The organism is Pseudomonas sp. MONT-RG-20F-20-E-7-02 (genome assembly GCF_022662395.1).
In the GTDB taxonomy this organism is placed as follows: Bacteria; Pseudomonadota; Gammaproteobacteria; order Pseudomonadales; family Pseudomonadaceae; genus Aquipseudomonas.
In genome coordinates, this window is the sequence record NZ_JAKNQN010000001.1 from 114,186 (window position 1) to 171,098 (window position 56,913).

The following is a 56,913-nucleotide window of genomic DNA, read 5'->3' on the forward strand; positions in this document are numbered from 1 at the left end:
TACTGAAGGCCCAACTGCGCCGCCTGGAAACCATCGGCAAGCCGGTGGTGGCCGCCATCAATGGCGCGGCACTCGGCGGCGGCTGGGAGATTTGCCTGGCGTGCCATTACCGCGTCGCGCTGGACGACAAGGCGGTGCAACTCGGCTTGCCGGAAGTCACCTTGGGCTTGTTGCCGGGCGGCGGCGGGGTCGTGCGCATGGTGCGCATGCTGGGGCTGGAGAAGGCCTTGCCGTATTTGCTGGAGGGCAAAAAGGTGCGGCCGCAACAGGCGCTGCAAGCAGGGTTGATCAATGAGCTGGCGGCTAGCCGCGAGGAACTGCTGGCCAAATCCCGCGCCTGGATTCTTGCCAATCCTGAAGCCAGGCAGCCTTGGGACACCAAGGGTTATCAGATTCCTGGCGGCACGCCTTCCCACCCGAAAGTGGCGCAAATGCTGGCGATTGCGCCGTCGATGTTGCGCAGCAAAACCCAAGGCTGCTTCCCGGCCCCGGAGAAAATCCTCTGCGCCGCCGTGGAAGGCGCCCAGGTTGATTTCGACACTGCGCACCTGATCGAAACCCGTTACTTCACCGAGCTTGTCACCGGGCAAGTGGCGAAAAACATGATCGGCACCTTCTGGTTTCAGCTCAATGAGATCAACGCCGGCAGCTCGCGGCCACAAGGCTATGCGCCGTACGTCACGCGTAAGGTCGGCGTGCTCGGCGCGGGCATGATGGGCGCGGGTATTGCCTACGTCAGCGCGTGTGCGGGCATCGACGTGGTACTCAAAGACGTCAACTTGGCCGTTGCCGAAAAGGGCAAGACCCATTGCGCTGCGCTGCTGGACAAGAAGGTCAGCCGTGGGCAATTGACCGCCGAGCAGCGGGAAACCACCTTGGCGCGGATTCATCCTACGGCCGCTGATGCCGACCTGGCCGGCTGCGACCTGATCATCGAGGCAGTTTTTGAAGATCGTGACCTCAAGGCCAAAGTCTCGGCCGCTGCGCAAAATGTGGTCGGTGCAGACGCCGTCATTGCCTCCAACACCTCGACCTTGCCTATCAGTGGCCTGGCCAACGCCGTGCCCGATCAAGGCAAGTTCATCGGCCTGCATTTCTTCAGCCCGGTCGACAAGATGCCGCTGGTGGAAATCATCAAGGGCACTCACACCAGCGACGAAACCCTGGCCCGAGGTTTTGATTTCGTACTGCAAATCAAGAAAACCCCGATTGTGGTCAACGACAGTCGCGGCTTCTTTACCTCGCGGGTGTTCGGCACCTTTACCAACGAAGGCATTGCCATGCTCGGCGAAGGTGTGGCTGCGCCGATGATCGAAACCGAGGCACGCAAAGCCGGCATGCCGGTGGGGCCATTGGCGGTGTCGGATGAAGTGTCGCTCAGCTTGATGAGCCATATCCGACAGCAAACGGCGAAAGACCTGCAGGCGGAAGGCAAGGCGCTGCCGACGCATCCGGCGACGCAGGTGATCGACCTGTTGGTGAACGAGTACAAACGCACGGGCAAGGCGGCCGGCGGCGGTTTTTACGACTACCCGGCAGGTGGGCAGAAACACTTGTGGCCCGAGCTGAAAACGCGGTTTGAACAGCCCGATAAACAGATTGCGCCACAGGATGTGCGCGACCGTTTGCTGTTTATCCAGGCCATCGAAACCGTACGGTGTGTGGAGGAGGGCGTGTTGATGTCCACGGCTGACGCCAACGTCGGTTCGATCTTCGGTATCGGCTTTGCCGCCTGGAGTGGCGGCGCGCTGCAGTTTATCAACCAGTACGGCCTGAACGACTTCATCGCCCGGGCACGTTACCTGGCTGAGCAGTATGGGGAACGGTTCTCGCCGCCGGCGTTGTTGCTTGAGAAAGCGGCACGAGGAGAAATATTCGCCTGACCGAAACACCCTACACTGAATCACAGAAAACCAATGTGGGAGCGGGCTTGCCCGCGATAGCGGTGTCTCAGCCACGCATAGGTCGGCTGATATGACGCCATCGCAGGCAAGCCAGCTCCCACAGTGAGTCACCTGGCGGGACTTGCTTTGCAGGTACATTTCAAGGCAGGCTCTGGGGTGTGCATTATTCCCATCACCGTGTCAGGTATTTTTTATGTCGCTACGCGTCTGTATCCTGGAAACCGATATCCTGCGTCCAGGTTTGATCGATCAGTACCAAGGGTACGGGCAGATGTTCAAGCGCCTGTTCTCCAAGCAACCGATTGCCGCCGAATTCGTGGTCTACAACGTGGTGCAGGGCGAATACCCGTCGGATGATGAAGTGTTTGACGCCTACCTCGTCACCGGCAGCAAGGCCGATTCCTTTGGCACCGACCCGTGGATCCAGACCCTCAAAACCTACCTGCTCCAGCGCTATGAGCGCGGCGACAAGTTGCTCGGCATCTGCTTCGGCCACCAACTGTTGGCACTGCTGCTGGGCGGCAAGACCGAACGCGCCGGCCAGGGTTGGGGCATGGGCATTCACGACTATAAGCTCGACGCAAAAGCGCCGTGGATGAGCCCGGAAGTGGAAGAGTTGACGCTATTGATCAGCCACCAGGACCAAGTGACCAGCTTGCCGGAAAACGCCACCGTCATCGCCTCCAGCGCTTTTTGCCCGTTCGCCGCGTACCACATCGGCGACCAGGTGCTGTGTTTCCAGGGCCACCCGGAATTCATCCACGACTATTCCCGCGAGCTGCTGGAGATTCTTCAGACAACTCTGGGCGAAAAAGTCTACACCAACGGCGTCGCGAGCCTTGAGCGCGACCACCACGGCGTCACCGTGGCGGAATGGATGATGCGCTTTGTCGCACACAAGCCAGAGGCTGCGGCTTAAAGCCAACCCGAACGCTTGAAGCTGGCCCACAAACTGGTGCAGCCCACCGCAATAAACCCGAGCACCGCAAAATAGCCGTAATGCCATTGCAGCTCGGGCATGTTCTGGAAGTTCATCCCATAAATCCCCGCCACCGCCGTGGGGAACGCCAGGATCGCCGCCCACGCGGCGAACTTGCGCTGTACCACGCTCTGGCGCGAAGCCTCCAGCAGCACACCGATCTCGATGGTCTGGCTGGCAATATCACGCAAGGTGGTGAGGTCTTCCATCTGCCGCGTCACATGGATCTGCACATCACGGAAGTAGGGGCGCATGTTCTTGTCGATAAACGGGAAGCTCAGCTTCTGCAATTCCTGGCTGATCTCCACCATCGGCGCCACGTAGCGCTTGAGCCGCAGCACATCGCGACGCAGGCCGTGGAGGTTCTGGATATCGCGCTCGCTCAGTGAACTGCACAGCACGTTGCGCTCCAGCTCATCAATCTCGGCGTGGATCGCTTCGCTCACCGGCTGGTAGTTTTCGGTGACGAAATCCAGCAACGCATAGAGTACGAAATCTTCCCCATGCTCCAGCAATAACGGCCGCGCCTCACAGCGTTGGCGCACATAGCCGTAGGACGCCGAATGCCCGTTGCGTGCGGTGATGATGTAGCCGTTGCCGGCGAAAATATGGGTTTCGATAAACTCCAGCTTGCCGTTCTCGCGCACCGGTGAATAGGTGACGATAAACAGCGCATCGCCGAAGGTTTCCAGCTTCGGGCGGCTGTGCTTTTCCAGGGCGTCTTCGATGGCCAGTTCATGCAGGTTGAACTGGCGTTGCAGGTTGGCCAGCTCGTGGGCGTTGGGCTCTTCCAGGCCGATCCACACAAAGTGGTCGGGTTTGGCGGCCCATGCTGCGCCTTCGTCGAGGGTGATATCAGTGACTTTCTTACCGGCGCTGTAAACGGCCGCCGCAACAACTCTACCCATGGTGCTGATCGCTTCTTATTAGGAGGACAGGTGTTGGGCAGCTTAGCTGGAAGCGAGTTCGATTGTTACGGCGCTTTGCAGTTCGCGGTCCATCGCTGCAATGCATTCATCCATCTGTTTCTGGCACGCCTGCATTAACTGCGGGATGTCATCCGAAGTCAGCCCCTCAGTAGGAATCGGCGGCAGCGAACGTATGAGCACATCACCACTGTTCCAGCGATTAAGCTGCATGTGCGTGACGTAATTACTCACGCACACCTGCACGATCGGCACGCCGGCCGCAATTGCCATATGAAACGCGCCTTTCTTGAACGGCAACAACCCTTTGCCCAGGTTGCGCGTGCCCTCCGGAAACACCCAGATCGAGGTGTCTTCGTGTTGCAAGGTATGCGTGGTGGTGAGCATCGCGCGCCGCGCTTTGTGCGCGTTGCCACGGTCGATCAGCACATTGCCCGCCAGCCAGAACAACTGACCAAACAGCGGCACCCATTTCAGGCTTTTCTTGGCGATACACACCGTGCGATGCGGCACCACAGTGCCCAGCACAAACAGGTCGTAGTTGGACTGGTGGTTGGCGATGATCACGCACGTGCCGGGCTTGTTGCGCAGCGAGTCGACATCCGCCTTCACCTTCAGGCGCAACAGCCACATCGCAGGCACCCCATAGAGGCGAGCACACAGGCGGCTGTTGTCCGGGTTGAACGGCCGACAAATACCCAGCAGCACGCCCAGCACACCGGCGAGCATAAAGTGCAGGCCCATCAACAACATACGTAACAGAAAAAGCATCGACACGGCCCATCGGGACAAAAGGTGGCGCAGTGTACGGATGTGCACTGTATTCGGCAATTGCCCCTACAGACGTAGGAGATAGGCGATGTTTAAGCACATGTTTCAGCGTGTGCCGATATCGCCCGGCTAGAGCGGTTTAGGTTATTTCGGATTGGTTTGTAAGAAAAAGCCCGACTCAAGGTCGGGCTTCATAACAGCAGCTTGTAAGCATCATCCCAGGTTATGGCCCTGATCCTGAATGATTGCATCATCCAAGGCTTCCAGCAGTGCCTTACGCACCTTCAGCTTGGTGTGCTTGTGGGCGTTCATGTTGATCTTCTTCAACTGACGCGCCGCTTCCAGCGCCGCCGCGTGCAGCTCCTCCGGTGCTACCACCTTATCGAGGAAGCCAGCGCCCAAGGCGCCCTGCGGGTCAAACATCTCGGCATTGATCACTGAACGATGAAACGCCGACTTGCGCAGACGATCCCGCGCCAACTCGATACCGGCGTGGTGCATGGTCATACCGATTGCCACTTCATTCAGGCCAATGCTGAACGGGCCTTCCACGCCAATCCGATAATCCGCCGACAACAGCAGGAACGCGCCCTTGGCCACCGCATGCCCAGGGCACGCCACAATCACCGGGAAGGGGTGCGACAACAGGCGACGCGCCAACGTCGAGCCCGACGTTACCAGGCTGATCGCCTCTTTAGGCCCGGCCGTCATCACCTTCAGATCATAACCACCCGACAGAATCCCCGGCGTGCCGGTGATGATCACCACTGCCCGATCCTTCTCGGCCTGATCCAGTGCCGCATTAAACTCACTGACCACCGCCGGAGAAATGGCATTCACCTTGCCGTTGCTCAAGGTCAGGGTCGCGATACCGTCTTCGAGGTGGTAGGCAATCAACTCACTCATGACGCGGTTCCTTGTAGGATTTGTTATAGATAGGCTGTTTATAGAAGCGCATGCGCAGACGTTACCCACCACGCCCGCCCCGGTAAAGCGCCGTGACTGACTACCCAGTCAGACTTTTCCCGCATTCCCAAGGTTGGACGGCCCGAAGCAGGGCGCGGCGGCCATCCCAAACACACACCGCCGATGCCCGAGAATGGCACAATCACCGCCCCTTGCCGGGCGGGCTACGGCATAACCGTCTAACCGCATGAAAATTCTGAAAAAAACCTTTGCCATCAGAAAGGCTTTCGACTACATTAGCGCGCCTCGACAGACTGAACTGGTTTGACGAGATACGGTGAAGTGTCCGAGTGGCTTAAGGAGCACGCCTGGAAAGTGTGTATACAAGAAATTGTATCGAGAGTTCGAATCTCTCCTTCACCGCCACATTCTACAAACGCAAACCCCCGGTTTTCCTAGAGAAAGCCGGGGGTTTGTGGTTTTTGGCGTGTGGAAAAAGGGCGATATGGGAACATTCATGGGAACGCCACCGGCGATTCCGAATTGATGCGCCCGCCGGGGAAGCATCCAGAATCTTATTGCGTCTGGGATAACAGATGCCGTGCCGCTATTTAAGTTGCTCCGCAGCATCATCGACGGAGAGACCAAAGAAAACATGCTTGCGAATCCGCGATGAGCACTTCAGCAACTCTGCCAGCATTATTTGTTTTTTGAAATCACACCCACCATGTATTGATTTAAGTCGCGCAGATCATTAATCGTCCAAGCGTGCGGCGGTACTTTCACACCATTCTCTCGCAACGTTCTTGGAATCAAGTCTCCATTGGGGCGAAGTATGACCGACGATACGATAACGCCTGGATAATCATTGAGGCGCTTCTTGAAGGCAGGTGTTGTGAGATTAGGTGTCGGCGGGTTGCTCTTGTTCGCTAATGGTCCTGTTCCCTTGATATCAGCTCCGTGGCACATGACGCATCGCTGTAAGAACAGGTTTTTTCCATTGGTTTTTTCCGCGAAGGACAGGGGTGTTTGGATGAGCGTTAACATTCCCAGCGTTGCGATGAACACTATTTTCATTTTTATAGGGGCTTGTTGTTTGAGTCAGGGCTGAATCGAGGGGAATCCCGCAGGTTCCATTACACCTCAGTGTATAGGCGAGCCCTTGAATTCTAAAGCGAGGGACGTGGCGTCAAATACGAGACAAACAAAACCCCAGGTTTCGGCAGAGACCTGGGGGTTGTGGCGTTTGAAAACGGAGCGTTCTTAGATCATACGCGCGGCATGTCCATCCGCCGCGCTATGACATCCAGTAGGTCACAGCCGTCGCGCAACGGGATTGAGCAGAGCAGGGCAAAGTCGCTGAGTACAACTGCATCACTACTTATTTCACTACGTAGTGCAAGGTTCTCAAGAACTTGGGTGACAGCCCGAAGCCGACAACTTGCGGCGTCGAGGAGTATTTCCAGTGGCACGGTGGTATCGATAAAAAGGGCTGGGGTGGCGCTGTCGTTGCTGGTAAGTGCTATGTATTGGTTCATGTGTGGAACTCCGGTTGTCAGAGGATAGCAACCACACATTTGTCGCCAAACAAAAGGGTGGCAGCTGTACGCAGGTTGGCGAACCGGGACAATCGGAAAAACCGGCAGACCCGAAGGTCTCCCGCGCACAGCTACCGTTGAGCAGCTTATTGCGCGCAGAAGCATCCCGCAAATACGCGTGGACGTTTCTTTCGATTTATCGTCGAGTCGCCAAACCCGTTCGCCATATTGGCGACCGCGTGACTATAGGCTTGGCGATTTTGAAGCGGCAGGCCGAAGCTTCTGAATGAGATGTAGGACGTTGCTCAAACTGATTTGTCTAGCGCACGATCCCCCAGCCTCAATGCCGATGCCCATGTTCCGTTGCCTCATACAGATGCTCATGCGCATGCCGTCGGATTACGCCTGCACGTACACCCATGCAGTCAGGCCCGAAGCCAGCGCCACGGACACGCGTTTGTAGTCCGACACTTCATAGGCATCCGCCGCTGCCAGTTCCTGCTCGTTGATCTGAAAGACCATGCCTTCAACGCTGGCGGCCTTTTCCTCGGTCGGCGCAACGATCGGGTGGTGGGTCTTGCCGCTGGTGGCCAGTACTTCGGGGTCGGTGATTTCTACCCAGCCTTGCGAATAGCCGAGCATGGCGTCGTGCTGCCCGACTAACTCTCGGCCGAAGTTGGCCAGTTGCACGGCCTTGTCCTGCAAGGTGCCGTAGGAAAACAGCAGCACGGGAAATTGGGTGGAGGGTTGCATGGGTATTCCTTAAGCGAGTAAGTCTTCGTAAAAAGCGCCGTAGGGCTTGCTCGGGTGGGCAATCTGGATTTCCAGAGTCCACAGCCCGGCATTCGGGCAGTGCTTGAAATCGCCATGCGGTGGCCCTTGATGTCGAGGTTGAGTCGCCAGCCATGGCCTGTTTCTCGGCGTAGCGGTACAGCTCGGGCTTCTTTGGGTTATGCGGTTACCGGGATGTCCTCGGGTTGAACGGCGTTGTGCGTTTTACTATATAGCGAGGTGACGGAGAGCCCAATCCTGAAAACACTGGAGAATGAAGGTGGGAGCTGGCTTGCCTGCGATAGCGGTGGCACAGCAGACATTAATGCTGCTTGACCCGCCGCCATCGCAGGCAAGCCAGCTCCTACATTTTTAATCGTGTTCCGTTTGTTAGAGGTGTAGCCAGGCCAGGGTGCCCAGTACTACGGCTACGCCGCCGGCGGTGTAGGACATGCGTTTTAGCCATTCCTTGCGCGTGAGCAACGTAATCGCCGCTAACGAAATCGCGATCTGAATCGCGGTCATCGCCTGGGCCCAGCGGTGGTGCTGGTGCAGGGCTTCTTCGGATTTTTGATCCCATTCCTTGGAGGTGGCCTCAAGCTTTTCGGCCTGCTTGCGTACTTCTTCCTTCTGGCCTTTGTAGCGTTCGATCTCATCCTTGTAATGCGCGGCATCCACGCCGGGAATGTGCGTGGCCAGTTCCGCCAGGTTCTGGCGGCTGGATTTGGCCTGGTAGTAGTTCCACTGGTTGGCGGCTTCGGTCTTGATGATGGCGGCGTTGTTTTTGTCCATCGCCGCTTCGCTTTCGGTGGAACCGGCCTGGTAGCTGAGCATGGCGCCGAGGGTGGCCATCAGTGCGGTCATCACGGCGATGCGGCTGGCGAAATTGTCACCGCGGCCGTGGGCATGTTCGGTGGTGTGTTCGATGTGTTTTTCGTGGGGGCTGGGGACTTCGAAGGCTTCGGACATGGGGGCGTCTACGAACGGAATGAGGGAGACTGATTCTTTACCAGTGAAGCTGTCTCAAGCCTGTACGTAACGCTGCAAACCCACGACCAACGCATCAAAGGTCACCCGGCAGCGCGGGCTGTTGCGCAGGTCTTCGTGCATGGTCACCCAGGTGTCCATCTTGAACGCGAAACCTTCAGGCAGCACCCGCCGCAGGCGTGGGTCCTGCTTGGCCAGTTGCACCTGGCAGCCGCCGATACCGGCACCCGCGCGGATCAGCGCCAATTGCGCCAAGTCGCTGTCGCTGCTGATGGCAAAGGCGCTGCGTTCAAAGCCCTTGATGGCCAGGCTGCGGATAAACGCGTTTTCCTGGTCGAAGCCGATCACTGAGTGGCTGACCAAGTCCTGCATTTGAAGTGGGATGCCGTGTGCTTGCAGGTAGTCGTCATGGGCATGCAGGCCCACCTCAATCAAGCCGACGCGTCGCGCCAGCAGTTGTTCCTGGCTGGGGCGCACCATGCGCACGGCGATGTCGGCTTCCAGTTGCAGCAGGTCGCTCAGGCGGTTGGTCAGGATCAATTCAACGCGCAGGTGCGGGTGCTGGCGGCGCAGTTCGGTGATGATCGGCGGCAACACCTCCACGCCGACCACTTCACTGACGGAGACCCGCACCACGCCGCGCACTTCATCGCCCTGTGAGGACGCCGCGCGTTCGAGGGCGGCGGCGGTGCGTTCCATGGTTTCGGCGTGGGCGCGCAACGTATGAGCGACGGCAGTGGGCAACAGCCCGGTAGGTGAGCGGGTGAACAGCACCACGCCCAGCGCCGTTTCCAGCGCAGCAATGTGCCGGCCGACCGTGGGCTGTGTGATGCCGAGCTGCCGTGCGGCCCCCGACAACGAGCCTTCCTTCAGTACGCCGAGGAATGACCGGTAAAGCTCCCAACCAATATTCGCTGCCATGCATAAATGTATAGCGGCTGGATGCTCTTCGGCAATTTATCTATAGCGATGCCGCCCACAAAATGGCTTCACCAACACAGTAGGAGAAGGTCATGGGCAAGGTTCTGGTATTGGGTGCTACGGGCGGGATTGGTGGCGAAGTGGCGCGGCAGATGAGCGCGTCGGGCTGGGAGGTGTGTGCGTTGACCCGGGATGTGGACAAGGCCCGGCGTGAGAACTCGACCTTGTCCTGGCTTAAGGGCGACGCGCTCAATCGTCAAGATGTGCTCGCTGCTGCCCGTGGCTGCGCGGTGATCGTGCATGCGGTCAACCCGCCGGGTTATCGCAACTGGGCTGAGCTGGTATTGCCGATGATCGACAACAGCATTGCGGCGGCCATCGCCGAGGGCGCGACCATCGTGTTGCCCGGTACGGTCTACAACTTCGGGCCGGACGCCTTTCCTGTGCTGCACGAAGACTCGCCGCAGCACCCGCAAACGCGCAAAGGTGCGATCCGCGTGCAGCTGGAGCAGCGTTTGGAGCAGGCTTCCCGCCAGGGCGCGCGGGTGTTGATCGTGCGCGCCGGGGACTTTTTCGGTGCTCGGGTGGCTAACAACTGGTTTGCCCAAGGGCTGGTCAAGCCCGGCAAGCCGGTAAGCGCCGTGAGTTATCCGGGCGTTCCCGGTGTGGCACATCAATGGGCGTACCTGCCGGATGTGGCGCGCACTCTGCTTGAGTTGATTGAGCGGCGGGCAAACCTTGATGCGTTCGCGCGCTTTCATATGGCGGGGCACGTGGACACCGATGGCAGGCAGATGACCCAGGCGATCCAGCGTGTGGTAATGCGTAGGACGGGCCATCAACCCCGCGTAGGTCGCTTCCCGTGGTGGTTGATGAAATTGATGGCGCCCTTTGTCGTCACTATCCGCGAGATGCAGGAGATGCGTTACCTGTGGCAAACACCGCTGTTACTCGATAACAGGCGACTGGTTGCGACGTTGGGGCGGGAACCGCACACGCCGCTGGAACAAGCGGTGGAAGCCACATTGGCCGACCTGGGCTGCCTGCCTACGACCGCCTGATCAGGCGTACATACACCGCGAGATTGATCAGCAACACCAGCGCCCCGAGCACCAATTGAATGTTTGGGGTCAGCCCGGCCGGGTAGATCAGTGTGAGGATGTAGTGCTCGATAAACCCACCGCCATAACCGTCCTGCCCGGCGAGGTGGCGTAGCAGGTTTTCCCATTGGGTCAGCGGGCAGGGCAGGTGGAACACTTCCACGGCCACACCCCAGGCTGCAGCGGGCAGGTGCAGCCACATCACCGGCCGCCATTTGAGCGCCAGCAGCCCGCCGAACAGCACGAACAGGATGAAACACAGGTGAAACAGCACCAGGCTGTCGGCGGCGACGCGATAGAGCATGTGTGGGTTCGCTTTTAAGGTTGGCCGGCTTCAGGCGCCGTGGTTTTCCAGCTGATTTTAACGTGTGGCTGAGGTAAATGAGGGCGCGGATTTTCCTGAGTAACGCTATAGCTCCAGTTGAGTGGCCTTAATGCCAAACGCCTTGGCTATCTTTTCCCGCGTTGCCCGGCGAGGTTTGTTCACCGCTTCTTGTTGGGCGAAAGCGGATTGTGAAATTCCCAGGCGGTTGGCGACTTCTATCTGGGTCAAGTTCAGGTGCTCGCGCCAGGCGCGGATGGGGCTGACCCCATCGATAATCAGGCTTACGACTTGATACGGAATAAGGTGGTTTCTGCCTTGCTGTGCGAGGTATTGCCCATAAGGGATAACCACAAATGCAGGCTTGCCTTCCAGGTCATTGATGACTTGTATGTGGGGGGACGCACTGATCATGTTTTTCCTGCTTAAGCCTTATTTAAGGCTTATGTTTTGATAAGGCTTTAACAAGTTTTTACGGCCTTTTTTGCAAATACACTAAGCCGGGTGCCTTCCAACGTTAGCCTGTCTCCCGAGGCCAACTGATCGAAGCTGTTGCTGCATGTAAGCCTTACTTCGCAAACGTTACGACGCGCGCGTTTGCCCACCACTGACTTGGCGTAGTTGATCCGTGTGGTTATCAATACCGAGCCGCAAAGGTTGCTTGCAGGCAACCTGGGCCGCTATTGTGCTGAATCCTTTTAGTCCTTCTCCCAAGGTTCTGTTGTGATGAATGCACCGCGTACTGCAGTCGGTCCAATCAAGGCCGTGATTTTCGATATGGACGGCTTGTTGCTGGACACTGAAGGCATCTACACCGAAGTTACGCAGATCATCGCCGAACGTTACGGCCGCACTTATGACTGGGGCATCAAGCAACACATCATTGGCCGTGGCGCCCAGGACCTGGCCGACTACGTGGTCAAGGCACTGGACTTGCCGATTACACCGGCTGAATTTCTCGAAATTCGTGAACCGCTGATGAGCGAGCGGTTCCCCAAGGCCCTGGGCATGCCCGGCGCCGAAGCGCTGGTGCGGCACTTGAAGGCGCACAACATTCCAATCGCGGTGGGCACCAGTTCGTCGCGCAATTCGTTTGGCCACAAGACCACCTTGCACCGCGAATGGTTTAGCCTGTTCGGCACCATCGTGACGGCTGATGACCCGGAAGTCGGTGCCGCCAAGCCTGCGCCGGACATCTTCCTCACCGCCGCACGCCGCCTGGGCGTGGCGCCAGGAGACTGCCTGGTGTTCGAAGATTCGCCGTTCGGCGTAACCGCCGCGAAGGCCGCCCACATGACCGCCATCGCCGTGCCGGATGAAGCCATGGCCGACAGCAAGTACGCGCACGCCGACCAGATCATCCGCAAACTCGCAGACTTCGACCTGGCCGCCTACGGCCTACCCCCTTTTCCCTGAATAAACAGGGACAAAAAAGGTAGGAGCTGGCTTGCCTGCGATAGCGTCCTCAAGAGCGCCATCGCAGGCAAGCCAGCTCCCACAGTGAGTTTTGCTGTTCTCCAGAACCCTTAGGCGCTGAAAACACCATCAATGGTCAAGCTTGCACCAGTGATATACCCAGCCTCAGGCCCCGCCAGATACGCCACAAAACTCGCAATCTCCTCCACCTGCCCATAACGCCCCACCGCCATCAACCCAATCAACGTCTCGGCAAATTCACTGTTCGCCGGGTTCATATCCGTGTCCACCGGCCCAGGTTGCACGTTGTTTATCGTAATGCCCCGTGGCCCAAGGTCCCGCGCCAAACCCTTGGTCAACCCCACCAGTGCCGCCTTGCTCATCGCATACGGCCCACCACCGCCGAACGGCATGCGCTCGGCATTGGTGCTGCCGATGTTGATCACACGGCCGCCTTTACTCATATGTTTTGCCGCTTCCTGGCTGGCGATAAACACGCTGCGCACATTGATCGCCAAGGTCTGGTCAAAATCTTCCAGCTTGAAATCTTCCAGCGGCGCGATAGCCAATACACCGGCGTTGTTCACCAGGATATCCAGGCGCCCAAAGGCTTCGACGGTGGCGTTGACCGCATTGCGAATCGCCGTGGCATCCGCGCTGTCGGCTTGAATGGCCAAGGCTTTGCCGCCTGCGTCGATCACGCTGTTTTGCAATTCTTCGGCTTTTGCCGACGAGCTGACGTAGGTAAAGGCGACGGCTGCGCCTTCTGCGGCCAGGCGCTTGACGATGGCGGCGCCTATGCCGCGGGAACCGCCTTGAATCAAGGCAACTTTGCCAGTGAGGTTGTGTGTGGTCATGTCGATCTCCAGGTAGTTGATGAGTCGAGTATCGACCCCACCCCGCCAGCCCGGTAGACCGTGATTGCTATAGTCTGTGTAAACCAAAAGTTAAGAGTGGGGCGATATGGAAAGCTTTGGCAGTATCGAATGCTTTGTGCGCAGCGCCGAAGGCGGCAGCTTTGCCGAGGCAGCCCGGCACTTCAGCCTGACCCCGGCGGCGGTAGGTAAAAGCGTTGCCAAGCTGGAAGCGCGCCTGGGTGTGCGGCTGTTCCAGCGCAGCACGCGCCGGCTGACCCTGACCGAGGCCGGCAAGCTGTTCCTCGACGAAGTCAGCGGTAGCCTCACCACCATCCAGAACGCCGTGGCCAACCTTGCCAGCGCCGAAGGGCGGCCGGTTGGCACGCTCAAGGTCAGCATGGGCACGGTGTTCGGCAATCGTTATGTGGTGCCGCTGCTGGGGGAGTTTATGCGGCGCTTTCCGGATATCAGCCCGGACTGGCATTTCGATAACCGCCAGGTCGACTTGATTGGCCAGGGCTTCGATGCGGCTATCGGCGGTGGTTTTGAACTGCCGCCGGGGGTGGTAGCGCGCAAGCTGACGCCGGCGCACCGGGTGCTGGTGGCGTCCCCTGAATACCTGGCGCGACGCCTGCCGGTGCAGGCGCCCGAAGATTTATCGCGGTGTCTGGGCATCCTGATCCGCTCTCCGCAAACCGGCCGCGTGCGCTCTTGGCAGCTTACCGGCCCGGAGCGTGAGCAACGCCCGTTGGTGCTCAAGCCCGGCATGACCATGAGCGACTCCGAAGCCGCCTGTTGCGCCAGCGCCCAAGGCCTGGGTATTGCGCTGGTGAGCATGCCGATGGCGCTGCCGTTTCTCGACAGTGGCGCGGTAGTCAGGGTGTTGCCGGAGTGGTACGTCGACGATGGCAACATCTCTATCTACTACGCCGAACACAAACTACTGCCCGGCAAAACCCGGGCGTTTGTGGATTTCATCATCGAGCAGTTCGCCGAGCAGCGGTGGGGCCAGCGATTCAGCGCGGTTCAGGCACGGCTGTAGACCGCGGCCAGCCAATAACCTTCTTCGGCCGCGGCGTCGCATAAGTCCTGATCTTCGACGTCGACAACCCCAGCCGCACCAGCGACTCAGCAATTGTCACCGCCGCCGTCACCCCATCCACCACCGGGACACCCGTACGCTGGCGAATCTGCTCATCCAGCCCGGCCATGCCGCCGCAGCCGAGGCAGATCACCTCGGCCTTGTCCTCGCGGATGGCCAGTTCCGCCTGGCGCACGATCGCTTCCATGGCGGCCAGCGGATCCTCTTCCAGCTCCAGCACGGCCATGCCACTGGCGCGCACCGAGGCACAGCGCTGGTAGAGGCCAGCAAGTTTCAACCGGTCTTCGATCAGCGGCATGGTACGATCCAGCGTAGTCACCACCGAATAGGCATGCCCCAAAAACATCGCTGTGCTGGCTGCCGCTTCGGTGATGTCCACTACCGGCACGTTCAACAATTCCTGCAAGCCTTCACGGCCATGCTCGCCATAACCAGCCTGGATTACCGCATCAAACGGCTGGTCGTAAGCCATCACTCGGTCCATCACCGCAATGGCCGCCAGGTAGCTCTCAAAATTGCCCTCCACCGACTCGGCGCCAAAGTACGGGGTGAGCCCGACGATCTCGGTGCCGGGTGCGGCCACGGCCCGCGCTTGTTGGGCGATGGTTTCGGTGATGGATTCGGTAGTGTTGACGTTGACCACGAGGATGCGCATGGAATGTCCTTGGTTAGTGACTGACGTTATCGACTGCAATGCTTTCGCCGCTGATATCGGCGTAGAACGGCTGACGCTTGGCGATCAACAGGTACAGCAGCCCTGCAATACCGGCGCCAAACAGCCAGGAAAACGGTGCGACGCTGGCAAAGCCGGGCAGCAGCGCCAACAGAATCGCGATCACCGCCGCAGGAATGAACGCCGCGACCGCGCGTAAATTAACCCCACGGCTGTAGTAATAAACGCCATTGGGGTCTTCGCTATACAGCTGCAAGACATCCACCTGGCTTTTACGAATCAGCCAGTAATCGACCATGATTACCCCGTACAGCGGCCCCAGCAGTGCGCCCAGGCCGGAGAGGAAATACACAATCACCAGCGGGCTGTTGTAGAGGTTCCACGGCAGGATCAGCACCGCCAGGGTGGCGCTGATCAATCCGGCGCGGCGAAAATTCAGGTACTTGGGCGCCAGGTTACTCAGCACAAACGCGGGTGCGACGAAGTTGGCCATGATGTTCACCGCCACGGTGACGATCAGGAACGCCAGGCAGCCCAGCACGAGGAAGAAGGTATTGGGGATGGCCGCGATGATTTCGGTCGGGCTTTCGATCACCCGGCCATTGAGCTGGAACTGCCCGCCACAGAGCAGCACGGTGATGGCGGCAAACACCAGGATGTTCACCGGCAAGCCCCAGAAGTTGCCGACCAGGATGGTCTTGCGGCAGGGCGAGGAACGAGCAAAGTCGCAGAAATTGAGGATCAGCGTGCCGTAGATGGTCAGCCACAGCGCGCCACCGGCAAAGATATTGCGCCACATCTCACCGCCACTCAGCGGCTCGCGGATCGACCAGGCAATATTGCCGCCAACCTGGAAGTACATCCAGCCGGCCAGCGACGCCACCGTTACCAGGATCACCGGCCCGGCGAATGCTTCATAGCGGCGCACCATTTCCATGCCGTACGCTAGGATCACCAGTTGCACAAACCATATCGCCACAAAACACGCCCAGCCCAGGGTCGACAGGCCGAGGATTGAGTTGTGGTCATAGTCGCCAAAGCCCGGGTGAATCGCCGACAACAGCACGCAAAAAACCACCGAAGCCAAGTAGGTCTGGATCCCAAACCAGGCAATCGCAATCACCGCGCGAATCAACGCCGGAATCTGCGCACCGTGAATGCCGAAACTGATGCGGCTGATAACAGGGAACGGCACACCGGTCTTCTGGCCCATAAACCCCGACAAGTTCATGAAGAAGTACACCAGCGCCGCGCCGATGCCCAGCGACATCAAAATCTGCCAGCCGCCAAGTCCCAGCGCATACAAGCCGATGGCAAATGAATAGTTGGCGATGTTGTGCACGTCATTGGTCCACAGCGCAAAGATGCTGTAGCGGCCCCAACGTCGGCCTTCGACCTTGGTGGGCGCCAGGTCTCTGTTATGCAGGCGCGGGCTGAGTACCAGCGGGCCGGGGCCTGGCGCCTCGGGGTTCAGGGCGGAGGAGGGCAGATCCAGTGCGATGTTATTCGAGAGGCTTGTACGCATTCCGGCAGGCTCCGGCGCATCCGCAAGAGCGTTGCAGATGGCAAAGTGTATGTATGTTTTGTATTTATTGTATACAAAGCGTAATTCACCTTAAGCCACATGCGTGCCAGTTTTCGATCTATAAAAACTGTGGGTAATTTCGTTTTTTCTGATGAATAAAATAACTAGCTGAATTTAAAGCAATATAAATTGACCGTTTGAACAGGTATTTATTTTTGGACGGGGAGGCGCTCTATCGGAAAGGCAAACAGCACACGAGGATGGGTGTTACGTTTTGGTGCGTAAAAATATGAATTGCACACATAAATGGCACCGATAGTTACATAGGTGTGTACAAAATTTGTGCCCCCCCACAAATCAAAATGTGGGAGCGGGCTTGCTCGCGAATGCGGTCTATCAGCCAACCATTCATTGACTGACACACCCTCATCGCGGGCAAGCCCGCTCCCACATTTTTACTGCAACAGACCTCAGGCCTTGCTGATGATATTCCCAGCATGCAGCCCACATTCCTTCTGCGTGGCTTCCTCCCACCACCAGCGGCCTTCACGCTCATGCTGGTTCGGCAATACCGGGCGGGTGCACGGCTCGCAGCCGATGCTGATAAACCCGCGCTCATGCAGGCTGTTATACGGCAGCTCGAGCATGCGGATGTAACCCCAGACTTCCTCGCTGGTCATCTGCGCCAGCGGGTTGAATTTGTACAGGGTGCGTTCCGGCGTGGAGAACGCCGTATCGATTTCCAACGCCGCCACCTGGCTGCGGGTGCCGGGGCTCTGGTCACGGCGTTGGCCGGTAGCCCAGGCACTTACGCCGGACAGCTTGCGACGCAGCGGTTCGATCTTGCGCACGCCGCAGCATTCGCCATGGCCATCCTTGTAGAAACTGAACAGGCCCTTTTGCTTGACGAAGGGCTCCAGCTTGCTCTGGTCCGGCGAGATCAGTTCGATGTCGATCTTGTAGAACTCGCGCACCTGCTCGATAAACCGGTAGGTCTCCGGGTGCAGGCGGCCGGTGTCGAGGCTGAACACCTTGACGTTCTTGTTCAGCTTCCAGGCCATGTCGACCAGTACCACGTCCTCGGCACCGCTGAAGGAAATCCACAGATCATCACCGAACTGGCTGAACGCCAGCTTGAGAATGTCCTGGGCGGATTTGTTGGCATAAGTCGTGGCGAGTTCAACGACGTCGAAGGCTTGGTTCATCAGGACGGTTCCTACAGGTCAGTGGCGCTGAGCGCTCTATAGGGAAGCGATGGTATCAAATCCGCCCTGCGTTGCGGCGGCCAGCTTGAGTCGCTAGAGTTCGGCAGTCCTTTTGCTCGCTCAACTAACAACATCTAATGGGAGTGTCTTGTGGAAATTGCCTGTCTCGACCTGGAAGGGGTGCTGGTTCCGGAAATCTGGATCGCCTTCGCCGAAAAAACCGGTATTGAATCCCTGCGCGCCACCACCCGCGACATTCCCGACTACGACGTGCTGATGAAGCAGCGCCTGCGCATCCTCGATGAACACGGGCTCAAGCTTGCCGACATCCAGGAAGTGATCGCCACCCTCAAGCCACTGGTCGGCGCCGTCGAGTTCGTCAACTGGCTGCGCGAGCGTTTCCAGGTGGTGATCCTGTCAGACACCTTCTACGAGTTTTCCCAACCGCTGATGCGCCAGCTGGGCTTCCCGACCTTGCTCTGCCACCGCCTGATTACCGACGAAAATGACCGCGTGGTGAGCTATCAGCTGCGTCAGAAAGACCCCAAGCGCCAATCGGTGCTGGCGTTCAAAACCCTCTACTACCGCGTGATCGCCGCCGGCGATTCCTACAACGACACCACCATGCTCGGTGAAGCTGACCGTGGGATTCTGTTCCATGCGCCGGAGAATGTGATCCGTGAATTCCCGCAGTTCCCGGCGGTGCATACGTTTGAGGATTTGAAAAAAGAGTTCATCAAGGCGTCGAATCGGGCGTTGAGCCTGTAAGTTTCTCAGCGCTGTTGTTGGCCCCATCGCAGGCAAGCCAGCTCCCACATTCGATCGGGTTCACACCGTTCAACCTGTGGGAGCTGGCTTGCCTGCGATGGGGCCAGTACAGCCACTGCAATTTCCCGTCAGGCCCCAGCCAGCAACCGCTCATAAGGAATACTCAACCCTTCATGCAGACGCTTGATCATCGCCAGGCTCAGCTTGCGCTTGTGATTCAGCACTTCAGAAACCCGCCCGCTCGTGCCTATAAACGGCTCAAGGTCACGGGCGGTCATGCCTAACTGCTCCATGCGAAATTTAATCGCTTCCACCGGGTCCGAAGGCGGCATTGGATAATGTTCCGCCTCATACTTCTCAATAAGTACGGCGAGGATTTCCAGCTCGTCACCTTCTGGTGAGCCAATCTCCGCGCCCCATAGCTGCTCGACGCGTGCGAGCGCCGCAGTCAGGTCTTCCTGGGAATGAATAGGTCTTATGTTCATTACACGGTCTCCGCGTTGATCCGGTCGTAGTGCGCGTGGGTTCCCACGAAACGTATGAACCCCAGCTGTCGCTGATAATCGATCGCCATGATCACTCGATACTTGTTGCCGCCCACGTTGAATACAACCCTGCCGCCTTTGAGAATGCTCGCTGTTCTGAGCGCTGCCTTGAGTGCTTGTGGCGTTGAATACGTGGTCTTTTCCATATGCCGATACAGCTCGACCAGCGGCGTTTTTGCATCGCAATAAGCGGGATGGCTTTCCCAGAATATTCGGAAGGTGGAGAGCGCGATTATCCGCATTGCTGCCACCTCCCATTTCGGGAGATATTAGGTGCGGCTCGATGGATATGCAATCGCGGAAATAATTTCTGACGAGTTGGCAGTCGTTTCATGTGATCCTTCACAGTCGGCGGTGGACGGTCAGCCGGACGCTATCGCCCAGCCGGTAGTCCGTCCACGACCGTTCTGATTCAGGCTTTTTCTGACCGGGGCTTTAACGTCCGAAAGCCACGCAGCGCCAGGCGCTACAGGCTTTCCAGGGTTTGTAACAACACCCGCACTTTGGTCAGCGACTCCTGATACTCCGCCTCCCACTGCGAATCCGCCACGATCCCGCCGCCGCCCCAGCAGCACACCTGCCCGTCCTTCACCAACAAGCTGCGAATCGCGATGGAACTGTCCATCTCGCCGCGCACGTCCAGGTACATCAGCGAGCCGCAGTACAGCCCGCGACGGGTCGGCTCCAGCTCATCGATGATCTGCATCGCACGAATCTTCGGCGCGCCAGTAATGGAGCCGCCAGGGAAGCTGCCGGCGATCAGGTCGAGGGCGTCTTTGTCGTCGGCCAACTCACCGGTGACGCTGCTCACCAGATGGTGCACGTTGGGGTAGCTTTCGAGGCTGAACAACTCCGGCACTTTTACCGAACCGGTGCGGCAGGTGCGGCCAAGGTCGTTGCGCAACAGGTCGACGATCATCAGGTTTTCGGCGCGATCCTTGGCGCTGGCCAGCAGTTCGGCGGCGTTGGCTGCATCTTCTGCGGGCGTCAAACCCCGCGGGCGGGTGCCTTTGATGGGGCGGGTTTCGACGCGGCGCTGGCTGATGTGTACAAAGCGCTCCGGCGACAGGCTCAGCACCGCGCCTTCATTCGGCAGGCTCTGGAACCCGGAAAACGGCGTCGGGCAGGCCTCGCGCAGGGCGCAGTAGGCCACCCATGGATCACCGATGCACGGCGCGCGAAAGCGCTGGGCAAAGTTGACCTGGTAGCAGTCACCGGCCTGGATGTAGTCCTGGATGCGCAAGATGGCCTGGCGGTAAGCCTCGGCGCTGAGGTCCGGCGCCATTGGGCCGCGAAGCGCGAAGCTAGCCGATGCTTCAGAGGCAGGCAGGCTGAACAGGTCGATCAGGCGTTGCCGTTCGCTGGCGGCCAGCGCCGGATGAAAAACCAACTGACTGGTGCGCGCCTGATGATCGCTGATCAGCGCCCAGGCATACAGCCCGAAGCGTGCATCCGGCAGGTGCAGGTCATCCACCGCCAAATGCGGCATGCGTTCCAGATGCCGGCCGAAATCGTAGCTCAGGTAACCGATCAAGCCGCCGGCAAAGGGCAGTTCCAAACCGGCGGGTAATGCCGCCTCACCCAGCTGCGTCAGGTTTTCGCGCAAGCGCTGCAGGAAATCACCACCGCTTTCGTCAGGCCGTACCGTCAGCGTTTCCAGCGGCCAGGCACTGAGCAGGTCATAACGCCCACGCTCGGCAGCCGGGCGGCCGCTGTCGAGCAGCACCGCGCCGGGGGCATGGCGAATCGCTGCGAAATAGTCGGCGGGGTTGGCCCGGTAGGGCAGCGGGTGTACGGAACAGGTCGACATGCGGGGTGGATCAGCTAATGGCGCGGGGGAGGGGATTGTAGTCCCCTGTAGGATTTGCTCCTAGAGGGGATGTTCGGTGATTAGTCGCTACTGATCGTTCCCACGCTCCGCGTGGGAATGCATACCGTGACGCTCTGCGTCACAGGCGGACTGATATCAACCTTCCACCGCAGGAATATGCCCAAACATCTCCTGCACAAACTTCACCCGCTCTTCCGGCGTTTCCGTCACGCCCGCAGCCTTCAGCTCCTCCAACCGCGCTTCCACCGCATGGGTACGCAACGTCAGGCCGCAGTCGTTGGCAATCTGAATATTCAGCCCCGGCCGCGCGTTCAGCTCGAGGATCAACGGGCCTTTTTCCTGGTCCAGCACCATGTCCACGCCGATGTAACCCAGCCCGCACAGCTCATAACAGCTGGCGGCCAACGTCATGAAACCGTCCCAGTTGGGCAGTTGCACGCCGTCTACCGCGTTGGTGGTGTCGGGGTGTTTGGTGATGATGTTGTTCAGCCAAGTGCCGCGCAATGTCAGGCCGGTAGCCAGGTCGACACCCACGCCAATCGCGCCCTGGTGCAGGTTGGCCTTGCCGCCGGACTGGCGCGTCGGCAAGCGCAGCATGGCCATCACCGGGTAGCCCATCAGCACGATGATGCGAATATCCGGCACGCCTTCGTAACTGATGCTCTTGAAGATCTGGTCGGGCACCACGCGGTATTCGATCAGCGCGCGGTCGCGGTGGCCGCCCAGGGAATACAGGCCAGTGAGGATGCTGGAGATCTGGTGCTCGATTTCTTCATGGCTGATGATCTTGCCGGACACCGTGCGATAGCGCCCTTCAAACCGGTCGGCGACCACCAGGATGCCGTCGCCGCCGGCGCCCTGGGCCGGCTTGATCACGAAGTCGCTGCGCCCACCGATGATGTCGTCGAGCTTGTCGATTTCCTTCTCGGTGGAAATGATCCCGTACATTTCCGGCACGTGAATGCCGGCCGCCATCGCCCGCTCCTTGGTGATGATCTTGTCATCCACAATCGGGTACAGGCTGCGCTTGTTGTACTTGAGCACGTAGTCGGCGTTACGCCGGTTGATGCCCATGATCCCCCGCGCTTCGAGGGCCTTCCAGGTTTTCCAGAAGCCGAACATTACGAATCAGCCTTGAGGAAAGCCTTGAAACGCACCAGCTCGGTCAGGCGGTAGCCGCGATAACGCCCCATGGCCAGCATGAAGCCCACCAGGATCAGCAGGATCGCCGGGAAGGTGAACACAAAGTAGATCAGCTCCGGCACGCTCATGATGATGTGCGCCAGCGAAGCGGCGAACAGCGTACCAATCGCCACTTTCAGCGCGTGGTTGGCGCCGCGTTCTTCCCAGGTGATCGACAGGCGTTCGATGGTCATGGTCAGGATCACCATCGGGAACAGCGCCACCGACAGCCCGCGCTCCAGGCCCAGCTTGTGGCTGAACAGGCTGATGGCCGCAATCAGCACCACCACGAAGGTCAGCACCACCGAGAGCCTCGGTAGCATCTGCAGCTTCAAGTGTTCCAGGTAGGACCTGAGCGACAAGCCCAGCGCGGTAATAATGGTGAACAGCACAATCCCGAAGCCCAGCTGCGTCTCGCGGAAGGCCAGGGCGATCAGCACCGGGGTGAAGGTGCCCAAGGTTTGCAGGCCGATCAGGTTGCGCAGGATCAGGATCACCAGCACGCCAATCGGGATCATCACCATGATCATGAAGGTCTGCTGGGTTTGCAGTGGCAGGCCGTACAACGAATATTCGAGAAAGTTGGCGTCGGTGTTTTCGTCGGTCAGCTTGGCCAGGCGAATCGCGTTCATTTCGCTGTTGTTCAGGCTGAACGTCACCATGGCTTTTTTGCCGCCATCCACCGTGATCAGGTTTTCATCGCCGGTCCACCACAGCAGGCGGTCGGCCGGCAGGCCTTGCTCGCCGGTTTCCGGGTTGAAGTACAACCAGTCATTGCCATTGAAGCTGCGCAGCCACAGCTCCGGAGTTTGCGGCTGATCGGCCACCAGGCGGATGGTGTGGACTTTTTCCACCGGCACATGGGCGATGGACAGCAATAACTCAACGATTTTGGCCTTGTGCGGCGTCGACGGGTCGCCCGCCAGCAGCAGCTTCACATTGTCGTCGTTGAGGTTATTGGTGCGCTTGATCGCTTCGGTAATAAACGTCTCGACGTCCGCCGAGTGCTGGCGGATCGGCGCCAGCAAGGCTTCGGCGGCGATTTTTTCCGGGCCTTCCACGGCGATGCTGTCGCGGAAGGTCGGGCCTTTGACCTTGACCTTTTCGCCGCTGTAACGCTTGGTCAGCACCAGGCGGTAATACAGTGTCTGGTTACCCTTGGCGCGGCGGGCCGACCAGGTGACCTTGCGGTTGCCATCGGTGCGGTTGACGCTCACGCCGTAGTTATTGGAGATGAAACTTTCATTGAGGCTGACGAAGTCGCGGCTCAGGGGCGGCACGAACATCGAAATTTTCACCGGGTCCTTGGGGTTGGCGACGAACTCGACCTTGGCGTCGATGTTCCACAGGTCGTCGGTGGCGTCCTCGGTGACGGGAATCCCCAGCACGAAAATCTGGTAGGCGGTGACCGAAATACCCAACACCACCAGGATGGTGATCAGGATTTTCAGGTGCAGGGTCAAAGAGCGCATTCGGTTTACTCGGCGGTAGGAGCGTCAGCGGCGCAGGCAGGTTTGCCCGCTGCGTATTTAAGACTGGGGTCGACCAGCGCATCAAAGCGTTTCAGCGCTTCGGAGCCGATCAGCAGCGGGTATTGGAATGCGCTGCGGTCAGTCAAGTTCACTTCGATGCTGCGTAAAGCGGTGCCCATGCAGATGTCCAGTGCAATCACTGGGCGGGCGGTGTAGTTCTTGTCCTCATCGGGGTCGTAGTCACCGGCGCGGCGCTTGATCTTGCTGACGCGGGCCAGAGGGCGTTCGATGGGGTGGGAATGGGCGGTGTCGATGGCCAGGTAAAAGCGTACCCAGGATTCACCGTTGCGCTTGAAGCGCTTGATGTCGCGGGCGCTCAACGAGGCGGTCTTGGCGCCAGTGTCGAGTTTGGCTGCCACTTCCAGGTCAATGCCGGCAAGTTTTGCGTATTCATTCAGGCCATACACGGTCTTCTCGGCGGCAACGCCAAGGCCCGGTAAGCACATAAGGCAACACATTAAAAGGAAGGGCTTGAGTCTCATAGATCCTGAGGCGGTGCAGTGCGATGTTTAATTCAAGGCGACTGGCATTGCTGCGCAAGCTCCCTCGTGCGCCGTTTCATCAAATGATGTCAGGCAAATGCGGCGGGCATTCTAACATGATGCTTTTTTGGCGCCAGCGCTGGCAGGCGGCCATGCCCCGAGAACGTGCAGAAGGGGTTATTAGAAGATTGTCGACAATGTGGATTTATTCTTTGACTATTAAGGGCTGATTGGCTAGTTTTTGCGGCATTGCTTTTAAAGGTGTCGACAATATGCTCGATCAAGCGGAAGCCTCCCTGGCGCCGTCAGACGATTCCCAGACAATGTCGGAGAACGTCTTCCGGCGTATCCAGGCCGCCATCGTCAAGGGCGAGATCGCCCCCGGCAGCAAGATTTCCGAGCCGGAACTGGCGCGCACCTATGGCATCAGCCGTGGCCCGCTGCGCGAAGCGATCCACCGCCTCGAAGGCCAGCGCCTGCTGGTGCGCGTGCCCCACGTTGGCGCTCGGGTCGTGTCCTTGAGCCATGCCGAGCTGATTGAACTCTATGAAATCCGCGAGTCTCTTGAAGGCATGGCCTGCCGTTTGGCCGCCGAGCGCATGACCGACGCCGAAATCGAAGAACTGCGCCAGGTGTTGCACACCCATGAACGTGACGAAGCGTTCCAGGCCGGCCTCGGCTACTACCAGCAGGAAGGCGACTTCGATTTTCATTACCGGATAATTCAAGGCGCCGGTAATCGCACCCTGACCCAAATGCTCTGCGGCGAGCTGTACCAATTGGTGCGCATGTACCGCATCCAGTTCTCCGCGACCCCCAATCGTCCACGCCAGGCCTTTGCCGAGCATCACCGCATTCTTGACGCGATCGCCGAGCGTGACGGTGAACTGGCCGAATTGTTGATGCGCCGGCATATCGGCGCGTCCAAACGCAACATTGCCCGTCACTTCCCGGACGGCGCTCCCCAATCACGAGGTGAGTCATGAGTTCGAACAATAAAACGACACCCGGCCAGCGTTTCCGTGACGCCGTCGCCAGCGAACACCCGTTGCAGGTGGTCGGTGCGATCAACGCCAACCACGCACTGCTGGCCAAGCGCGCCGGGTTCAAGGCGATCTACCTGTCGGGTGGCGGCGTCGCGGCGGGCTCTCTGGGCGTGCCGGACCTGGGCATCACCGGCCTGGATGACGTGTTGACCGACGTGCGCCGCATCACCGACGTGTGCGACCTGCCGCTGCTGGTGGACGTCGACACCGGTTTCGGTTCCTCGGCCTTCAACGTGGCGCGCACGGTCAAGTCGATGATCAAGTTCGGCGCCGCCGCCATCCATATCGAAGACCAGGTCGGCGCCAAGCGCTGCGGCCATCGCCCGAACAAGGAAATCGTGTCCCAGCAGGAAATGGTCGACCGCATCAAGGCCGCCGTGGATGCACGCACCGATGACAGCTTTGTGATCATGGCGCGCACCGACGCCCTGGCGGTCGAAGGGTTGGAGTCGGCGCTGGAACGCGCCGCCGCCTGTATCGAAGCCGGCGCCGACATGGTCTTCCCGGAAGCCATCACTGAGCTGGAGATGTACAAGCTGTTTGCCTCCCGTGTGAAAGCGCCGATCCTGGCCAACATCACTGAATTCGGCGCGACGCCGCTGTACACCACCGAACAGTTGAAATCTGCCGATGTTTCCATCGTGCTGTACCCGCTCTCGGCCTTCCGCGCCATGAACAAGGCCGCCGAGAACGTCTACACCGCGATTCGTCGCGACGGCACCCAGCAGAACGTGATCGACACCATGCAAACCCGCATGGAGCTTTACGATCGCATCGACTACCACACCTTCGAGCAGAAGCTCGACGCGCTGTTTGCCGCCAAAAAGTAACCCTGTGGCTCCCTAATAAATTCAAGATTGGAGAACGAACATGGCTGAAGCAAAAGTACTCAGTGGCGCCGGCCTGCGTGGCCAGGTGGCCGGGCAGACCGCACTGTCCACCGTGGGCCAGGCCGGTGCCGGCTTGACCTACCGCGGCTACGACGTGCGCGAACTGGCCGCCGATGCGCAATTTGAAGAAGTCGCCTACCTGCTGCTGTACGGCGAGCTGCCAACCCAAGCCGAACTGGCCGCCTACACCGCCAAACTCGGCAAGCTGCGCGACCTGCCCCAGGCGCTGAAAGAAGTGCTGGAGCGCATCCCTGCCGACGCCCACCCGATGGACGTGATGCGCACCGGTTGCTCGTTTCTGGGCAACATCGAGCCGGAGAAAGACTTCTCCGTGCAGCGCGACGTGACCGACCGCCTGCTCGCCGCGTTCCCGGCGATCATGTGCTACTGGTATCGCTTCAGCCACGACGGCAAGCGCATCGACTGCGTGACCGACGAGCCAAGCATCGGCGGCCACTTCCTGCACCTGCTGCATGGCAAAAAGCCGAGCGCGCTGCACGAAAAAGTCATGAACGTGTCGCTGATCCTCTACGCCGAGCACGAATTCAACGCGTCGACCTTCACCGCCCGCGTGTGCGCCTCGACCCTGTCGGATCTGTATTCCTGCGTCACCGCTGCCATCGGCTCCCTGCGCGGCCCGCTGCACGGCGGTGCCAACGAAGCGGCGATGGAAATGATCGAGCGTTTCGGCTCGGCCGAGGAAGCCGTCGAAGGCACCCTTGGCATGCTGGCGCGCAAAGACAAGATCATGGGCTTCGGCCACGCGATCTACAAAGACAGCGACCCGCGTAATGAAGTGATCAAGGGCTGGTCGAAAAAACTCGCTGATGAAGTGGGCGACAAGGTGCTGTTCCCGGTCTCGGAAGCCATCGACAAGACCATGTGGGAACAGAAGAAGCTGTTCCCCAACGCCGACTTCTACCATGCCTCGGCGTACCACTTCATGGGTATTCCGACCAAATTGTTCACGCCAATCTTCGTTTGCTCGCGGCTTACAGGCTGGGCCGCGCATGTGTTCGAGCAGCGCGCCAACAACCGCATCATCCGTCCAAGCGCCGAGTACATCGGCGTAGAACAGCGCAAGTTCGTGCCAATCGAACGTCGCTGAGTGGGATGAGCTGAGCACACTGGCCAATGTGCTTTCCTGTGGGAGCCGGGCCAGTGCCGACAGTTCGCCCTGTGAACCTACCGTGACCGAGTCCTGACGATGAACACTGAATTTCGCAAATCGCTCCCCGGCAGCCGCCTGGATTTCTTCGACGCCCGTGCGGCTGTCGATGCAATCACTCCCGGCGCCTACGCCACCTTGCCGTACACCTCGCGCGTGCTCGCGGAAAACCTCGTGCGCCGTTGCGACCCGGCCACCCTCAACGCGTCCCTGAGCCAACTGATCGAACGCAAGCGCGACCTCGACTTCCCGTGGTTCCCGGCGCGCGTGGTGTGCCACGACATCCTCGGCCAGACCGCGCTGGTCGACCTCGCCGGCCTGCGCGACGCCATCGCCCTGCAAGGCGGTGACCCGGCCCAGGTCAACCCGGTGGTGCCGACCCAACTGATCGTCGACCACTCCCTGGCCGTCGAAGCCGGTGGTTTTGATCCGGACGCGTTCGAGAAAAACCGCGCCATTGAAGACCGTCGCAACGAAGACCGTTTCCACTTTATCGAGTGGACCAAAAAGGCCTTCAAAAACGTCGACGTGATCCCGCCCGGCAACGGCATCATGCACCAGATCAACCTGGAGAAAATGTCCCCGGTGATTCAGGTGCGCGACGGCGTGGCCTTCCCTGACACCTGCGTCGGCACCGACAGCCATACGCCACACGTGGACGCCCTGGGCGTGATCGCCATCGGCGTCGGCGGCCTCGAAGCCGAGAGTGTGATGCTCGGCCGCGCCTCGTGGATGCGCCTGCCGGAAATCATCGGCGTGGAGCTCACCGGCAAGTTGCTGCCCGGCATCACCGCCACCGACATGGTGCTGGCGCTCACCGAGTTCCTGCGTAAACAAAAAGTGGTCGGCGCGTGGCTGGAGTTCTTCGGCGAAGGCGCCTCCAGGCTGACCTTGGGCGACCGCGCGACCATTTCCAACATGGCCCCGGAATACGGCGCCACGGCGGCGATGTTCTACATCGACCAGCAGACCATCGCCTACCTGAAACTCACCGGCCGCGAAGACGAACAAGTCACCTTGGTCGAACAGTACGCACGCCACACCGGCCTGTGGGCGGATGACCTGAAAGGCGCGCAATACGAGCGCGGCCTGACCTTCGACCTGTCCAGCGTGGTGCGCAACATGGCGGGGCCGAGCAACCCGCACGCCCGCGTGGCCACCAGCGACCTGGCGGCCAAGGGCATCTCCGGCCAGTGGGACGAAGTGCCGGGGCAAATGCCCGACGGCGCGGTGATCATCGCCGCCATCACCAGTTGCACCAACACCAGCAACCCGCGCAACGTGATTGCTGCCGGCCTGCTGGCGCGTAACGCCAACAAGTTGGGGCTGACGCGCAAACCGTGGGTCAAATCCTCGCTGGCACCGGGTTCGAAAACCGTGGCCATGTACCTGGAAGACGCGGGCCTGGGCCATGAGTTGGAAAAACTCGGCTTCGGCGTGGTGGCGTTCGCCTGCACCACCTGCAATGGCATGTCCGGCGCACTCGACCCGGTGATCCAACAAGAAATCATCGACCGCGACCTGTACGCCACCGCCGTGTTGTCGGGTAACCGCAACTTCGACGGGCGCATTCACCCGTACGCCAAGCAAGCGTTCCTGGCTTCGCCGCCGTTGGTGGTGGCTTACGCGATTGCGGGCACCATCCGTTTCGACATTGAAAAGGACGTGCTCGGCCTCGACGCCAATGGCAAGGAAATCCGCCTGCAAGACATCTGGCCGAGCGACGAAGAAATCGACGCGGTGGTCAAGGCCTCGGTCAAGCCGGAGCAGTTCCGCGCCGTCTATATCCCGATGTTCGCGATCCACGAGGACACCGGCCCGAAAGTCGCGCCGCTGTACGACTGGCGCCCGCAAAGCACCTACATTCGTCGCCCGCCGTATTGGGAAGGCGCGCTGGCCGGTGCGCGGCCGCTCAAGGGCATGCGCCCGCTGGCCGTGCTGCCGGACAACATCACCACCGACCACTTGTCGCCGTCCAACGCAATCATGCTCGACAGCGCTGCGGGTGAATACCTGGCGAAAATGGGCTTGCCGGAAGTCGACTTCAACTCCTACGCGACTCACCGCGGCGACCACCTGACCGCGCAGCGCGCGACCTTTGCCAACCCGAAACTGTTCAACGAAATGGTCCAGGAAAACGGCAAGGTCAAGCAGGGCTCCCTGGCGCGTATCGAGCCGGAAGGCCAGGTCACGCGGATGTGGGAAGCCATTGAAACCTACATGGAGCGCAAGCAGCCGCTGATCATCATTGCCGGCGCCGACTATGGCCAGGGTTCGTCCCGCGACTGGGCGGCCAAAGGCGTGCGCCTGGCGGGTGTGGAAGCGATTGCCGCCGAAGGCTTCGAGCGTATCCACCGCACCAACCTGGTGGGCATGGGCGTGTTGCCGCTGGAGTTCCTGCCGGGCACCGACCGCCACACCCTGAACATCGATGGCAGCGAAACCTATGACGTGGTCGGCCAGCGCACCCCGCGCGCGCAGCTGACCTTGGTGATCAACCGCAAAAATGGCGAACGTGTCGACGTGCCGGTGACCTGCCGCCTGGACACCGCCGAAGAAGTGTCGATCTACGAGGCCGGCGGCGTGTTGCAACGTTTTGCCCAGGACTTCCTGGAATCGGCGGCGACGGCTTAAGGGGAAAACCATGGCACACGCAGCGCAAATCAAGATCCCCGCCACCTACATGCGTGGCGGCACCAGCAAGGGCGTGTTTTTCAGCCTCAAGGACCTGCCCGCAGCGGCGCAGGTGCCGGGGGCCGTGCGCGATGCCTTGCTGTTGCGGGTGATCGGCAGCCCCGATCCCTACGACAAGCAAATCGACGGCATGGGCGGCGCCACTTCGAGCACCAGCAAAACGGTGATCCTGGCCAAGAGCACCCGCGCCGACCACGACGTGGACTATCTGTTTGGCCAGGTGTCCATCGACAAGCCTTTTGTCGACTGGAGCGGCAACTGCGGCAACTTGTCGGCGGCGGTCGGTTCGTTCGCCATCAGCTCCGGGCTGGTCGACCCCGCCCGCGTGCCCCACAACGGCGTGGCCGTGGTGCGGGTGTGGCAGGCCAATATCGGCAAGACCATCATTGCCCACGTGCCGATCACTGACGGCGCGGTGCAGGAAACCGGTGACTTCGAACTCGACGGCGTGACCTTCCCGGCCGCCGAAGTGCAACTGGAGTTCATGGACCCGGCGGCGGAGGAAGAGGGCGGCGGCGGTTCGATGTTCCCCACCGGCAACCTGGTTGACGACCTCGAAGTGCCCGGTGTCGGCACCTTCAAGGCGACGCTGATCAACGCCGGCATCCCGACGATTTTCATCAACGCCGAAGACCTCGGCTACACCGGCACCGAGCTGCAAGGCGCGATCAACAGCGACCCGAAAGCCCTGGCAATGTTTGAAACCGTGCGCGCTTACGGCGCCTTGCGCATGGGCTTGATCAAACATCTGGACGAAGCCGCCCAGCGCCAGCACACGCCGAAGGTGGCGTTTGTGGCCAAGCCTGCGGATTACGTGGCGTCCAGCGGCAAGGCGATCAAGGCCGCTGATGTGGACTTGCTCGTGCGCGCGCTGTCCATGGGCAAGCTGCACCACGCGATGATGGGCACGGCGGCGGTGGCGATTGGCACGGCGGCGGCGATTTCCGGCACCTTGGTCAACCTGGCGGCGGGTGGTGTTGAGCGTAATGCCGTGCGATTCGGGCACCCGTCCGGCACCTTGCGTGTGGGCGCCGAGGCGACCCAGGTGAACGGCGAATGGGTCGTTAAGAAAGCCATCATGAGCCGCAGCGCGCGAGTGTTGATGGAAGGTTTCGTGCGCGTGCCCGGCGACGCTTTCTAACACCTTGCACCCAACCCCTGTGGGAGCCCGCTCCCACAGGTGGTCTTCTATTTCAAGGCAGGCGTCCAAGATCTGCTCTCTAACAACCGTAAGCCCGAGGACTAACCCCAACCCTTTTTGGAGAACTGCCATGAGCGCCAACGTCGACCAGAACAATCGCCCGGACTACGATCAGATCCTGCAGGACATTGCCGATTACGTCCTCAATTACCGCATCGAGTCCCAGGCCGCCTTGGACACCGCGCGCAACTGCCTGATGGACACCCTCGGCTGTGGCCTGTTGGCCCTGCGCTTCCCCGAGTGCACCAAGCACCTGGGGCCAATCGTGGAGGGCACTGTCGTCCCGTTCGGCGCGCGAGTGCCTGGCACGTCGTTCCGCCTGGACCCGGTCAAAGCCGCCTGGGACATTGGCTGCATTGTGCGTTGGCTCGACTACAACGACACCTGGCTCGCCGCCGAATGGGGCCACCCTTCAGACAACCTCGGCGGCATCCTCGCCGTGGCTGACCATCTTTCGCAAAAACGCTTGGCCAATGGCGACGCGCCGCTGACCGTGCGCGCCGTGCTCGAAGCGATGATCATGGCCCATGAAATCCAGGGTGTGATTGCCTTGGAAAACTCTTTCAACCGTGTCGGCCTTGACCATGTGCTGCTGGTGAAAGTCGCCTCCACGGCGGTGACCGCCAAACTGATGGGCGCCAACCGTGAGCAACTGCTCGCAGCCTTGTCCCACGCGTTTGTCGATGGCCAGGCACTGCGCACGTATCGCCACGCACCGAACGCCGGCTCGCGCAAATCCTGGGCGGCGGGCGATGCGTCAAGTCGGGGCGTGCGTCTGGCCGATATCGCTATGCGCGGCGAGATGGGCATTCCGGGTGTGTTGAGCGCGCCGCAGTGGGGGTTTTATGACGTACTGTTCAGCCACACCAACAAGGACCTGGCGCTCAAGCCTGAAGACAAACGCGCGTTCAGCCTGTCCCAGCCCTACGGCACCTACGTGATGGAAAACGTGCTGTTCAAGATCAGTTTCCCGGCCGAGTTCCATGCGCAAACCGCCTGCGAAGCGGCGGTGACGTTACACCCGCAGGTCAAGGAGCGCCTGGATGAAATCGAGCGCATCGTGATCACCACCCACGAGTCGGCGATCCGCATCATTTCCAAAGTCGGCCCGCTGGCCAACGCCGCCGACCGCGACCACTGCCTGCAGTACATGACCGCCGTGCCGCTGGCTTTTGGCAATTTGGTGGCCGAGCAGTATGAGGATGAGTTTCACGCGGCTCACCCGATTATTGATGAGCTGCGCCAGAAGATGGTCATCGTCGAAGACCCACGCTACAGCCGCGAATACCTGGAGGCCGACAAGCGCTCCATCGCCAACGCGGTGCAGGTGTTTTTCAAGGATGGCACCAGCACCGAGCAGGTGGCGGTGGAATACCCGATTGGGCATCGCCGTCGCCGGGTGGATGGCATTCCCTTGCTGGAAGACAAGTTCAAGGCCAACCTGGCGACGCGGTTTACCGCGCAGCGCAGTGGGGAGATTTTTGCGCTGTGCAAGGATCAGGAAAGACTTGAGGCCACGCCGGTTAACCGGTTTGTAGACTTATTTGTAATCTGACAAACACCACCGGCCAATGTGGGAGCGGCGTTTGTGGGAGCCGGGCTTGCCCGCGATGCAGGCGTCTCGGTTTTGCAGTTAAACCGAGGTGATGTCATCGCAGGCAAGCCAGCTCCCACACAAGCCAGCTCCCACACTTTTTTGTGCTGTTCAGTCGGGCTTACATACTGCCTTCCACATCATCCAGGCTGAACGTTTCGGTGTGGTCGTCATAGGAGAAAATCTCCGCATAGCGCCCCCACGCCACCACGCTTTCCAGGGTTTTTTCGACAAAGGCTTCGGTCATCGAGTCTTCCAGCTCCTGCTCGAAACGCACCCGTGGCGCCCGGTGCCCGCTGCGTTCCAGCAACACCTGGTGGATGCGCGCGGCCAGCGGCACGTGGCGGATCAAATGCTCGGCAAACAGCGTTTTACGTTCCTGGGTGCCATAGTCGGCAAACAGTTTGCCGGCGTCGGTGAGGGTGATGTCGGCGCCCTTGAGTTCGGCGAAACCCAGATGCTCAAGCATCTCCGCCACCGGGAACAGGTCGTCGACTTCCAGCAAGCGTCGCTCGGCCACGGTCGGCAAACCGGCGTGGCCGTTGTACGGCTCGGCGGCCAGGGTTTCGATCAGGCCGGCCATCAAGTTGGTGGACACTTCCGGCAACAGGCTGCCCATTTTCAGTTCGGGTATGCCTTTGGCATCGGCGCTGCGCCGGTCGGTCATCAGCGCGTAGATGTCATCGACCATTTGCCGGAAAGTCGGGTCCAGGCGGTTGCGCGGGTGCGCAAACGGCACTTTGATTTCGGCGACCACGCGGCCAGGGTTGGACGACAACACCAGGATGCGGTCGCACATCAATACCGCTTCTTCGATGTTGTGGGTCACGATCAGGATCGACTTGATCGGCAGCTGTTTGCCGCTCCACAAGTCCAGCAAGTCGGTACGCAGGGTTTCGGCGGTGAGCACGTCGAGGGCCGAGAAGGGCTCGTCCATCAGCAGCAAGGTCGGGTTGACCACCAGGCCACGGGCAAAGCCCACGCGCTGGCGCATGCCGCCGGACAACTCGCGCGGGTAGGCGTTTTCAAAGCCGTCCAGGCCGATCAGGTCGATGGCGGCCAGGGCGCGGCGGCGGCTTTCCTTGCGCTCGACCTGCAAGGCTTGCAGGCCGGCTTCAACGTTTTCCAGCACGGTCAGCCAGGGGAACAGCGCAAAGGTCTGGAACACCATGGCCACGCCTTCCGCCGGGCCGTTGAGCGGCGCGCCGTTGTAGCGCACTTCGCCCGACGACGGCTGGATCAGCCCGGCGATGATGCGCAGCAGCGTGGACTTGCCTGAGCCTGAGCGGCCGAGCATGCCGACGATCTCGCCTTCATGCAGGCTCAGGTCTACGCCGCTGAGCACTTGCAGCTCGTCTTTGCCTTTGCCGAAAACCCGGTTGACGTTTTTCAGCGAGTAGATTTCCGGGGTGTCGGCAGCGTGTTCGGTAGAGGTATTCATCACAGCGAATCCCATCAATTCAGACGAAGTTTGTTTTCAGCGATGGCGTACATAGGTCGCCAGACCGCGCGGTTGAAGGCCACCACGAAGATCGACATCACCACCACGCCCAAGGCGATTTTCGGGAAGTCGCCGGCGGCGGTGGTCTGGGCGATGTAGGCGCCCAGCCCGTGGGCGACCACGTTGTCCTGGCCCCAGGACACGTACTCGGACACGATACTGGCGTTCCACGCGCCGCCCGAAGCGGTAATGGCGCCGGTGACGTAGTACGGGAAAATCCCCGGCAGCATCACCTTGCGCCACCACAGCCAGCCGCGAATGCGGAAGTTGGCGGCGGCTTCCTTGAAGTCATTGGGAAAGGCGCTGGCCCCGGCGATCACGTTGAACAGGATGTACCACTGGGTGCCCAGCACGATCAACGGGCTCAGCCAGATATCCGGGTTGAGCTTGTAGTGCAGGATCACGATGACGAATACCGGGAACAGCAGGTTCGCCGGGAACGCCGCAAGGAACTGCGCCAGCGGCTGGATTTTTTCCGCCAGGGCGGGGCGCAAGCCGATCATCACGCCCAGCGGCACCCAGATCAGCGAAGCGATCAAGATCAGCCCGGTTACCCGCAGCAGCGTAATCAGGCCCAGCACAAACACGTGGCCGACTTCGGCAAAGGTCACTTCGGTGCCGACGTACTGCACGATGTGATACAGCGCATACGCGGCCAGCAGCGCGATGAGCGTGCCCCACACCCAGTCGATCACTTTTGATGCCTTGGGTGTTTCTGCCGGCAAGGCCTTGAGCGCACCGCCCGCGAGGCTGAAACGCTTGTTGCCGATACGGCTGAAGGAACGGGTAATCGGGCGCAGGATGCGCTGGACCACGCGGGTGCGCTGGATCAGGTTGAGCACCCAGGATTGCGGCGCGGCGCCCTGGGAGGCGGTGGTTTCCATGCGGAACTTGTCGGCCCAGGCCACCAGTGGGCGGAACAGGAGCTGGTCGTACATAAGGATGACCACAATCATCGCCAGGATCACGTAGCCCACGGCGTGCAGGTCTTTCTGGGCAATCGCCAGGGCCAGGTACGAACCCACGCCCGGCAGGGTGATGGTCTTGTCGCCGACGGTGATGGCTTCGGAGGCGACCACAAAAAACCAGCCGCCGGACATGCTCATCATCATGTTCCACACCAGCCCGGGCATGGCGAAGGGCACGTCGAGCTTCCAGAACTTCTGCCAGCCGGACAGCCGCAGGTTGGTCGACACCTCCACCAGGTCATGGGGCAGCATGCGCAGCGACTGGTAGAAGCTGAACGTCATGTTCCAGGCCTGGCTGGTGAAGATCGCAAAGATCGCCGCGAACTCTGCACCCAGCACGCGCCCCGGGAACAGCAACAGGAAAAACGTCACGGTAAAAGAGATGTAACCGAGCACCGGCACCGATTGCAGGATATCGAGCACCGGCACCAGCAGTTTCTCGGCGCGCCGGCTTTTGGCCGCCAGGGTGCCGTACAACAGGGTGAACACCAGCGCTGCGACCATCGCAGCGAGCATGCGCAGGGTGGTGCGCATCGCGTACTCCGGCAGGTTGGCCGGGTCGAGGGAGATCACTTCACTCTGTAGCGTGGCGATGGGCGCCCAGGTTTCACGGGCGGTGATCGAGAAAAACAGTAGAAAGCCAATCACCAAAGGCAGGGCGACCAAGTCCCAACGGTTGGGCAGCAAGCGCAACGTGGATGCTGGCAGGTAATCGCGGAACACTTTGTTCATAGGCAGTCAGTCCTGCAGCGTTCAGGTTCAGGGGCGTGATGGGAGTGAGCTTAGCTGCTGCACGAATGACCCACCGAGAAGGACAGGCGCTGTTTTCGTGAGTCAGGGGCAACGAGGCGTTGCTGGCGGGATTGTACGTTTCTGAATGTTACAAGCACATAAATTTGCTGTCAGTTTCCTGTACGAAACGTCGCTTGGGCATCGACGCGTTTTGACCTGGCTACAAGCAGCCCCTCAAATTTCTGACTCCCGTGGAACAGCTATTTGAGCAGCAGACGTCGGAACTCACCGCGCAGTTGACCGCCTTGACTCAGCAAGCCGGCGAGCAAGAACAATAAAGCCGGACAGCGGATTGGCTAGTGTGAGTTAACCCCCACACTAGCCCGCAATAGCATCAATCAATTACTCAAACCGCAGAATCACGCGGCGGTTGTGCTTGCTCTTCTTCTCGATTTTCTCGCAGAACACCCGGCCGATTTCTTCCGTATTGATCACGTGGGTGCCGCCGCACGGCTGGATATCGATACCGGCGATGTCGATCACGCGTACCGAACCTTGAATCACCGGCGGCGCAACCGCCTGGGTGCGGGTGATCTGCAGCAGGGTTGAGTACTCCGAGGCGGGCATCGACAAGGTTTTCACCGCATGGGCTTGTTCGATCAGCGCGTTGAGGTCGCGGGTGATGCTGTCTTTGTCGAGGGTCATTTCCGGCAGGTCGAAATCCAGGCGGCCCTTGTCCGCGCTGATGCTGCAGCCGGTCACGGGCGCATCGATGATCGAGCACAGCAAGTGCAGGCAGGTGTGCATTTTCATGTGCTGGTAGCGCCGTTCCCAATCCAGGCCCGCGTCCACCTGCACGCCTGCGGTCAACTGCTCAGGGCAATGTTCCACTTGGTGCCAGATGATCGAGCGCAACACCGGGTCGCGCACGGTGCCGATGACCTCTACCCGCGTGCCATCGGCCAGGGTGAGGTGCCCGGTGTCTCCCGGTTGCCCGCCGCCCGTGGGGTAGAACAACGTGTGCTCCAGGGCGATGCCGTGTTCGCTGACGGCAATCACCCGGGCGCTGAAGGCATTCTGGTAGGGCGCGCTGTCGAACAGCGCCAGGGTTTCCATGGTGTGCACAGACATGTTCAACCTCCGACAATCAGTGGGCTGGCTTGCAACAGGTGACGCACCATTGCACTCAAGCCAGGGGGGGAAAGCAGGGTGATTTCAAATTCCGGCCCGCAGACTTTCAGGTTCAACGGCAGGCGCGGTAGCTGCTCGCCGATGTCGAGACGGCGCAGGCGAAATTGCAGGTGATGACGCTCTTTCACCGTGGGTTCCAGCATCAACCCCTGCAACGGGTGAAAGTCGGCGTCGAGCACCGTGACCTTGTGACTGGCGCTGACTTCGCCGACCACGTGCAAACGCTCATCCAGGGCGAAGGCGCCCAGATAATTGCCGTGGTCAGACTCCGCGTTCTTCTGCAACTGAACCTGGTTGACCACCTTGACCTTGGTGCCGGCCGGCACATCCTGGGTGATCACACACGAGGGGCTGATAAATACGTTGTCGCCGATCAGTACATAACCCAGCACGCGGGCGCCGGCGCCGACCTCTACATTGTTGCCCAGGCGCGGGTGGCGTTTGCCGTCCGGGTTGTTGGCAATGCCGCGGGCGCCCAGGGTGACGCCGCAAAGAATGTAGCAGTCGTTGCCGATCTCGCAGGTTTCGCCGATGACGGTGCCGTAGCCGTGGTCGAGCACGAAGCGTCGGCCGATTTTGGCCGCCGGGTGAATCTCCGCGCCGGAGAGGATTTTGCCCTGGTTGCTGAGCTTGAGAGCCATACGCGAAAACACGCCGTTGGTCTGGTCGGGAAAATTCCACACCAGGTGAGCAAGGCGGTAAAACAGCACCGCCTTGAACGAGGCGTAAGACTCCAGGATCAACTCGCCGCGACCACGGGATGCCGGGTCGCGATAGGCATACGCGATCAAGTCTTCGGCCACCGCCTGGGCGGCGTTCTGGATCAGCGGCGCCAGGTGCGGTTCCAGCTGCTTGATCTGCGCAGGCGTCAGGGTCTTGATGAGGTGGGTGAGCAGCTCATCGTGCAGCTGTTGCATGTCGATAAAGCCTCCCATGGAGGCACCCCCGCATTCTGGATGGTTGGGAAACCGGTTATTCGAAACTGGGCAGGTAGCTGTCAGCATTGTCGTAGACCATGGTCAACACCACCGTTTCGGGCGGCAGTTCAGGGGCGAGCTGCGCGATGGCAACCATGTTGGCGGCAGAGGACAAGCCGAGGCTGATGGCGTCGGTGCGCATGATGCGTTTCATCATGTCGATGCACGCCTGGCGCGACACCTTGAGCATGCCGTCGATCACGTCCACGTTGAGAATGCTCGGGATCAAGCCTATCGACAGGCCCTGGATATGGTGGGGCGCGTGCTGGTCCTTGAGCAGGTCGCACTCTTCGGGCTCCACGCCCATCACGCGCATGGCCGGCCACGCAGCTTTGAGGGTTTCGCCGATGCCGGTGATGTGGCCACCCGTGCCGATGCCGCTGACGAAGTAGTCCACGCGCCGCTCACCGAAGGCGCGGAGGATTTCCGGTGCGGTAGTGTCGCGGTGGGTTTGCGGGTTGGCGCCGTTGCGCTGCTGATTGAGCATCACGTAGCTGGGGTTTTCCAGCTGCAGTTCCATGCACTTTTCGCCGTGGGAATTATTTCCCAGGCGGCTGTCTGACAGCACTACTTTGGCGCCGTAGAGCCGCAGCAGTTTCTGTTTTTCGGGGCTGTAGTTGTCGGGGATCACCAGCACCACTTTGTAGCCCAGTACATTACCGGCCATGACCAGGCCGATGCCGGTATTGCCGCCGCTGGGCTCGATGATGGTCTGCCCGGAATCACGCATCAGCACGCCGCGGCGCTCGGCGTCGAGAATCATGCCCAGGGCGATGCGCGCCTTGTGGCTGCCACCGGGGTTGAGGGATTCGAGCTTGGCGTAGACCTCGATGCCGAGGTCTTCGGAAAACTGCGCCAGACGCACAATCGGCGTGTGGCCGATGACGTCGAGAATGGAGTTATGCAACATCAGTCAGCCCTCGGCTCAGTACAACGGCATGTCGGGTTCGACGTCGCGAACCCAATGTTTCATGCCGCCCTGCAGGACTTTGGTGTTGGCGAAACCGGCGGCCAGCAAGGTACTGGCGGCTTGCTCGGCGCGGGTGCCGGCGTAGCAGATCAGGTAGTGGGTGTTGTCGCGGCTGAGGCTGTCGAGCTGCCCGTCCAGTTCGGCCAACGGGATATGCACCACGCCGGGTAATTTGCACACCTCCAGCTCGCTGGCATCGCGCACATCCAGCAGCACGTCGGCGCTGCGGTGGTGTTCAAGCACTTGCTTGAGTACGCGCGGCTTGATGTAGCGTTCCTCGGCGAGGGAGGGTTGGCTTGGGATGGCATCGGCGCAGACCGCCGGCGCTACGCTTTCGCTGTGGCGCAGTTCCGAGCAGCACGGGCAATCGGCGCGGCGTTTGAAGCGAATTTCGCTGAACTTCATCGCCAGTGCATCAAAGCGCATCAAGCGGCCGGACAACGGCTCGCCAATGCCGATCAGCAACTTGATGGCCTCGGTGGCTTGAATCATCCCCACCACACCCGGCAGCACGCCGATCACGCCACCGGCGCTGCAGTTGGGCGCAAGTTCCGCTGGTGGTGCGCTGGGGAACAGGCAGCGATAGCACGGCCCACCTTTATAGTTGAGCACGCTGATCTGCCCGTCGAAGCGGTAGATGGCGCCGTACACCAAGGGCTTGCCGAGTTGTACGCAGGCGTCGTTGACCAGGTAGCGCGTGTCGAAATTATCGGTACCGTCGATCACCAGATCGTAGGCGCCGACCAGCTCCAGTGCGTTGTCGACGTTCAGCGCAGAGTTGTGCGCGTTGATCTGGATATGCGCGTTGAGGTCTTGCAGGCGTCTCTTGGCAGACTCGACCTTGGGCATGCCCAGGGTGCTGTTGCCGTGGACGACCTGGCGTTGCAGGTTGCTGCTTTCCACCACGTCGAAATCCACCAGGCCCAGGGTGCCGATCCCGGCTGCCGCCAGGTAGAGGCTGATGGGCGAGCCCAGGCCACCGGTGCCGATGATCAGCACCTTGGCTTTTTTCAGGTTCAATTGGCCTTCGCGACCGACGCCCGGCAGGGTGATGTGGCGCACGTAGCGCTGTACTTCCTCATTACTAAGGGCAGGTTCATCTATGTCCATGCCGCCGGAAGTGGCGAGCAGTACTTCGATGTTGGCTTTTTCCGGCAACGGGTCGTCGGCACCGATCAGTTCTTCCTCGGCGGTAAACAGGAAGTGTTCCTTGAGCTGGTTGTTCTTCTCATGAAACAGATGCGGGCGCAGCTGCGGGTGGCTGCTGCAGAGGTTTTCAATGACTTCGCGCAATGTCGATCCGGTGCCCTCAAGAGTCGATTCCGGCAGCTTGGCCACGCGAACCAGAATATCGGGGAAAGAGACAGCGTTCATGGACAACTCCGTGTGCAGGTCGTTGAAGGGTTGAAGAGCGAAATGCTTGCCATCCCAGGCAAACAGCTTTGAGCCCAGGGCATGGCCCTGACGAACGTCCACCACCAAGTAGCTGACGGGGTAGATCGGCTCACCCAGGAACAGTGCCTTGTCCTGGTCTTCGTCACTGAAATAAGCGCCGACATCCGGGTGGGAGTGATAGATCACCACCACCGGGTTGTCGCTGCGAAACGCTTTGTTCATCAGCAGGGTGTCGGCCACTGAAAAGGTGTAGCCGTTGGCCGCGCTGCGCGGGTACATCTCGGGGTTCTTGCGGTGCAACTCATTCTGGATATTGCTGCCCAGATACACGGTGCCATCGGCGAAGACAAAACCACAGCATTCCTCGGGGTAACTGCGGCTAGCGTGGGCGTAGATCTGTTCCAGGGCGGTGGGGCGGAGGACTTCCATGTTTCTCTCGCGTTGCTGGTATTGGAGGGTCAATTTTTCTTGGCCAGGAGTTTTTCAACCGGCAACTTGGTGATCGCAAAACCGGCCAGCAGGATGGCCGAGTACAGCATCAGGTCTCGGGAGATTTCCACGCCTTCGTACCAGGCGCCGATGATCACCGCGAACACCGGGAAGATGATGAACACAAACGACAAAATGATCGGGCTCAAGCGTTTTAGCAGCATGAAGTACACGATAAAACCGCCCACCGATGCCACCAACCCCAGGTAAAACAGCGCGCTCCAGGAGCGCAGGGTGATGTTTTCGAAGGTCGGTGTTTCAAACCACAGGCCCGCCACGAACAGCATCAACCCGGCAATGCCGATGGGCAGGGTGTTGTAGGTGATCACACTGATGGCGCTGCCTTTTTGCTTGGTAATGACGTAGCACAAGGCATGCATGATCGCGGCGGTCAGAATCGCCAGTACCCCGAAGAACTCGGCGTGGTCCAAGTGCAGGCCCTGGCTCTTGATGATCATGTAGAGGCTGCCGAAACCGATGCCGATGCCGACCACCTGGGAAAAATAGATGCGCTCACGCAGAAACAGCGCGGAGAAGATCAGGATAAACACCGGCATGCAGCTGAACAGCAGGGCGGTCAGGCCGGAGGAAACATGCATCTCGCCGTAGTTGAGCAGGTAATAGGGAACGCTGAAGTAGGACAAGGTCACAAATACGAAGAACCAGCGGCTTTCGCGCGGGAACAGGATCGGCTCGCGGCGCACCAGGGCAAAACACAGGAACAGCGGGAACGCGATCAGGAAGCGCAGGCCCGCCGAGGTCAGCGGTGGCACGCTTTCGACGGCGATCTTGATCCCCAGCCACGTGGTGCCCCAACTCAGGCATACGATAAGAAACATCACGCTGGTGACCAGGCCGGCCAACCACTGTTTCTGAGTTTTTGTTTTTGTTGTGTTTTCAAGAACGGCGGACATTGGCATCGTTTATTGCTTCCCTGAGCCGGAATTGAACTCTATATTGACTGTGTATTAAGTTGTTTCATCCGGTGATTGAACCCGTAAAAGCACACTATTAGGGCGAATGATGGCTGTCAAAACAAATATTGACATGGTGTCAATTATGCGTGAGGGGTTGTCCAGCGGTCAGGGCGTGAAGTACAAACGCCTGTCCGATGTGATGGAGCGCGGCATCCTCGAAGGCTTGATTGAACCCGGACGAAAACTGCCGCCCCATCGGGTGCTTTCCGACAATCTGGGTGTGACCATCGGCACCATCAGCCGCGCCTACGGCGAGCTGGAACGCCTGGGGTTGGTGGTGGCGCGAGTGGGTGACGGCACATTCGTGCGCAAGCGTGGGATGGAGCGCCAGCGTGACGAAGGCTTTCGCAACGTCAGCGAGGAGCCGCGTCATTACTTCGACATGAGCCGCAACATGCATATACCGGGGCAGGAAACCGTGTTTCTGGCCCAGAGCTTCCAAACCCTGTCGACCAACGCCAAGTTCCTCCAGGACATCAGCGCCTACACCCCGGATGCAGGGTTGCCGCGCTATCGTGAAGCGGGGGCGCAGTGGCTGGTGCAGCGAGATTTTCACCCGATTCCCGAGCAGGTCATTTGCGTGAATGGCGGCCAGCATGGCTTGCTCTGCGCGATGATGGCGCTGTTGCGGGCGGGCGATACGGTGGTCACTGAACAGCTTACCTACCCTGGGCTGATCACGGCCGCGCGCATGCTCGGCGTACGGCTGATCGGCCTGGAGATGGACGAAGAAGGTGTGCTGCCGGGCGCGCTGGATGAAGTCTGTCGTAATCACCGGGTTTCGGCGTTGTATTGCACGCCCACTATCCAGAACCCGACGACGGCGGTGTTATCGGTGGCGCGCCGGGAAGCCTTGGTCAAAGTCTGTCGTGAACACAACCTGCTGATTCTTGAAGACGAAGCCCACGGCGTACTGGTAGAAGACCGGCCGCCGCCCCTCAGCCATTTCGCGCCTGAACGTACGATTTTGATCAGCAGCCTGAGCAAGGCCGTCTCCGCCGGATTACGGGTGGGCTATGTGCACGCGCCACCGGCGCTGGTCAGCCGTATTTCGGCGGCCCTGCGCTCAACCTGCTGGATGGCCACGCCGGTGACGTTGGAACTGGCAACGCAGTGGATCGAGAACGGCACGGCGGAATACCTGCTACGCCAGCAGATCAACGAGATCAGCCGCCGCAAAGCCCTGGTGGGCGACCTGTTGGCCGGCCTTGAATACCGCACTCACCTCAACAGCCCGCACTTCTGGATTGAAGTACCGGAGCCATGGCGTGCGTCGGAAATTGAGGCAGAGCTTAAGCAGAATAATTACCTGATCGCCACGGCCGAAGCCTTTGCCGTAGGGCAAACGGCGGTGCCGCAGTTTATTCGGGCGAGCATCTGTAACACGTCGGGGGATGATCAGTTGTTGCGGGCGGGGTTTGATGCGCTGGCGACGGCGTTGGGGCAGGGCGGTGGCAGGTTTCACCTGTAGGACCGCGTTATCGTTCATCGCAGGCAAGCCAGCTCCCACATTTGAATGCATTCCAGTGTTGGAACTCAGTCAAATGTGGGAGCTGGCTTGCCTGCGATGGGGCTAGGTCAGGCAATACAACTATTTGAACCTGCGCTCCACACCCTTCTCCACCAAAATCTTCGCCGATATCTCTTCCACCGAGAAATGCGTGGAATTGATGTGCGCAATATTCTCGCGACGGAACAGATTTTCCACTTCGCGTACTTCGAACTCGCACTGTGCATAGCTCGAATAGCGGCTGTTGGGCTTGCGCTCATTGCGGATCGCCGTCAGCCGATCCGGGTCAATCGTCAGACCGAACAGCTTGTGTTGGTGCGCGCGCAAGGCGGCCGGCAATGTCAGGTGCTCCATGTCGTCTTCGGTCAGCGGATAGTTGGCCGCGCGGATGCCGAACTGCATGGCCATATACAAGCACGTCGGCGTCTTGCCGCAGCGGGACACGCCCACCAGGATCAAATCGGCCTTGTCGTAATAGTGCGTGCGGGCGCCGTCATCGTTGTCCAGGGCGAAGTTCACCGCCTCGATACGCTCCATATAATTGGAGTTGTGCCCTATGGAATGGGACTTTCCTACAGAATAGGAGGAGTGTTCACTCAACTCCTGTTCCAGCGGCGCCAGGAACGTGGAGAAGATGTCGATCATGAAACCATTGGAGGTTGCGAGGATCTCACGGATGTCTTGATTGACGATGGTGTCGAAAATGATCGGCCGAAAACCGTCTTTTTCAGCCGCCAGATTGATTTGTTGTACCATGGCCCGCGCTTTATCCACGCTGTCGATATAGGGCCGCGTGAATTTGGCGAAGGTAATGTTTTCGAACTGCGCGAGCAGGCTCTGGCCCAATGTTTCGGCTGTGATGCCGGTGCCGTCGGAGATAAAGAAAGCAGATCGTTTCATTTGAGCCCTGGGCCTTAAGCTGATGGCGAATCTTGGATATGATAGGCGCGATTTTGCCGTCCCGCAGTGGGCCGCATTCTCACTTATTTTCCAGGTCCAGGCCACAAGCGCTGGCGTTTGCTCCTACTGAGCAGCCGGCGTCCTGAGCTTTTCCAACACAGAAAGTGGAGAGATCACCTTGGTAGAGTACGTAGTTTCCCTCGATAAGCTCGGCGTCCATGATGTAGAGCATGTGGGGGGCAAGAACGCATCCCTCGGCGAGATGATCAGTAATCTTGCAGGCGCTGGTGTCTCGGTGCCCGGTGGTTTTGCCACCACGGCCCAGGCTTACCGCGATTTCCTCGAACTGAGCGGCCTCAATGCTCAGATCCACGCCGCGCTGGACGCCCTGGACGTCGATGACGTCAACGCCCTGGCCAAGACCGGTGCCCAGATTCGTCAATGGATCATGGAAGCCGAGTTCCCCGAGAAGCTCAACGAAGAAATCCGCACCGCCTTCGCCACCCTGTCGGCCGGCAACCCGGACATGGCCGTTGCCGTGCGCTCCTCGGCCACCGCCGAAGACTTGCCGGACGCCTCCTTTGCCGGCCAGCAGGAAACCTTCCTGAACATCCGCGGCGTCGAAAACGTGATCCGCGCCGCCAAGGAAGTGTTCGCTTCGCTGTTCAACGACCGCGCCATTTCCTACCGCGTACACCAGGGTTTCGACCACAAGCTGGTGGCTCTGTCTGCCGGCGTGCAGCGCATGGTGCGTTCGGAAACCGGCACGGCCGGCGTGATGTTCACCCTGGACACCGAATCCGGTTTCCGTGACGTGGTGTTTATCACCGGCGCCTACGGTCTGGGTGAAACCGTCGTACAAGGCGCAGTGAACCCGGACGAATTCTACGTCCACAAACACACGCTTGAGGCAGGCCGTCCGGCCATCTTGCGCCGCAACCTGGGCAGCAAGGCCATCAAGATGATCTACGGCGACGAGGCCAAGGCCGGTCGTTCGGTAAAAACCGTTGAAGTCGACAAGGCCGAGCGCGCGCGTTTCTGCCTGACCGACGCTGAAGTCAGCGAATTGGCCAAACAAGCGATGATCATCGAAAAGCACTACAAGTGCCCGATGGACATCGAGTGGGCCAAAGACGGTGACGACGGCAAGCTGTACATCGTGCAGGCGCGCCCTGAAACCGTGAAAAGCCGCACCTCGGCCAACGTCATGGAGCGCTACCTGCTCAAGGAAACCGGCACCGTGCTGGTAGAGGGCCGTGCCATCGGCCAGCGCATCGGCGCCGGCAAGGTGCGGATCATCAAGGACGTGTCCGAAATGGACAAAGTCCAGCCCGGCGACGTGCTGGTTTCCGACATGACCGACCCGGACTGGGAACCGGTTATGAAGCGCGCCAGCGCCATCGTCACCAACCGTGGCGGGCGTACCTGCCACGCGGCGATCATCGCGCGTGAGCTGGGGATTCCAGCGGTTGTCGGTTGCGGCAACGCTACCCAACTGTTGAAAGACGGCCAGGGCGTGACCGTGTCCTGCGCCGAAGGCGACACCGGTTTCATCTTTGAAGGTGAACTGGGCTTCGACATCAAGCAAAACTCCATCGACGCCATGCCCGACCTGCCGTTCAAGATCATGATGAACGTCGGCAACCCGGACCGTGCCTTCGATTTCGCGCAGTTGCCGAACGCCGGTGTGGGCCTGGCCCGCCTGGAATTCATCATCAACCGCATGATCGGTGTGCACCCCAAGGCCCTGCTGAACTACGACGGCCTGCCAGCGGACATCAAGGAAAGCGTCGACAAGCGCATCGCCGGCTACAACGACCCGGTCGGCTTCTATGTCGAGAAACTGGTGGAAGGCATCAGCACCCTGGCGGCGGCGTTCTATCCGAAAAAGGTCATCGTGCGTTTGTCGGACTTCAAGTCCAACGAATACGCCAACCTGATCGGCGGCAAGCTCTACGAGCCGGAAGAAGAAAACCCGATGCTGGGCTTCCGTGGCGCCTCGCGTTACATCAGCGAAGCCTTCCGCGACTGCTTCGAGCTGGAATGCCGTGCCCTCAAGCGCGTGCGCAATGAGATGGGCCTGACCAACGTCGAGATCATGGTGCCGTTCGTGCGCACCCTGGGCGAAGCGAGCCAGGTGGTCGACTTGCTGGCAGAAAACGGCCTGAGCCGTGGTGAAAACGGCCTGCGCGTGATCATGATGTGCGAGCTGCCGTCCAACGCCATCCTGGCCGAGGAGTTCCTGGAGTTCTTCGACGGTTTCTCCATCGGCTCCAACGACTTGACCCAGCTGACCCTGGGCCTGGACCGTGACTCGGGGATCATCGCGCACCTGTTCGATGAACGTAACCCTGCGGTGAAGAAGCTGCTGGCCAACGCCATCCAGGCCTGCAACAAGGCCGGCAAGTACATCGGCATCTGCGGCCAAGGCCCTTCCGACCACCCGGACCTGGCCAAATGGCTGATGGAACAGGGTATCGAGAGCGTCTCGCTGAACCCTGACTCCGTGTTGGAAACCTGGTTCTTCCTCGCGGAAGGCCAAGCGTCCGCTTAAGGTCGATACGTCAAAAGTGCCGGTCACTCGCCAAGGGTGACCGGCATTCTTATCTGTGCAGGGCGGAACTCCTTCCGGACGCCGCCCTTTTTTGTGCAAGAGCATTATGCAAAGCAGCAGCAACCTGTTTCCCGTCGCCCTGATCAGCGCTGAACGTCGTGGCGACTTGAGTGAAGATGTGTACCGCCTCAAACCCGGCAACAGCCCCGACGGCACCGTCGAGCTGGCCGTGACGCGTTTGGGCCTGGCCGATGTCCCGGAAAACCGGGGCACGCCGGTTATTTTGTTGCACGGCAGTTTTTCCAACCGGCGTTTCTGGTACTCGCCCAAAGGCATCGGCCTGGGCGCTTACCTGGCGCGCCAGGGTTTTGATGTGTGGATCCCGGAAATGCGCGGGCACGGTTTGTCCAAACGCAATCACGACTATGCCAGGAACCGTGTCGCCGACTATGCGCGTTACGATTTACCGGCCATTGGCGCGTTTGTGCGTGAGCAAAGTGCGCAAATTCCGCACTGGGTCGGGCATTCCCTGGGCGGCACGGCACTGGCGGCGGCATTGGGCGGCCAGCATCTGGGCGCGCCGGCAGTGGCCTCGGTGGCGCTGTTTGGCTGTCAGGTCAGCCGTACCCACTGGCCGTTGAAGATTCCACCGTTGGAGTGGACCGGTCGTTTGCTCCTGAAACGCTTTGGTGAAGTGTCCGGTTCGCGGCTCAAGCGCGGCCCGGAGGACGAGCCGGCAGGCGTGATGATCGAAGCCATGCGCTGGAACGGCCTGTTCGGTCGTTTTGGCGATGGCAAGCAGGACTGGTGGAAAGGTCTGGCAGACGTTGACGTGCCGCTGTTGGCGGTGAGCGCGGCGGGCGACCGTCAGGATCCGGATTGGGCGTGCCGCAAGCTGTTCGAGCAAGTCGGTTCCGAGCATCGTCAATACCTGTGCCTGGGGCGCCAGCAAGGTTTTACCGGGGATTTCGGGCACGTTGAGATGCTGGTCAGCAAAGCCGCGCAGGCTGAGGTATGGCCGTTGGTAGAGCGCTGGTTGAAAGATCCGCTGTCACCGTTAGCCGGGGCAGAGTCCCAGGCACTGGAAGCGGTTTGACCCGGCGCTCTGCCAAGGGCGTTTCACTCGTGTGTGGTTGCGGCTAATATATGACGGATTAAACGCTTCTGGTCATATTCAGTCGCGCAGTGGTTATTGCGTTGCGATGAGATGGGTCTGATCATGGCCGCCGCCGACGGGCAACGGCCTAAAGAATGCCTGTTGCGATGCGTTTTTCTGATGTACACCGTGGGATGTTCGACCTCTTCTTTAACCACAGGAGTTTCTCGATGAACCATTACGTGACGCCCGACTTGTGCGACACCTACCCGGACCTGGTGCAGGTGGTTGAGCCGATGTTCAGCAATTTCGGTGGCCGAGACTCCTTTGGCGGCGAAATCGTCACCATCAAGTGCTTCGAAGACAACTCCCTGGTCAAGGAACAGGCCGACCAGCCTGGCGCCGGCAAAGTGTTGGTGGTTGACGGTGGCGGCTCCCTGCGTCGCGCATTGCTGGGCGACATGATCGCCGAGAAAGCCGCGAAGAACGGATGGGAAGGGCTGGTGATCTACGGCTGCATCCGTGATGTCGATGTCATCGCCCAGACTGATCTTGGGGTGCAGGCGTTGGCAACCCACCCGATGAAAACCGACAAGCGCGGCATTGGCGACCTGAATGTGATCGTGACTTTCGCCGGCGTGACCTTCCGCCCAGGCGAATACATCTATGCGGACAATAATGGCGTGATCGTCTCGCCAAGCCCGCTGAAAATGCCTGAATAAACCGCAGTAGCCGATAGGGGTGAGGATGTTCGAGGAAGAAAACGCGCAATGGGGGCTGGTGCACGCCCTGGTGCTGGACGGTAAAGGCGGTGCGCGTTCGATTGCCCGGACTGAGCTTGACGACTTGCAGCTTCAGCCACAGGAAAGCCTGTGGCTGCATTGGGATCGCAGCCACCCGCAGACCCAGACGTGGCTGCGTAAAGCCAGCGGCTTGAGCGAGTTCGCCTGTGACCTGCTGTTGGAGGAAAACACCCGTCCGCGCTTGCTGCCGCTGCCCGACGCAGAATTGCTGCTGTTTCTGCGCGGGGTCAACCTTAACCCCGGCGCCGAGCCGGAAGACATGGTATCGGTGCGCATTTTCGCTGCGGCCAGTCGCGTGATTTCCCTGCGCCTGCGCCCGCTGCGCGCAACCGATGAGCTACTGGTGCAACTGGCGGAAGGAAAAGGGCCGAAGACCGCGTCCGAGCTCATCCTTTATATGGCGCAATACCTGACCAATAAAGTGCAGGATCTGGTCACCGACCTGTCTGAAGTCGTCGATATCGAGGAAGAAAAACTGGATGCCGACGAACGGTATACTCCGGAGCATGGCAACGTTTTGCAGATACGTCGTCGAGCCGCTGGGCTCAAACGTTTTCTTGCGCCGCAGCGGGATATTTTCGCCCAGCTCACGCGCATCAAATTGCCTTGGTTCTGTGACGACGATGCCGACTATTGGAACGAATTACACAACAGCCTGACGCGTTACCTTGAAGAGCTCGAATTGGCTCGGGAGCGCGTGGGGCTTGTGCTTGAGACCGAAGACCGGCGTTTGAGCCTGCGCATGAATCGCACCATGTATCGCTTCGGGATCATTACCGGGATCTTCCTGCCGATGAGTTTTCTCACCGGTTTGCTGGGTATAAATGTGGGCGGCATTCCGTTCTCTGGCAGCCCTTATGGATTCGTGATTGCGTGCCTGATGATGGTGGCCGTCGCACTGGGACAATGGTGGCTATTTCGACGATTGCGCTGGGTTTGACCTGAATATGACCTGAACGTACGAAGGGGCCATGTGACCCCAGGAATTTAACCCTCGTCTTTTAAAACACTTGCGAGAGGTCTTTATGCACGATCCGTTCGAACAGTCTTTGCGTGACATGCTCAATGCGTCGCCGTCCAACCGTGACGACGATGCTTGCCTTGGCCGCGTGCTGAAAACCGCCAACCGTCAGGTAGGGGCGGGTGACTTGTTCGGTCTGCTCGGTCGTTGGCTGCCGGCGTTGATGATGGCCCTGAACAATGGTTCGGCCCATGTATCGCCGGTATCCCGTCGTAAACCTCTTGCTCGCACTGCTGATAAGGCTGATTGAATATGGAACTTGATCTCTGGACCCAGAGTCTGGTCACTGCGATGACCGCATTGTGGACCAAAGTGGCGAATTTCATTCCCAACCTGTTTGGGGCGCTGGTCCTGGTACTGCTCGGGTTTGTCGTGGCCAAGCTGCTCGACACCTTGCTGTCCAAATTGCTCGCCAAACTGGGCCTGGACCGCTTGATGGCAGGCACCGGCCTGACCAAGCTGTTGGGGCGTGCCGGCTTGCAAGTCCCGATCTCTACCCTGATCGGGAAGATCGTCTACTGGTTCGTTTTACTTATTTTTCTGGTTTCTGCTGCTCAATCCCTTGGACTTGAGCGAGTTTCAGCTACGCTCGACATGCTGGCGCTGTATTTGCCGAAGGTTTTCGGCGGCGCGCTGGTGCTGCTGGTAGGCGTTTTACTGGCGCAACTGGCCAATGGGCTGGTGCGTGGGGCTGCCGAAGGCGTGGGGTTGGACTATGCTGCGGGCCTGGGTCGAATTGCCCAAGGCCTGGTGATCATCATCAGTATTTCGGTCGCGATCAGCCAGTTGGAGGTCAAAACTGACCTGCTTAACCACGTGATTGTGATTGTTTTGATTACCGTTGGTCTGGCCGTTGCGCTGGCCATGGGGTTGGGAAGCCGGGAAATTGCCGGTCAGATTCTTGCGGGAATCTATGTGCGTGAGTTGTATCAGGTAGGGCAGCAGGTGCGTGTGGGCGAGGTCGAAGGGCAAATCGAGGAGATCGGTACCGTGAAAACAACGGTGCTGACCGATGAGGGTGAACTGGTGTCACTGTCCAATCGGATTCTCCTGGAGCAGCAGGTCAGTAGCCGCTAACCCGGCAAACCCTGCTAATGTACGCCGCCGCGAACCCGGGTGACCGGGCTGCAGCGGACATTGACCTGACTGTCGGCACGACTTGTTTTGAATAAAGCCCAAACGCTGTCCACGCGCTATGACCCCCGTGAGCTCTCTGATGAGGAGTTGGTCGCGCGCTCGCACACGGAGCTGTTTCACGTAACACGCGCGTACGAAGAATTGATGCGCAGATATCAACGCACTCTGTTCAACGTTTGTTCAAGGTATTTAGGGAACGATAGAGATGCGGATGATGTCTGTCAGGAAGTGATGCTCAAGGTGCTGTACGGCCTCAAGAACTTCGAGGGCAAATCGAAGTTCAAGACCTGGCTCTACAGCATCACGTACAACGAGTGCATCACGCAGTATCGTAAGGAACGGCGAAAGCGTCGCTTGATGGACGCTTTGAGTCTGGACCCCCTTGAGGAAGCGTCTGAAGAAAAGGCGCCGGCACCCGAGGAGAAGGGCGGACTCGATCGCTGGTTGGTGCATGTGAATCCGATTGACCGAGAAATTCTGGTGCTTCGATTTGTCGCAGAGCTAGAGTTTCAGGAAATTGCTGACATCATGCACATGGGTTTGAGTGCTACAAAAATGCGTTACAAACGCGCTCTTGATAAATTACGTGAGAAATTTGCGGGCGAGACTGAAACTTAGTGCGTGGCAAATATCTCTTACGTGTAGGCAAGTTCTGTTAGACTTGTCGCCGAGTTGTCCCCCGGTTTGTGGGACTGCTTTACAATCACCAGATGGGGATTTAACGGATGAAACTGAAAAACACCTTGGGCTTGGCCATTGGTACTCTTATTGCCGCTACTTCTTTCGGCGCACTGGCACAAGGCCAAGGCGCAGTTGAAGGCCAGCTGTTCTACAAAAAGCAGTTCAACGATAGCGTTAAGCATATCGAAGACGGCTACAACCCTGGCGCCAGCATCGGTTACTTCTTGACCGACGACGTGTCGATCAACCTGAACTACGACACCACCAACCACACCCGTTCGAACGACGGTACTGGTTCCCAGAAGATCAAAGGTGACACTGGCAGCGTGACTGCTCAGTACCACTTCGGTCAGGCTGGTGTTGATTCCCTGCGTCCATACGTAGAAGGTGGTTTCGGTCACCAGAGCCGTACCAACGTTGAAGCTGACGGCCACAAAGGTCGCGACCAGTCCACCCTGGCTATCGCTGGCGCTGGCGTGAAGTACTACTTCACCAACAACCTGTTCGCACGTGCTGGTGTTGAGTCCGACTACAACCTGGACAACGGCAAGTGGGATTACTCCGCACTGGTCGGCCTGGGCGTAAACTTCGGCGGCAACGCTGGCGCAGTTGCTCCAGCTCCTACCCCAGCACCAGCTCCAGAGCCAACTCCAGAGCCAGAAGCTCCAGTTGCTCAGGTTGTTCGTGTTGAGCTGGACGTGAAGTTCGACTTCGACAAGTCGGTTGTTAAGCCTAACAGCTACGGCGACGTGAAAAACCTCGCTGACTTCATGAAACAGTACCCACAAACCACCACCGTTGTTGAAGGTCACACTGACTCCGTCGGTCCTGACGCTTACAACCAGAAGCTGTCCCAGCGTCGTGCTGACGCGGTCAAGCAAGTTCTGGTCAAAGACGGTATCGCTCCTAACCGTGTAAGCTCGGTTGGTTATGGCAAATCCCGCCCAGTTGCTGACAACGCAACTGAAGCTGGCCGCGCTATCAACCGTCGCGTAGAAGCCTCGGTAGAAGCTCAAGCTGCTCAGTAATTACTGAGTGGTAAAAAAAAGCCCGGCTTAGGCCGGGCTTTTTTTCGCCTCAAATTTACCTCAGCCGTTGGCTGAAACCGCAACGCAAGCGGCCTGATCCGTGGCGGCAACACTGCCGATCACCAGGATCGCCGGGCTCTTCAGGGCGAATGACAGGGCATCCGCGTGCATACGCGCAAGATTACTGCGGCATTCCCGTTGCTGGGGCAGCGATGCATTTTCGATCATCGCTACCGGCATATCCGCTGCCATTCCGCCCTCCAGAAGTTGCTGACGAATCTCCTCCAGCTTCGCCACGCCCATGTACACCACCAATGTCGTCCCGCCCTCGGCCAGCGCGCGCCAGTTCAGGCTGCTGTCGTCCTGGGTATGTGCCGTGACCAGCGTTACGCCTCGGCTGACACCGCGCAAGGTCAGCGGAATGTTGCATTGGGTTGCCCCCGCCAGGCCTGCCGTAATGCCATTGACCAGTTCCACCATCACCCCGCGCGCGCGCAGCCACATCGCTTCTTCGCCGCCCCGGCCGAAAATGCACGGGTCGCCGCCTTTAAGCCGCACCACGCACTTGCCCTGGCGTGCATAACGCAGCATCAAGCGGTGGATAAAATCCTGGGGCGTCGAACGGCACCCGCCGCGCTTGCCAACGGTGATCACCCGCGCATCAACGCAGTGTTCCAGCACCGCCGGGTTGACCAAATCGTCGATCAACACCACATCGGCCTCGTGCAGGGCCCGCACCGCCTTGAGGGTCAACAGCTCCGGATCCCCGGGCCCAGCGCCCACCAGCCAGACTTTTGCGCTCATGATTTCCCCTCACACACTGATTGCGATTGGCTGCGAGTTGCTGGCCAAAAGACGTTTGATTTCCGGCACACAGGAGCCGCATTGCGTGCCGCAGCCCAATTCTTGTTTAAGCCCGTCCAGGTCCAGGCCACGGGCAATACCGGCGCACACCGCGTTTTCACTGACGTTCCTGCAATTGCACAACGTCTTGCTGCTGGCCGCCGCACCGCCTGGTGGTGCGCTGAGCGGCGCCAACAGCCAGCGGCGCAGTTGATCGTCGGTCCGTCCTTCCAGCCACAAGCTTTGCAGCCAATGCCGGGCCAGGGTTTCGCCCGCCAGGCGCAACGCGGTAATACGGCCTTTTTCGATTTTTACCCGCTTGCCGATCGAGCGGCGCGGGTCGTCATAGGCCATGACAGGGCCGTCATTGAGGCCCAGCAGTTCGTCGATGCGGGTCAATAGTTGCAGGTCGGGCGCCTCGGTATGTGCCGCCCGCACCAGCAGCGCCGGGCGCTCGCGCCCTGCCAGGCTCAGGCTGACGTAGGCAAAGTCCTCGCACAGCGGGCGCAGTGCCTCGAAGTGTTTCTGCACATCGCCCTCGATCAGCGCGAACAATTGCCATGGCAGTTGCACTGCCTCAAGCCGCACGCCGCTGTGCTTGAGTTCCGGCTGTTTCGACAACGGGTCAAACGCCGGTTGGGTCAGCGCATTGACGCCGCCCTTGAGAAAGCGATCCCCCCAATGCATCGGCAGGAATGCCTGACCTGGGCGCACGCTGTCGTCACTGTTGACGGCGACGATCACGTTGCCGCGACGGCTTTTCAGGTTGACCAGATCACCTTCTTTGAAACGATGACGGCGCAATTCATCCGGGTGCAGGCTCAGCAACGCCTCGCTGACATGGCCGAACAGCTGCGCTGCCGTGCCCGTTCGGCTCATGCCATGCCATTGATCACGCAGGCGCCCGGTAATCAGGGTCAAAGGGAAGCGCGCATCGCGCTGCTCCTTGGCGGCGCGGTAAGGGTCGGCGACAAAGTGCGCCCGGCCGCTGTCAGTCGGGAATACGCCATCGGCATACAGACGCGGCGTTCCCGTTTGCGCGCCCGCGGGAAACGGCCATTGCTGCGGCCCGATCTGATAGAGCAGGGCATGGCTGATGCCCGACAGGTCAAGGTCGCGGTCGCGGGTGAGTAGCTTGTATTCATCAAAAATCTGCGCCGGTTGCTCAAAGGCAAACAGGCTGGCCAGCCCCGGCCGCAAGCGACGCTCCAGCCGCTGTGCAAAATCAACGGTAATCGCCCAATCCGGCCGTGCTTCGCCAGGTGGGGTAATAGCGCGGCGCACGTGGGAAATACGCCGTTCGGAGTTGGTCACGGTGCCTTCCTTTTCGCCCCAACTGGCGGCGGGGAGCAACAAGTCGGCATAGGCGGCCGTTTCGGTGGTACGAAACGCCTCCTGCAATACCACGAAAGGGCACGCCGCTAATGCCGCACGCACGCGGTTCTGGTCCGGCAGCGATTGCGCGGGGTTGGTGCAGGCGATCCACACGGCCTTGATCTTGCCGGCCTGGATTTGCTCGAACAGCTCAATCGCGGTCAACCCGGTAGGCGCCGGCAGCGATTCAACGCCCCAATAGGCGGCGACCTCTGCACGGTGTTCAGGGTTGGCGGCTTCGCGATGGCCCGGCAGCAAGTTCGACAAACTACCGGTTTCGCGCCCGCCCATGGCATTCGGCTGCCCCGTCAGGGAAAACGGCCCACAGCCCGGCCGGCCAATCGTCCCAGTGGCCAGGTGCAAGTTGATCAGCGCGCTGTTTTTTGCACTGCCAGCGGTGGATTGGTTGAGGCCCATGCACCACAGCGACAGAAAGCTGCTGGAGGTGCCGATCCATTCAGCACACAGGCGCAGCTGTTCGACGCTGATCCCGCACAGTTGCGTGACCATTTGCGGCGTGTAGTCATGCACCAGTCGCTTCAACTCGACCAGTCCATCGGTATGCGCCTGGATGAACTCACGGTCGATCCAGTCTTCCCACAGCAATACATGCAAAATCCCATGAAACAGGGCCACATCCGTTCCCGGCAGGATGGCCAGGTGCAGGTCAGCCAAATCGCAGGTGTCTGTACGCCGTGGGTCGATCACCAGCACTTTCATCTGCGGGCGCCGCGCTTTGGCTTCCTCCAGGCGTCGGAACAATACCGGATGGGCGTAGGCCATGTTGCTGCCGACGATCATCACGCAGTCGCTGGATTCCAGGTCTTCATAGCTGCACGGCGGCGCGTCGGCGCCCAGGCTGCGCTTGTAGCCCACCACCGCCGAGGACATGCACAGCCGCGAGTTGCTGTCGATGTTGTTGGTGCCGACCAGCGCGCGCGCCAGTTTGTTGAAGCTGTAATAGTCCTCGGTCAGCAACTGCCCGGAGATGTAGAACGCCACGCTGTCCGGCCCGTGTTCGCTGATGGTCTCGGCGAACACGTTGGCCGCGTGTTCCAGGGCGGTCTCCCAATCGGTGCGCGCGCGCGCCAAGCCTTTGCCCAGGCGCAGCTCCGGGTACAAGGCGCGGGCGGCCAAGTCGCCGGTCAGGTGCAGGCTTGAGCCTTTGCTGCACAACTTGCCAAAATTCGCCGGGTGGTCTGGGTCGCCCTGCACACCGAGGATCTGCGCGCCGTCATGCTCGATCAGCACGCCGCAACCCACCCCGCAATAACAGCAGGTGGACGCGGTGACCTGGCGGTCCATCAACCTGCGTCCCGCAGGGCCAACATGACCCGGCCGTTTTCCACGCGGGCAGGGTGATGGTGGGCGCAGCCGATATCCGGCGCCTGGGCTTCGCCGGAGGCCAGATCAATTTGCCAGTTGTGCAGCGGGCAGGCCACGCGCTTGCCGTAGATCAAGCCTTGGGACAGAGGGCCGCCCTTGTGCGGGCAGCGGTCGTCGAGGGCGAACACTTCGTCGTCACTGGTGCGGAAAATCGCGATGTCACCCTTTGGGCCATTGATGATGCGCGAGCCCAGGGCGTTGATTTCTTCCAGGGCGCAGATATCCAGCCAGTTCATGCCGGCACCTCCAGCTGTTTGACGGGTATGACTTCAAATTCCTTTTTCAGCAGCGGCTGCTCCAGGCGCTCTTTCCACGGGTCCTGCTCGAACGACAGTGAGAATTGCAGGCGCTCGTTGAGAGCCTGGCGCCGGGCCGGGTCTTCCAGCACGGCTTTCTTGATGTGCTCCATGCCCACCCGTTGCAGGTAGTGCACGGTGCGCTCGAGATAGAAAGCTTCTTCGCGATAGAGCTGCAGGAAGGCGCCGTTGTATTCGCGCACTTCTTCGGCGGTTTTGAGTTTGACGAAGAACTCTGCGACTTCCGT

Annotated in this window: 53 protein-coding genes, 1 tRNA gene and 1 pseudogene (2 of these 55 running past the window's edge); 22 read left to right on the forward strand and 33 right to left on the reverse strand. The window is 59.8% G+C overall.

Features of this window, described 5'->3' with window-relative positions:
- Positions 1-1,883, forward strand: the 3' portion of a protein-coding gene (locus tag L8I05_RS00555) for a 3-hydroxyacyl-CoA dehydrogenase NAD-binding domain-containing protein (protein WP_242166821.1). Its footprint begins 265 nt before the window's first position; 1,883 of the gene's 2,148 nt are visible here — the last part of the coding sequence; its start codon lies beyond the left edge, outside the window; the stop codon is at positions 1,881-1,883.
- Positions 1,884-2,097: 214 nt separating this feature from the next.
- Complete coding sequence (locus L8I05_RS00560; RefSeq protein ID WP_242166824.1) at positions 2,098-2,823, forward strand: amidotransferase; 726 nt, start codon at positions 2,098-2,100, stop codon at positions 2,821-2,823.
- Here L8I05_RS00560 and L8I05_RS00565 read toward each other — a convergent pair.
- The 3 genes from L8I05_RS00565 to L8I05_RS00575 form a co-directional block, all read right to left on the reverse strand.
- Positions 2,820-3,791 carry a magnesium and cobalt transport protein CorA gene (locus L8I05_RS00565; protein ID WP_159959009.1) on the reverse strand — a complete coding sequence of 324 codons (972 nt, stop codon included), beginning with the start codon at positions 3,789-3,791 and terminating at the stop codon, positions 2,820-2,822. The genes L8I05_RS00560 and L8I05_RS00565 overlap by 4 nt on opposite strands.
- A gap of 42 nt (positions 3,792-3,833) precedes the next feature.
- Positions 3,834-4,580: a 1-acylglycerol-3-phosphate O-acyltransferase gene (locus L8I05_RS00570; RefSeq protein WP_242166826.1), complete on the reverse strand. Its 747-nt coding sequence runs from the start codon at positions 4,578-4,580 to the stop codon at positions 3,834-3,836.
- A gap of 213 nt (positions 4,581-4,793) precedes the next feature.
- Entirely contained in the window at positions 4,794-5,486 is a 693-nt protein-coding gene (locus L8I05_RS00575; RefSeq protein ID WP_159959005.1) for a crotonase/enoyl-CoA hydratase family protein, read from the reverse strand.
- A gap of 336 nt (positions 5,487-5,822) precedes the next feature.
- Between L8I05_RS00575 and L8I05_RS00580 the strand changes: the two genes are divergently transcribed.
- Positions 5,823-5,912: transfer RNA gene (locus L8I05_RS00580), tRNA-Ser, on the forward strand.
- 273 nt (positions 5,913-6,185) lie between these two features.
- On the opposite strand, the gene L8I05_RS00585 is transcribed toward L8I05_RS00580, so the two are convergent.
- From L8I05_RS00585 to L8I05_RS00610, 6 genes and pseudogenes are all read right to left on the reverse strand, one after another.
- Positions 6,186-6,563: a c-type cytochrome gene (locus L8I05_RS00585; protein ID WP_242166828.1), complete on the reverse strand. Its 378-nt coding sequence runs from the start codon at positions 6,561-6,563 to the stop codon at positions 6,186-6,188.
- A 191-nt stretch (positions 6,564-6,754) separates the two neighbouring features.
- Positions 6,755-7,024, reverse strand: coding sequence for a short-chain dehydrogenase (locus L8I05_RS00590; protein WP_159959002.1), 270 nt, complete (start codon positions 7,022-7,024; stop codon positions 6,755-6,757).
- Positions 7,025-7,423: 399 nt separating this feature from the next.
- Complete coding sequence (locus tag L8I05_RS00595) at positions 7,424-7,777, reverse strand: gamma-glutamylcyclotransferase family protein (RefSeq protein ID WP_242166830.1); 354 nt, start codon at positions 7,775-7,777, stop codon at positions 7,424-7,426.
- Positions 7,778-7,786: 9 nt separating this feature from the next.
- A pseudogene (locus L8I05_RS00600) lies at positions 7,787-7,964 on the reverse strand ((Fe-S)-binding protein); the annotation flags it as partial.
- Positions 7,965-8,185: 221 nt separating this feature from the next.
- On the reverse strand, positions 8,186-8,764 hold the full coding sequence (locus L8I05_RS00605; protein ID WP_177018702.1) for a DUF4337 domain-containing protein: 579 nt from the start codon (positions 8,762-8,764) through the stop codon (positions 8,186-8,188).
- Between the two features lie 54 nt (positions 8,765-8,818).
- Positions 8,819-9,703: a LysR family transcriptional regulator gene (locus L8I05_RS00610; protein ID WP_242166832.1), complete on the reverse strand. Its 885-nt coding sequence runs from the start codon at positions 9,701-9,703 to the stop codon at positions 8,819-8,821.
- Between the two features lie 92 nt (positions 9,704-9,795).
- Between L8I05_RS00610 and L8I05_RS00615 the strand changes: the two genes are divergently transcribed.
- On the forward strand, positions 9,796-10,764 hold the full coding sequence (locus tag L8I05_RS00615; RefSeq protein ID WP_242166834.1) for an NAD(P)H-binding protein: 969 nt from the start codon (positions 9,796-9,798) through the stop codon (positions 10,762-10,764).
- Here L8I05_RS00615 and L8I05_RS00620 read toward each other — a convergent pair.
- Complete coding sequence (locus tag L8I05_RS00620; RefSeq protein ID WP_242166836.1) at positions 10,751-11,107, reverse strand: DUF2784 domain-containing protein; 357 nt, start codon at positions 11,105-11,107, stop codon at positions 10,751-10,753. The two genes, L8I05_RS00615 and L8I05_RS00620, sit on opposite strands and share 14 nt — an antisense overlap.
- Before the next feature lie 105 nt (positions 11,108-11,212).
- Positions 11,213-11,539 carry a helix-turn-helix transcriptional regulator gene (locus L8I05_RS00625; protein WP_159958992.1) on the reverse strand — a complete coding sequence of 109 codons (327 nt, stop codon included), beginning with the start codon at positions 11,537-11,539 and terminating at the stop codon, positions 11,213-11,215.
- Positions 11,540-11,851: 312 nt separating this feature from the next.
- On the opposite strand from L8I05_RS00625, the gene L8I05_RS00630 reads away from it, so the two are divergent.
- Positions 11,852-12,541, forward strand: a complete 690-nt coding sequence (locus L8I05_RS00630) for an HAD-IA family hydrolase (protein ID WP_242166838.1) — start codon at positions 11,852-11,854, stop codon at positions 12,539-12,541.
- A gap of 110 nt (positions 12,542-12,651) precedes the next feature.
- Here L8I05_RS00630 and L8I05_RS00635 read toward each other — a convergent pair whose 3' ends face one another.
- A complete protein-coding gene (locus L8I05_RS00635) occupies positions 12,652-13,398 on the reverse strand; it encodes a 3-oxoacyl-ACP reductase family protein (RefSeq protein WP_242166840.1) in 747 nt (248 codons plus the stop codon).
- A 106-nt stretch (positions 13,399-13,504) separates the two neighbouring features.
- Here L8I05_RS00635 and L8I05_RS00640 point away from each other — a divergent pair, with 106 nt between their 5' ends.
- Positions 13,505-14,440, forward strand: coding sequence for a LysR family transcriptional regulator (locus L8I05_RS00640; protein ID WP_242166842.1), 936 nt, complete (start codon positions 13,505-13,507; stop codon positions 14,438-14,440).
- Here the strand turns inward: L8I05_RS00640 and L8I05_RS00645 are convergent.
- The 3 genes from L8I05_RS00645 to L8I05_RS00655 all read right to left on the reverse strand — a co-directional run bounded on the left by L8I05_RS00645 (position 14,415) and on the right by L8I05_RS00655 (position 17,903).
- Positions 14,415-15,155 carry an aspartate/glutamate racemase family protein gene (locus L8I05_RS00645; RefSeq protein ID WP_242166844.1) on the reverse strand — a complete coding sequence of 247 codons (741 nt, stop codon included), beginning with the start codon at positions 15,153-15,155 and terminating at the stop codon, positions 14,415-14,417. The genes L8I05_RS00640 and L8I05_RS00645 overlap by 26 nt on opposite strands.
- Before the next feature lie 13 nt (positions 15,156-15,168).
- Positions 15,169-16,698 (reverse strand): NCS1 family nucleobase:cation symporter-1, encoded by a 1,530-nt coding sequence (locus L8I05_RS00650; protein WP_242166846.1) that lies wholly within the window; start codon positions 16,696-16,698, stop codon positions 15,169-15,171.
- A 470-nt stretch (positions 16,699-17,168) separates the two neighbouring features.
- Positions 17,169-17,903, reverse strand: coding sequence for a phosphoadenylyl-sulfate reductase (locus L8I05_RS00655; RefSeq protein ID WP_159958981.1), 735 nt, complete (start codon positions 17,901-17,903; stop codon positions 17,169-17,171).
- Positions 17,904-18,053: 150 nt separating this feature from the next.
- Here L8I05_RS00655 and thrH point away from each other — a divergent pair, with 150 nt between their 5' ends.
- Positions 18,054-18,671, forward strand: a complete 618-nt coding sequence (thrH, locus tag L8I05_RS00660; protein ID WP_242166847.1) for a bifunctional phosphoserine phosphatase/homoserine phosphotransferase ThrH — start codon at positions 18,054-18,056, stop codon at positions 18,669-18,671.
- Positions 18,672-18,799: 128 nt separating this feature from the next.
- Here thrH and L8I05_RS00665 read toward each other — a convergent pair whose 3' ends face one another.
- The 6 genes from L8I05_RS00665 to L8I05_RS00690 all read right to left on the reverse strand — a co-directional run bounded on the left by L8I05_RS00665 (position 18,800) and on the right by L8I05_RS00690 (position 24,243).
- Positions 18,800-19,156 (reverse strand): transcriptional regulator, encoded by a 357-nt coding sequence (locus L8I05_RS00665; RefSeq protein ID WP_242166848.1) that lies wholly within the window; start codon positions 19,154-19,156, stop codon positions 18,800-18,802.
- Positions 19,156-19,458, reverse strand: a complete 303-nt coding sequence (locus L8I05_RS00670) for a type II toxin-antitoxin system HigB family toxin (RefSeq protein WP_242166849.1) — start codon at positions 19,456-19,458, stop codon at positions 19,156-19,158. Before L8I05_RS00670 ends, L8I05_RS00665 begins: the two co-directional genes overlap by 1 nt.
- Positions 19,459-19,682: 224 nt before the next feature.
- The gene (gene pabB, locus L8I05_RS00675; protein WP_242166850.1) at positions 19,683-21,026 is read right to left on the reverse strand and encodes an aminodeoxychorismate synthase component I; all 1,344 of its coding nucleotides are present in this window, start codon (positions 21,024-21,026) and stop codon (positions 19,683-19,685) included.
- A 156-nt stretch (positions 21,027-21,182) separates the two neighbouring features.
- Positions 21,183-22,169 (reverse strand): alpha-L-glutamate ligase-like protein, encoded by a 987-nt coding sequence (locus L8I05_RS00680; protein WP_242166851.1) that lies wholly within the window; start codon positions 22,167-22,169, stop codon positions 21,183-21,185.
- Complete coding sequence (locus tag L8I05_RS00685; protein WP_159958969.1) at positions 22,169-23,701, reverse strand: inactive transglutaminase family protein; 1,533 nt, start codon at positions 23,699-23,701, stop codon at positions 22,169-22,171. The genes L8I05_RS00680 and L8I05_RS00685 overlap by 1 nt, the downstream gene beginning before the upstream one ends.
- 5 nt (positions 23,702-23,706) lie before the next feature.
- Positions 23,707-24,243 (reverse strand): ATP-dependent zinc protease, encoded by a 537-nt coding sequence (locus L8I05_RS00690; RefSeq protein WP_159958967.1) that lies wholly within the window; start codon positions 24,241-24,243, stop codon positions 23,707-23,709.
- 272 nt (positions 24,244-24,515) lie between these two features.
- Between L8I05_RS00690 and L8I05_RS00695 the strand changes: the two genes are divergently transcribed.
- The 6 genes from L8I05_RS00695 to prpD all read left to right on the forward strand — a co-directional run bounded on the left by L8I05_RS00695 (position 24,516) and on the right by prpD (position 32,797).
- Entirely contained in the window at positions 24,516-25,229 is a 714-nt protein-coding gene (locus tag L8I05_RS00695; RefSeq protein WP_159958965.1) for a GntR family transcriptional regulator, read from the forward strand.
- Positions 25,226-26,119 (forward strand): methylisocitrate lyase, encoded by an 894-nt coding sequence (gene prpB / locus L8I05_RS00700; protein ID WP_021491517.1) that lies wholly within the window; start codon positions 25,226-25,228, stop codon positions 26,117-26,119. Before L8I05_RS00695 ends, prpB begins: the two co-directional genes overlap by 4 nt.
- Positions 26,120-26,159: 40 nt before the next feature.
- On the forward strand, positions 26,160-27,287 hold the full coding sequence (prpC, locus tag L8I05_RS00705; RefSeq protein ID WP_177018717.1) for a 2-methylcitrate synthase: 1,128 nt from the start codon (positions 26,160-26,162) through the stop codon (positions 27,285-27,287).
- Positions 27,288-27,386: 99 nt separating this feature from the next.
- Complete coding sequence (gene acnD, locus L8I05_RS00710) at positions 27,387-29,981, forward strand: Fe/S-dependent 2-methylisocitrate dehydratase AcnD (protein WP_242166852.1); 2,595 nt, start codon at positions 27,387-27,389, stop codon at positions 29,979-29,981.
- A 10-nt stretch (positions 29,982-29,991) separates the two neighbouring features.
- Positions 29,992-31,182, forward strand: coding sequence for a 2-methylaconitate cis-trans isomerase PrpF (gene prpF / locus L8I05_RS00715; RefSeq protein ID WP_242166854.1), 1,191 nt, complete (start codon positions 29,992-29,994; stop codon positions 31,180-31,182).
- 130 nt (positions 31,183-31,312) lie between these two features.
- Positions 31,313-32,797, forward strand: coding sequence for a 2-methylcitrate dehydratase (gene prpD, locus L8I05_RS00720; RefSeq protein ID WP_242166856.1), 1,485 nt, complete (start codon positions 31,313-31,315; stop codon positions 32,795-32,797).
- 160 nt (positions 32,798-32,957) lie between these two features.
- Here prpD and L8I05_RS00725 read toward each other — a convergent pair whose 3' ends face one another.
- The 7 genes from L8I05_RS00725 to L8I05_RS00755 all read right to left on the reverse strand — a co-directional run bounded on the left by L8I05_RS00725 (position 32,958) and on the right by L8I05_RS00755 (position 41,922).
- A complete protein-coding gene (locus L8I05_RS00725) occupies positions 32,958-34,277 on the reverse strand; it encodes a nitrate/sulfonate/bicarbonate ABC transporter ATP-binding protein (RefSeq protein ID WP_177018720.1) in 1,320 nt (439 codons plus the stop codon).
- A 14-nt stretch (positions 34,278-34,291) separates the two neighbouring features.
- Entirely contained in the window at positions 34,292-36,037 is a 1,746-nt protein-coding gene (locus L8I05_RS00730) for an ABC transporter permease subunit (RefSeq protein WP_242166858.1), read from the reverse strand.
- A 402-nt stretch (positions 36,038-36,439) separates the two neighbouring features.
- Positions 36,440-37,168, reverse strand: a complete 729-nt coding sequence (locus tag L8I05_RS00735) for an alanyl-tRNA editing protein (RefSeq protein WP_197627122.1) — start codon at positions 37,166-37,168, stop codon at positions 36,440-36,442.
- 2 nt (positions 37,169-37,170) lie between these two features.
- Positions 37,171-38,163 carry a serine O-acetyltransferase gene (locus L8I05_RS00740; RefSeq protein ID WP_159958949.1) on the reverse strand — a complete coding sequence of 331 codons (993 nt, stop codon included), beginning with the start codon at positions 38,161-38,163 and terminating at the stop codon, positions 37,171-37,173.
- A gap of 37 nt (positions 38,164-38,200) precedes the next feature.
- Positions 38,201-39,115 (reverse strand): PLP-dependent cysteine synthase family protein, encoded by a 915-nt coding sequence (locus L8I05_RS00745; protein WP_177018723.1) that lies wholly within the window; start codon positions 39,113-39,115, stop codon positions 38,201-38,203.
- A gap of 15 nt (positions 39,116-39,130) precedes the next feature.
- Positions 39,131-40,999, reverse strand: a complete 1,869-nt coding sequence (gene moeB, locus L8I05_RS00750; RefSeq protein WP_242166860.1) for a molybdopterin-synthase adenylyltransferase MoeB — start codon at positions 40,997-40,999, stop codon at positions 39,131-39,133.
- Between the two features lie 29 nt (positions 41,000-41,028).
- Complete coding sequence (locus L8I05_RS00755) at positions 41,029-41,922, reverse strand: EamA family transporter (RefSeq protein WP_017134754.1); 894 nt, start codon at positions 41,920-41,922, stop codon at positions 41,029-41,031.
- Between the two features lie 160 nt (positions 41,923-42,082).
- Between L8I05_RS00755 and L8I05_RS00760 the strand changes: the two genes are divergently transcribed.
- A complete protein-coding gene (locus L8I05_RS00760; protein ID WP_159958943.1) occupies positions 42,083-43,507 on the forward strand; it encodes a PLP-dependent aminotransferase family protein in 1,425 nt (474 codons plus the stop codon).
- Between the two features lie 120 nt (positions 43,508-43,627).
- On the opposite strand, the gene L8I05_RS00765 is transcribed toward L8I05_RS00760, so the two are convergent.
- Positions 43,628-44,446: a pyruvate, water dikinase regulatory protein gene (locus L8I05_RS00765; RefSeq protein ID WP_058412273.1), complete on the reverse strand. Its 819-nt coding sequence runs from the start codon at positions 44,444-44,446 to the stop codon at positions 43,628-43,630.
- 178 nt (positions 44,447-44,624) lie between these two features.
- Here L8I05_RS00765 and ppsA point away from each other — a divergent pair, with 178 nt between their 5' ends.
- The 8 genes from ppsA (at position 44,625) to L8I05_RS00805 (ending at position 52,766) form a co-directional block, all read left to right on the forward strand.
- Positions 44,625-47,000 carry a phosphoenolpyruvate synthase gene (gene ppsA, locus L8I05_RS00770; protein ID WP_159958941.1) on the forward strand — a complete coding sequence of 792 codons (2,376 nt, stop codon included), beginning with the start codon at positions 44,625-44,627 and terminating at the stop codon, positions 46,998-47,000.
- 106 nt (positions 47,001-47,106) lie between these two features.
- Entirely contained in the window at positions 47,107-48,096 is a 990-nt protein-coding gene (locus tag L8I05_RS00775) for an alpha/beta fold hydrolase (protein ID WP_159958939.1), read from the forward strand.
- Positions 48,097-48,326: 230 nt separating this feature from the next.
- A complete protein-coding gene (gene rraA, locus L8I05_RS00780; protein WP_159958938.1) occupies positions 48,327-48,818 on the forward strand; it encodes a ribonuclease E activity regulator RraA in 492 nt (163 codons plus the stop codon).
- A gap of 25 nt (positions 48,819-48,843) precedes the next feature.
- The gene (locus L8I05_RS00785; protein WP_159958937.1) at positions 48,844-49,839 is read left to right on the forward strand and encodes a zinc transporter ZntB; all 996 of its coding nucleotides are present in this window, start codon (positions 48,844-48,846) and stop codon (positions 49,837-49,839) included.
- Between the two features lie 85 nt (positions 49,840-49,924).
- Positions 49,925-50,170 (forward strand): hypothetical protein, encoded by a 246-nt coding sequence (locus L8I05_RS00790; protein ID WP_005790375.1) that lies wholly within the window; start codon positions 49,925-49,927, stop codon positions 50,168-50,170.
- Positions 50,171-50,172: 2 nt separating this feature from the next.
- Positions 50,173-50,997, forward strand: a complete 825-nt coding sequence (locus L8I05_RS00795) for a mechanosensitive ion channel domain-containing protein (protein ID WP_159958936.1) — start codon at positions 50,173-50,175, stop codon at positions 50,995-50,997.
- 87 nt (positions 50,998-51,084) lie between these two features.
- Complete coding sequence (gene sigX, locus L8I05_RS00800) at positions 51,085-51,675, forward strand: RNA polymerase sigma factor SigX (protein WP_003193286.1); 591 nt, start codon at positions 51,085-51,087, stop codon at positions 51,673-51,675.
- Between the two features lie 107 nt (positions 51,676-51,782).
- The gene (locus tag L8I05_RS00805; protein ID WP_159958935.1) at positions 51,783-52,766 is read left to right on the forward strand and encodes an OmpA family protein; all 984 of its coding nucleotides are present in this window, start codon (positions 51,783-51,785) and stop codon (positions 52,764-52,766) included.
- Between the two features lie 60 nt (positions 52,767-52,826).
- On the opposite strand, the gene cobA is transcribed toward L8I05_RS00805, so the two are convergent.
- The 4 genes in view from cobA to nirB are tightly spaced (at most 9 nt apart) and all read right to left on the reverse strand, a layout consistent with a single transcriptional unit that may run on beyond the window.
- The gene (gene cobA, locus L8I05_RS00810) at positions 52,827-53,570 is read right to left on the reverse strand and encodes a uroporphyrinogen-III C-methyltransferase (RefSeq protein ID WP_242166862.1); all 744 of its coding nucleotides are present in this window, start codon (positions 53,568-53,570) and stop codon (positions 52,827-52,829) included.
- 9 nt (positions 53,571-53,579) lie between these two features.
- The gene (locus L8I05_RS00815) at positions 53,580-56,288 is read right to left on the reverse strand and encodes a nitrate reductase (RefSeq protein ID WP_242166864.1); all 2,709 of its coding nucleotides are present in this window, start codon (positions 56,286-56,288) and stop codon (positions 53,580-53,582) included.
- Positions 56,288-56,605, reverse strand: a complete 318-nt coding sequence (nirD, locus tag L8I05_RS00820) for a nitrite reductase small subunit NirD (protein WP_159958932.1) — start codon at positions 56,603-56,605, stop codon at positions 56,288-56,290. Before nirD ends, L8I05_RS00815 begins: the two co-directional genes overlap by 1 nt.
- Positions 56,602-56,913: the 3' end of a nitrite reductase large subunit NirB gene (nirB, locus tag L8I05_RS00825; protein WP_242166867.1), read on the reverse strand. The gene runs 2,142 nt beyond the window's last position; 312 of the gene's 2,454 nt are visible here — the last part of the coding sequence; its start codon lies off the right edge, out of view — the gene reads right to left on this strand; the stop codon is at positions 56,602-56,604. Before nirB ends, nirD begins: the two co-directional genes overlap by 4 nt.

Coding starts and splice junctions, on each gene's coding strand:
- L8I05_RS00745 (WP_177018723.1), bottom strand. CDS start 39,115: ATGTTGCATAACTCCATTCTCGACGTCATCGGCCACACGCCGATTGTG.
- L8I05_RS00670 (WP_242166849.1), bottom strand. CDS start 19,458: ATGCGGATAATCGCGCTCTCCACCTTCCGAATATTCTGGGAAAGCCAT.
- L8I05_RS00695 (WP_159958965.1), top strand. CDS start 24,516: ATGCTCGATCAAGCGGAAGCCTCCCTGGCGCCGTCAGACGATTCCCAG.
- L8I05_RS00650 (WP_242166846.1), bottom strand. CDS start 16,698: ATGCGTACAAGCCTCTCGAATAACATCGCACTGGATCTGCCCTCCTCC.
- L8I05_RS00655 (WP_159958981.1), bottom strand. CDS start 17,903: ATGAACCAAGCCTTCGACGTCGTTGAACTCGCCACGACTTATGCCAAC.
- L8I05_RS00610 (WP_242166832.1), bottom strand. CDS start 9,703: ATGGCAGCGAATATTGGTTGGGAGCTTTACCGGTCATTCCTCGGCGTA.
- prpF (WP_242166854.1), top strand. CDS start 29,992: ATGGCACACGCAGCGCAAATCAAGATCCCCGCCACCTACATGCGTGGC.
- L8I05_RS00645 (WP_242166844.1), bottom strand. CDS start 15,155: ATGCGCATCCTCGTGGTCAACGTCAACACTACCGAATCCATCACCGAA.
- moeB (WP_242166860.1), bottom strand. CDS start 40,999: ATGGAAGTCCTCCGCCCCACCGCCCTGGAACAGATCTACGCCCACGCT.
- L8I05_RS00575 (WP_159959005.1), bottom strand. CDS start 5,486: ATGAGTGAGTTGATTGCCTACCACCTCGAAGACGGTATCGCGACCCTG.
- L8I05_RS00570 (WP_242166826.1), bottom strand. CDS start 4,580: ATGCTTTTTCTGTTACGTATGTTGTTGATGGGCCTGCACTTTATGCTC.
- L8I05_RS00795 (WP_159958936.1), top strand. CDS start 50,173: ATGGAACTTGATCTCTGGACCCAGAGTCTGGTCACTGCGATGACCGCA.
- L8I05_RS00690 (WP_159958967.1), bottom strand. CDS start 24,243: ATGAGACTCAAGCCCTTCCTTTTAATGTGTTGCCTTATGTGCTTACCG.
- L8I05_RS00615 (WP_242166834.1), top strand. CDS start 9,796: ATGGGCAAGGTTCTGGTATTGGGTGCTACGGGCGGGATTGGTGGCGAA.
- L8I05_RS00790 (WP_005790375.1), top strand. CDS start 49,925: ATGCACGATCCGTTCGAACAGTCTTTGCGTGACATGCTCAATGCGTCG.
- L8I05_RS00595 (WP_242166830.1), bottom strand. CDS start 7,777: ATGCAACCCTCCACCCAATTTCCCGTGCTGCTGTTTTCCTACGGCACC.
- L8I05_RS00740 (WP_159958949.1), bottom strand. CDS start 38,163: ATGGGAGGCTTTATCGACATGCAACAGCTGCACGATGAGCTGCTCACC.
- L8I05_RS00665 (WP_242166848.1), bottom strand. CDS start 19,156: ATGAACATAAGACCTATTCATTCCCAGGAAGACCTGACTGCGGCGCTC.
- L8I05_RS00625 (WP_159958992.1), bottom strand. CDS start 11,539: ATGATCAGTGCGTCCCCCCACATACAAGTCATCAATGACCTGGAAGGC.
- L8I05_RS00760 (WP_159958943.1), top strand. CDS start 42,083: ATGGCTGTCAAAACAAATATTGACATGGTGTCAATTATGCGTGAGGGG.
- L8I05_RS00680 (WP_242166851.1), bottom strand. CDS start 22,169: ATGTTCGGCTTCTGGAAAACCTGGAAGGCCCTCGAAGCGCGGGGGATC.
- L8I05_RS00785 (WP_159958937.1), top strand. CDS start 48,844: ATGTTCGAGGAAGAAAACGCGCAATGGGGGCTGGTGCACGCCCTGGTG.
- L8I05_RS00735 (WP_197627122.1), bottom strand. CDS start 37,168: ATGTCTGTGCACACCATGGAAACCCTGGCGCTGTTCGACAGCGCGCCC.
- L8I05_RS00590 (WP_159959002.1), bottom strand. CDS start 7,024: ATGAACCAATACATAGCACTTACCAGCAACGACAGCGCCACCCCAGCC.
- L8I05_RS00815 (WP_242166864.1), bottom strand. CDS start 56,288: ATGGACCGCCAGGTCACCGCGTCCACCTGCTGTTATTGCGGGGTGGGT.
- L8I05_RS00560 (WP_242166824.1), top strand. CDS start 2,098: ATGTCGCTACGCGTCTGTATCCTGGAAACCGATATCCTGCGTCCAGGT.
- cobA (WP_242166862.1), bottom strand. CDS start 53,570: ATGAGCGCAAAAGTCTGGCTGGTGGGCGCTGGGCCCGGGGATCCGGAG.
- L8I05_RS00685 (WP_159958969.1), bottom strand. CDS start 23,701: ATGCGCTCTTTGACCCTGCACCTGAAAATCCTGATCACCATCCTGGTG.
- L8I05_RS00725 (WP_177018720.1), bottom strand. CDS start 34,277: ATGAATACCTCTACCGAACACGCTGCCGACACCCCGGAAATCTACTCG.
- acnD (WP_242166852.1), top strand. CDS start 27,387: ATGAACACTGAATTTCGCAAATCGCTCCCCGGCAGCCGCCTGGATTTC.
- L8I05_RS00565 (WP_159959009.1), bottom strand. CDS start 3,791: ATGGGTAGAGTTGTTGCGGCGGCCGTTTACAGCGCCGGTAAGAAAGTC.
- L8I05_RS00640 (WP_242166842.1), top strand. CDS start 13,505: ATGGAAAGCTTTGGCAGTATCGAATGCTTTGTGCGCAGCGCCGAAGGC.
- L8I05_RS00765 (WP_058412273.1), bottom strand. CDS start 44,446: ATGAAACGATCTGCTTTCTTTATCTCCGACGGCACCGGCATCACAGCC.
- L8I05_RS00630 (WP_242166838.1), top strand. CDS start 11,852: ATGAATGCACCGCGTACTGCAGTCGGTCCAATCAAGGCCGTGATTTTC.
- prpD (WP_242166856.1), top strand. CDS start 31,313: ATGAGCGCCAACGTCGACCAGAACAATCGCCCGGACTACGATCAGATC.
- L8I05_RS00620 (WP_242166836.1), bottom strand. CDS start 11,107: ATGCTCTATCGCGTCGCCGCCGACAGCCTGGTGCTGTTTCACCTGTGT.
- rraA (WP_159958938.1), top strand. CDS start 48,327: ATGAACCATTACGTGACGCCCGACTTGTGCGACACCTACCCGGACCTG.
- L8I05_RS00585 (WP_242166828.1), bottom strand. CDS start 6,563: ATGAAAATAGTGTTCATCGCAACGCTGGGAATGTTAACGCTCATCCAA.
- L8I05_RS00730 (WP_242166858.1), bottom strand. CDS start 36,037: ATGAACAAAGTGTTCCGCGATTACCTGCCAGCATCCACGTTGCGCTTG.
- pabB (WP_242166850.1), bottom strand. CDS start 21,026: ATGTCGACCTGTTCCGTACACCCGCTGCCCTACCGGGCCAACCCCGCC.
- prpB (WP_021491517.1), top strand. CDS start 25,226: ATGAGTTCGAACAATAAAACGACACCCGGCCAGCGTTTCCGTGACGCC.
- L8I05_RS00605 (WP_177018702.1), bottom strand. CDS start 8,764: ATGTCCGAAGCCTTCGAAGTCCCCAGCCCCCACGAAAAACACATCGAA.
- L8I05_RS00775 (WP_159958939.1), top strand. CDS start 47,107: ATGCAAAGCAGCAGCAACCTGTTTCCCGTCGCCCTGATCAGCGCTGAA.
- prpC (WP_177018717.1), top strand. CDS start 26,160: ATGGCTGAAGCAAAAGTACTCAGTGGCGCCGGCCTGCGTGGCCAGGTG.
- nirD (WP_159958932.1), bottom strand. CDS start 56,605: ATGAACTGGCTGGATATCTGCGCCCTGGAAGAAATCAACGCCCTGGGC.
- L8I05_RS00635 (WP_242166840.1), bottom strand. CDS start 13,398: ATGACCACACACAACCTCACTGGCAAAGTTGCCTTGATTCAAGGCGGT.
- L8I05_RS00805 (WP_159958935.1), top strand. CDS start 51,783: ATGAAACTGAAAAACACCTTGGGCTTGGCCATTGGTACTCTTATTGCC.